We start from the raw sequence: 57671 nt of genomic DNA on the forward strand, positions 1-57671 counted from the left end.
CAGCAAGGTCTCCACCGCCGACATCCAGACCAACGCGGCGCTGGACATGGCCATGCAGCAATTGGGCAATCTGCCGCCGGCGCAAAAGGCGCAGATGGATGCCTTCCTGGCCAAGAACGGCGTCTCGTCGCCGACCGTGGGGACCGACGGTGCCATTGCCGTGCGCGCTTGCGTTACGCCAGAGATGGCGGCCAGAAAGGAATTGCCGTTGAATCAGAAAGGACAATGCACGTCCACCAGTACGCCGATAGCAGGCGGCTACGATGTGGCGTTCACGTGCAAGGATCCGGTCTCGAGCGGACGGGGAACCGTGAAGTTCGTGGATGACCGGAATTACACCATGGTGATGGATGTGAGCACCACCGCCACCGGCGCCCAGCACGACGTCAAGATCAATTCTACGGGCCGCTGGGTCAGTGCAACCTGCCCTGCCAAACCCTAGAATGAGTGGCGCAGGCCGATGTTGATTGCGTGGTCGCCGCGACCACGCGTGGTGGCGGTACCAACTGCGTAATTGCCGCCGTTGCGGTTCTTGATCTTGGCCAGCGCAGTATAAAAATCGGTGCGCTTGGACATGGCGTAGCTGGCGCCGATAGCGATCTGGTCGGCATCGCGGTTGGCCAGTCCCTGGTCGTCCTTGCGGATGTATGAAGCAAGGAAAGTAGTGGCGCCCCTGGGCACGGCCACGCCAAACAGGGCGTCACGGCTGCGGTCGGTGGGCAGGGTTTGCACCATGGCGCCATAAGGATTCGACTGGTCCCACTGGTTGCTGCCGGCGCCACGGCTGTGGCCGTAGGCGGCGTAGCCCACCACGCCGCCGAAATCGACGTTGGCGGCAACCAGCGAGTTGCGCGCCGACTGGTCAACGGCCGGGGTGGTGGCATTGGCTTCGAGCAGATTGTTTTTGCGCTGGTGCGTGATGCTGATGTTGACCGGACCCTTGGCATACCCGATGGTGGCGCCATACGCGCGGTTGAAGCGACTATTGAACTGCGACTCGCCGAAGCTGTAGATCACCGAACCGATCAGGCCGCTGCGGCTGCGCGGCGACTTGTACTTGATCGAATTGTCATAGCGCTTGGTCGTGTATCCGACCAGGTTGCCGGCGTTGCCAGCCATGCCGCCGTGGAAGGGATCGGCCACGTCGGTCAGCGCTTCGTATAACAGGTTGTACTGGCGGCCCATGGTCACCGCACCGAGCGGCCCCTCGAGTCCGACAAACACCTGGCGGCCGAACAGCTTGTTTTGATGCTCGTTGGCGCCGGTATCGTTCTTGATGCCCGCTTCCAGCGTGTACACGGCAGCCGTGCTGCCACCGAGACTTTCGCGGCCACGGATGCCGAGGCGCGAACCGGAAGCGATACCGCTGTCGAGGCGGGTGCGGGCGCAGTCGCCCTGGCAACCGCGCTCGACCACTACACCGGCATCGAGCAGACCATACACCTCGACCGGCGACGTTTGCGCCGCTGCGGTCAGGGGCGCGATCAGGGACAGCGCAAGGATAGTCGGTTTCATGATGAGCGATGAAAGAGTGGATTAGTGATTTCATAATAGGCCGTGCCCGGCCATAGTTCTGTGCGGACCGCCACGTAAGCAGTCACTTCTACCGCCAGTTGGTTTATAGTGGATTTTCATCAGGTGAAAGGCCACAACCATGCATGCGCACTACGACAGCAAACGTTGCACGCCCGAACAGGCACTCGACTGGTTGAAAGATGGCGACACCATCATCGTGCCCACCGGCGCCGGCGAGCCCCCTGGCCTGCTGCATGCGCTGTCGGCCCACCGCACGCGCTTTCGCGACATCAAGGTGGCGCAAATCCTGGCCATGCGCAAATACGGCTACTTCGATTGCGACACCGTGCAGCACGTGCGCCACGTGGCGCTGTTCTTCGGCGGCGCCTCGCGCGCGGCGGGACAAGCGGGCTGGGCCGATTTTGTACCCGCCTATTTTTCCGAGCTGCCCAGCCTGATCGAGCGCGACCTGGTGCCGGCCGACGTGGTGTTTTCGCTGGCCTCGCCGATGGACGAGTACGGCAACTTTGCCCTGAGCCTCGGCGCCGACTACACCATGGCGGCCATCCTCAAGGCGCGCGTGATTGTGCTCGAGGTCAATCCCAACGTGCCCACCGCGCACGGCAACTGCATCGTCCACCTATCGCAGGTCACTGCGCTGGTAGAGAGCGACGAGCCGGTGATCGAAGTGGGCCTGCCCGCCATCGGCCCGGTGCAGGAAGCGATCGGCAAGCTGGTGGCAGACCTGATCGACGACGGCTCCACTTTGCAGATCGGCTACGGCGGCATCCCGGACGCGGTGGTGATGCAGCTGACCAGCAAGCATGACCTGGGCGTGCACACCGAGATGATCGGCGACGGCATTCTCAAACTGGTGGAATGCGGCGCGGTCAACAACAGCCGCAAGACCTTCATGCCGGGCAAGATGGTGGCCACGTTTGCACTCGGCTCGCGCCGGCTGTACGACTTCATGCACGACAATCCGATGCTGGAAATGCATCCTGTCAATTTCACCAACGACCCGTACCTGGCCGGGCAGAACGCCAACATGGTGGCGATCAACGCCAGCCTGCAAGTGGACCTGCTGGGCCAATGCGGTTCCGAGAGCCTGGCCCACCTGCCATATTCCGGCACCGGCGGCCAGGTCGATTTCGTGCGCGCAGCCAACCGCTCGCGCGGCGGCAAGGCGTTTATCGTGCTGCCATCGACCGCCAAAGATGGCACCGTGTCGCGCATCGTGCCCACGCTCACGCCCGGCACCCATGTCACGACCGGCAAGAACGACGTCAACTACGTGGTCACCGAATACGGCGTGGCCCAGTTGCGCGGCAAGACCGCCCATCAGCGCGCCGAGGCGTTGATCGCCATCGCCCACCCCGACTTTCGCCACGAGTTGCGCCAGGCGGCGCGCAAGATCATGTTGTGCTGATGATACGGGCGCGATTCCATGCAGGAAACTAACGTTCGAGAGCGTACATACCGGGTCGGAGCCGAGCGGGTATACTTCGTTTTTAGTTTACTGCGGCTTTTGCCGCCCGATGCATGCTCAAGATTCTCCAACGCCTGGACGCCAACAGCAACGATATCGGCCTCATGGTCGAGTTGTTCGCCACCCTGCGCCCCAAGCGTCCCACCGATGGCGCGCGCGCCACGGCCAACGTCCGCACCCTCACCCAATTACTGAAGGGCGACCCCGCCCATGCGCTGGCCCTGCGCGGCTACGCCCGCAACCTGCTCGCTGCGCGCCGCCACTCCAGCCTGTACACCGAAATCGGCGTGCTCTCCAACGACGGTTTTTTCACCGAATTCAAGCAGCGGATCGCCTCGCGCATCCTGCCGCCCGCGCTGGGCAATGAATACCTGAGCGACGCCATCGACCAGGTGCTCTACAAGCGCACCGACTACATCTGGATGAGCGCGGTGCCGCCCGCCGACTGGCTCGACCTGATCGACGTCATCAACGCCGGCGCCGGCCACGCGCCGCGCCAGGGTTCCAACCTGATGCTGCCGGGCCTGCTCGACGCGATCCAGACCCTGTCCTACCGCGTATGCGCGATCGGCCTCGAACCCAAGCTCACCAATTTCCATACCGAGATGGAGACCTACGAGTCGCCGTTCACGGGCCAGAATATCGAGGTGAACGCCTACCTGGCCGCGTACAAGCGCAAGCTGGCCGGCGACGACGTGGCGATGGAAGATGCGCGCCACCTGCTGGTCATGCTCGACCAGTGCGAAACCGTGGTGGTCAAAATCCGCAAGAAGGCGCTGAGCCAGGGCACCAGCATCGCCCTGACCTATTTGCTGGTGACGCTCACGCAAAGCATCAAACGCCTGCGCAAGCTGCTGTACCTGGTCGATACCAGCGGCGAACTGGCGCCCGATGCCAATGCCATCCTGCCCACTACCGCCACGCCCGCAGACACCCAGTTCGTGCAACCCGTGGCGCAGCAAGTCGTGCCCGACCGCCGCAAGGCAGCTGCAGTGGACCTGGCGCTGGAACTGGTCACGGCGCACAACAACAAGTACATGGTCAGCGACCTGCTGCGCGACAACATCAACCTGCTGGCGCGCAACGTCACGGAAAACGCCAGCCACACCGGCGAGCACTACGTGGCCGAATCGCGCACCGCGCTGTTCGGCATGTTCCTGCAAGCGGCCGGCGCCGGCCTGATCATCGGCTTCATGGCGCTGTTCAAGATCCTGTTCTCGTACTTGCGCGCCGCACCACTGGTTGAAACCTTTTTGTTCAGCATGAACTACTCGCTGGGCTTCGTCTTCATCCATTTGCTGCACTTCACGGTGGCCACCAAGCAGCCGGCCATGACCGCCTCGCGCATCGCGGCCGGGCTGCAAAGCAAGGATGGCAAGAACATCGATCTCGACAGCATGGCCGAGCTGTGCAACAAGGTCTTGCGCACCCAGATCATGGCGGTGCTGGGCAACCTGGCCACGGCCATCCCCACCGCCTGGCTGATCGCCATGGCCTGGCCGTACCTGACCGGCCACCACCTGGTCACGCAAGGCAAGGCCATGCACCTGCTGGCCGACATCGACCCGATCCACGGCCCCAACCTGCTGTATGCGGCCGTGGCCGGCGTGTGCCTGTTCCTGGCCGGACTGATCTCGGGCTACTACGACAACAAGGCGCTGTACACGCGCTGGGCGCAGCGCATCGCCCAATTGCGTGGCCTGCGCTGGCTGCTGGGGCCGGCGCGCCTGCAACGCTTTGGCGCCTACATGGAAACCAACCTGGGTGGCCTGATGGGGAACTTCTGCTTCGGCATCATGCTCGGCGTGATGCCGCTGCTGGGCTTCCTGCTGGGTCTGCCGCTCGATATCCGCCACGTTACTTTCTCGTCGGCCAACTTCGCGACAGCCATGGTCGGACTGGACTACCATGTCAGTTGGCAACTAGTAGTGACCTCGGTGGCAGGATTCCTGGCCATCGGCGTGGTCAACCTGATGGTCAGTTTCGGCCTGGCGCTGTGGGTGGCGCTGCGCTCGCGCCAGGTGCGCTTTACCCATGGCTGGCGCCTGACCAAGGCGCTGGTCAAACGTTTTTTCCAGGGGCCGGTGACTTTCCTCATCGGTGCCAGGGCAGTCCCCGCATTACCGTTCGATGAACCGCAGTTACTGGAGAAAACACCAAAATGAAAGCGACCAGCTTGCGACTCTGGCTTCCCGCCTGCCTGATGTGCTGGGGTTTGCTGGGCGCTTGCGCTTCGCTCCCCAATGTCAATGAACTCGGCGCCCGGCTCGACGCCGCCGACGCACCGAGCGTGCACGGCAAAAATGGCGAACTGAGCGCCGCCCGCACCAAGGCCCTGCTCACCAAGCGCTACACGAAAAACACGCTCGACCTGCAACAGCAGGCCGCGCTCGAGGAAGCTGCCACCGGTGTGCCGCTCATTGCCGGCAACAAGACCACGCTGCTGTTCGACGGCCCGCAGACCATGAGCGAGATGCTCAAGGCCATCGAGGGTGCGAAAAACAGCATCAACCTGGAAACCTATATTTTCGACCAGGACGGCATGGGCATGAAGTTTGCCGACGCCCTGATCGAACGGCGCAAGGCTGGCGTGGCGGTCAACATCATCTACGACAGCGTGGGCACCATCGGCGTGCCCAAGGAATTCTTCCAGCGCATGCGCGACGCCGGTATCAGCCTGCTGGAATTTAATCCCGTCAACCCGGCCAAGCTGTCCGGCGACAGCTGGAAGATCAACAACCGCGACCACCGCAAGGTGCTGATCGTCGATGGCCGTATTGCGTTCACGGGCGGCATCAATATCAGCGGCACTTACTCCAAGAGCTCCCTATTCCGCTCGCGCAACAAGGCGTCCAAGGGCGAAGACGACGTCGGCTGGCGCGACACCCACATCAAGGTCGAGGGGCCGGCCGTACACGCGTTCCAGTGGCTGTTCGTGCGCCAATGGGCGTCGCAGGACCGCGCCGACCTGATCGACGCCGACTTCTTTCCCAACCCGATCATCGCCGGCGACAAGGTGGTGCGGGTGATCGCCAGCGACCCCGGCGGCCACTTCGAAATTTTCAAGGCCTACAACCTGGCGATGCAGGAAGCGAAAAAAAGCATCCACCTCACCTCGGCCTATTTCGTGCCGGACAAGCAGACCGTGGAGGCGCTCAAGGCCGCCGCCCGGCGCGGTGTCGATGTAAAAATCGTGCTGCCGGGCGTGTCCGACAGCGGCCTGGTATTCCACGCGGGCCGCAGTTTTTACGATGAATTGCTGGAGTCCGGCGTCAAGATCTACCAGCTCAAGCTGGCGGTTCTGCACGCAAAGACGGCGGTGATCGACGGTAAATGGTCCACCGTGGGCTCGACCAACATCGACACCCGCAGCTTCATGCACAACAGCGAGTTGAACGTGGTGGTGCTGGGCGATGCGTTCGGCAACGAGATGGAGCGCGCCTTCCAGGAAGACATGCGCGACTCGGTGCAGATCACCCTGGAAAAATGGCGCGACCGGCCGTGGCTGGACCGCATGAAGGAGTGGGCGGCGCAGCTGACCAATTACTGGTTGTAAAAAATGGGCCTCGGCCCATTTTTTTGCTTCAAGCGACGGCAGTGGTATGCCAGGACTCGCCGATGCGCTCGAAAATCTCGGTCTGCGCCGGCTCGAACGTGGCCGTGCCATCGACCCAGCTGTAGCGCACCACTTCGATCTTGTCGGCATGCACGCGGATCACGTTGAACGAGTTGGACTCGCCCCGGCCCCGGGTTGACGTGGCCGTACCGGCCTGCACCACCAGCGCCGCGTAGCCGGGCAGCTTGTAGCGGTCGGTGCTCAGGCCCGCGCTGCTGGCGTGGAAATGGCCGGCCAGCAGCAGATCGACACCGCACTCGGCAAACGCCCGCATTGCCATCGGTGCGCGGTTGACCAGGTCGTCCTTGTCGAAGGTTTGCGGCAAGTCGAACGGGTGGTGGGTGACCACGATGCGGGTAACGTCTTTCGGCACGGCACTCATGCGCTGGCGGATCAGCGCCACCTGTTCAGGATTCACGCGGCCGTCCTTGATGGTGAGCGAGCGCGCGGTGTTCAAGCCCAGCACGGCGATCTCGTCATCGACATACTCGGGCGTGAGGTCCAGCGTGACGTAGCGCAGGTATTTGCGCAGCGGCGTCAGGAAACGGCTGGCGACGTTGTAGAGCGGGATGTCGTGGTTGCCGGGAACGACGATCTGCGGCCCGGGCAAGGTGTCGAGAAAGGCGCGCGCGGCAATGAACTCCTCGGTCTTGGCGCGCTGGGTCAGATCGCCGGACACCACCAGCACGTCGGGCGCCAGCGATGCCACCAGCGCGCGCAACGGTTCGAGCAGTTGCTGGTCGACGCGGCCGAAATGCAGGTCCGACAAATGAACGATGGTGCGCATTTCAGTTCCCCTTCGTCATGGTGCGGCCGGGCGCGATCACACTCAGCGCGCCGGCGCGCGAGCGGTACTTGAGCGGCGGCTTCATTTCGGTGACTTCGCCGTCGGTGGCCACGCGCAGGTGGCGGTGGCGGGTATCGATTTCCAGCCCGGCAGCGGTCAGCACGTCGAAATCGCGCGCCTCGGACAGGCGGTTGAACAGCGCGTGGATGGCGTAGCGAAACAGCGCCAGCCGGGTGGGCTTTTGCGCCACGTACATCACCAGCTTGCCGCTGTCGAGCCGCTCGCGCTCGCCGAGCGTGAGGCCCTGCAAATACTCGTTGTTGCCGATGAAAACGAACGGCGTGCGGCGCAAGTGTTCCTCGCCGTTGATGGTGAGCCGCACGCGCATGAACGGAAAGCGCCGCAGCACCACGAACAGCGCACGGCCGAACGCGTGCCACTTGCTGCGCCCGAGTTTTTTTTGCTGCTGCTCGCGGTCGCGCACCAGGTCCGGGTAAATGCCGAGGCTGGAATTATTGAGGAAGATGCGCCCGTTGACCTCGCCCACGTCCACCCGCAGCGGCTTGCCGGTGACGGCGTGGGCCACCGCCTCGTCGAGATCGAGCGGAATGTTCAGGTCCTTGGCGAAGTGGTTGAGCGTACCGAGCGCCAGCACGCCGAGATGGGTGTCGCTGCCCACCAGTTGCGACGCCACGCAGTTGATCGTGCCGTCGCCCCCGCCCGCCACCACGACCGTGACCTTGTCGGCAACCGCCTGGCGGGCGCGGTTGATCATTTCCTCGCCGCTCTTGGCCAATAATATTTCCGGTTCGACGCCGTGACGGCGGAACTTTTCCGCCAGCGCAGCGGACCAGCCGCCGCAGTAGCCGAGGCCGGCACTGGCGTTGATGATGACGACGATCGAATTGAGCACGCAGTTCCTTACATAGTTCCATTGGCAGCAAGCGAGCGCGCTTCGCTGCGGCGACGCAGCGTGGAAATGGCCGTGATACACACCGCCAGCCAGGCCGCGCTGCTCGCCATCGCGGCCAGCACATCGCTCAGATAGTGCGCGCCGAGGTACACGCGACTGAATGCCACCAAGAATATCATCACCACGCAAAACGCCGCTGTTGCCAAGCGCACACTCCAGCCCTTGCAGGCGATCATGATGTAACACGCCAGCACGCCGTAGAACAGCGTCGCTGCCGCCGTGTGGCCGCTGGGGAAGCTGTAGGTGGACAGCGTGACCAGCGGTTCTTCGAATAACGGGCGGCTGCGCTGGAACACCTGCTTGAGCACCACATTGAGGATCATGCCCGGCAGGACGGTAACGCCCAGCGCCAGCAGCCAGTAGCGCTGCTGGCGGCGCCACAGGTAATAGCCGAAAGCGGCCACCAGCAGGATCATGCCCCCCACCTTGTGAACGAAGGAGATAAACAGCAGGAAGCTGGTGTAGGGCTCAACGTGGTGGGTATTGAACCAATTGGCGATGTGCACGTCCAACACGGTGATGGCGTCCTGGTCGGTGACCTCGTCGGCGATGTTGCCGAAGACGGCGACCGAGACGATCATGATCAGCACGCCCAGGGTCATGTGCAGGCCGAACTGGCCGCCGGGAGTCAGTCTTGCCCCCATGAAACGTAATATTTTGCTAAAAATTTGGTGCCTCCGCATAGGTCGCCGTAGAAGTTGGCGTAAAAATCACAAAACAACAAATTTACTGTTTATTTAAACAGTACCTGTTTATCCATACAGTACTTATGCTATTCTGAACTCCTCGTTAAACACATCGCCCTAAAGGAAATGTCATGATCAACAGCAGCCTCAGCTCCCGTTTCGGTCTCGAATACATGCCTACCTCGTTCCTGGTACGCATGGGCAAGCGCGAATTGCTGGTCTGTCGTGACTTCCGCAAGCGCTTCTACGCCGTCAACCCGGTCATCGAGTGCGACACCGGCGTGCAGGCAGGTCACCTCGAAATTCTGCTGTGCCGCCGCTGGTTGCTCATCATGTCGAAGGCGCATTAATGGTTGCCTCAGCAATTGTCGGTACCAGTTGCCCGATCCAGTCGCCCGATAGCCCGGCAGATGCCGCCAGCTCGCAGGCGCTCCTCACCTGGATCTGGCAGCTGGGCCACCGTCAAACGCCACAGCGCAAACCGCAGTCCTAGTCCATAGCCGTGGTGCAGACCGACAAGCCTGCATCTATGTTAACTGTTTTTCCACGCAGCACAGTACGTCCGCGCACCGGCTTAATTGTCTTCTAAGCCTTGCCGCACTGCTCGCGCAAAAAATCGCGCAAGGTCAGCACGGTCGCCGATACCTGCGACCGGTGCATGCACACCATGTGCAGCGGGGTCGGCTCGCCGGCCACGTCCGGCATCAGCACCACCAGCCGTCCCGCGCGCAGGTCGCCGCTCACGTCGAGTCGCGATTTATACGCCACGCCCAGTCCCGCCACGGCCCAGCGCCGCACCAGATCGGCGTCGTCCGCACTGCGATCGCCGTGGACCTGCACCGCCACCGGTGCGCCCTGCTCTGCCGCGCCGTGCATCGGATAGAAATTCCAGCGGTCGTGGATCACATCGTCGAGCATGAAGCGCAGGCAGTTGTGACGCGCCAGGTCGTGCAGGTCGGCCAGCGGGCCGTGGCGGCGCACATACTCGGGCGAGGCCACCAGTACGCGGCGGTTGTCGGGCGCCAGCGGCAAGGCGATCAGGCTTGAGTCATCTTGCCGCCCGTAGCGGATCGCAATGTCCACCGGCTGGCGGTACAGGTCCGACAGGCGGTCACCCACGCTGAGCTGGTAGCTCACCTTCGGATACAGGTGCTGGAACTGGTCGAGCCAGCCCACCAGCATATTGCGGCCCAGGTCGGACGGCATCGACATCTTCAGCACGCCGCCCAAGGTTTCCTTGCCTTCGGCCAGCGCGTCATGCCCGTCCTGCAATGCGCGCAAGGCGTCGCGCGCGTGGCGCAGGTAGCGCTCTCCCTCGTCGGTCAGGCGCAGCGAGCGCGTGGTGCGGGCAAACAACCGTATGCCCAACTCTCCTTCCAGGCGCTTGACTGCCGCACTGGCCAGCGCCGGCGAAATCTCCAGCTCGCGCGCCGCTGCCGACAGGCTGCCCCGGTCTGCCGTGCGGACAAACACCGTCACATCATCGAGTCGCACCACTATCTTCATTCCTTTGAAAGTGTTTCAGTCAAACGGCTCTTTTTCGCTCAAGCGAAATAAATGATCATACATGCACTTAACCTCAACGGAGTTCCCATGAAAGCCATCGCCTACCGCCAGTCTCTGCCCATCACCCACGATGAAGCGCTGATCGATATCGACCTGCCCGCCCCACAAGCTCAGGGGCGCGACCTGCTGGTAGCGGTCAAGGCCATTTCGGTCAACCCGGTGGACGTCAAAATCCGCGCCAACGTCCCGCCTGCCGATGGCGCTACCAAGGTGATCGGCTGGGATGCGGCCGGCGTGGTGCAGGCGGTCGGGCCCGACGTCACCATGTTCAAGCCCGGCGACGAAGTGTGGTACGCCGGCGACCTCACCCGCCCCGGCACCAACAGCGAGCTGCACCTGGTGGACGAGCGCATCGTCGGCCACAAGCCGCGCACGCTCGACTTCGCCCAGGCGGCCGCGCTGCCGTTGACCGCCATCACGGCGTGGGAACTGCTGTTCGAGCGCTTGCAGGTCAGTCGCGACAAGGGCGTCACCGGCAAATCCTTGCTGGTGATCGGCGCGGCCGGCGGCGTCGGTTCCATCCTGGTACAGCTGGCGCGCCAGTTGACCGGCCTGACCGTGATCGGCACCGCTTCGCGCGAGGACACGGCAGAGTGGGTCAAGGAACTGGGCGCCCACCACGTGATCGACCACAGCAAACCGTTGAACGAGGAAATCGCCCGCCTGGGCCTGCCACCGGTGACCTACGTGGCCGCGCTGAACCAGACCGACCACCATTGGCCGGCCATTGCCGAACTGGTGGCGCCGCAAGGCAAGGTGGCACTGATCGACGACCCGGCCGCCATCGACGTGCGCGTGCTCAAACGCAAGAGCGTGTCGCTGCACTGGGAATTCATGTTCACCCGGTCGATGTTCGAGACCGACGACATGGCGCAGCAGCACCAATTGCTGGACGACGTGGCGCAACTGGTGGACACGGGCGTGATCAAGACCACGCTGGGCGAACGTTATGGCGCCATCAATGCGGCCAACCTCAAGCGCGCGCACGCGCTGATCGAGAGCAACCGCGCCAAGGGCAAGATCGTGCTGGAAGGGTTTGCATAATCCGGACGGCTGAACCCGGGACATCGCTGCGGACCACAGGTCGCCGTTACCGGCTGGGGTCGAGCCCGCACCGGGCTAATTCGGGCTGGCGACACAGGTTAAATTTCAGGCGCAGACCGGCAGATGCGGCTGCTGGCGTTGCTTTAGCAGCGCCAGCACGCGAGTGTCGTGTGCCACGAGTGTGTCCTGCATGGTGGCGGCCTGCACGCAGGTATGCTCGATCACCGCCAGGAACAGCCGCTGGCGCCGGTTCAGCCGTGCCGACTGGTAGCCGAGCTGGTCGAACATGGTGGCGATATCGATGCAGTAGGCGCGCAGTTCCCACATGGTTTGCCGGGTAGCGTCGATATCGTCGCGCATGGCGTGGTCCATGTCGATGAACTCCAGCTGCGTGCGCGGGTCCTGGTCAGCCGCACGGATGGCCGGCAGCCATTGCTCGAACTTGTGCGCGATGCGGCGCATGCGGGCGATTTTATGATCGAGCATGCGGCAGTAATGCCAGCCCAGCCACCAGGCCGGCAAGCGCGCCATCCAGCGCGGCAGTCCGGACGTGTGCAGCGAGTGTTCGAGCTTTTTGACGGCGGCAATCAGGTGGCGGGTGCTGTCACTTACAGGCACGGTGGACATGGTGGGGCTCCAGTAGCAAACGAAACCTCACCATAGCCGTCTGATCAAACAATCTATTTGATACCGATTAAACTTTGCGCGATTTTACGTGGCGGTTTTGCGCAACATGGCTTTGATACCACGCAGTCCCTGGCGGATGCGCGCCTCGTTTTCGATCAGCGCGAAGCGCACGTAGTCGTCGCCGTACTCGCCGAAGCCGATGCCGGGCGAGACGCACACCTTGGCCTCGGACAGCAGCAGCTTGGAAAACTCCAGCGAACCGAGGTGGCGGTACGCCTCCGGTATGCGGGCCCAGATGTACATCGACGCTTTCGGCGTATCCACCGGCCAGCCCGCTTCGCACAATCCCTTGTGCAGCACGTCGCGCCGGCTCTGGTACATGGCGCGGATCTCTTCCACGCAGTCCTGCTTGCCTTCGAGCGCGGCAATCGCGGCCACCTGCACCGGCGTGAAGCTGCCGTAGTCGTGGTAGCTCTTGATGCGCGCCAGCGCCGCCACCAGCTCCTTGTTACCCACCATGAAACCGATGCGCCAGCCGGCCATATTGTAGCTTTTGCTCATGGTGAAAAATTCCACCGCCACGTCGCGCGCGCCCGGCACCTGCATGATCGACGGCGCCTGCCAGCCATCGAAAGTGATGTCGGCGTAGGCCAGGTCATGCACCACCAAAATATCATGCTGGCGCGCCAGCGCCACCACCCGTTCGAAGAACTCCAGCTCCACGCATTGCGCGGTGGGGTTCGACGGGAAGCCGAGTATCATCATCTTCGGCTTGGGATAGCTCTCGCGCACCGCGCGCTCAAGCTCCTCGAAGAAATCGACGCCCGGGGTCATGCGCACCGAGCGGATATTCGCGCCGGCAATCACCGCGCCCCAGATGTGGATCGGGTAGCTGGGATTGGGCACCAGCACGGTATCGCCGGCGTCGAGCGTGGCCAGCATCAGGTGCGCCAGCCCCTCCTTGGAACCGATGGTGACGATGGCTTCCGAGTCGGGATCGAACTCGACGGCATAACGGGTCTGGTACCACTTGGTGATCGCCCGACGCAGGCGCGGGATGCCCTTGGAAGCCGAGTAGCCATGGGTGTCGGGCCGGCGCACGGTATCGACCAGTTTATCGACGATGTGCGACGGCGTGGCGCCATCCGGATTGCCCATCGACATGTCGATGATGTCTTCGCCACGGCGGCGCGCCGCCAGCTTGAGCTCGGCGGTGACATTGAAAACATAGGGGGGCAGGCGATCGATGCGCGAAAATTTGCGCGGAGTTTGGGTGTCAGTCATGGATGTCTCACGTAAGCGCCCGGAACCGTCCGAGCGACGTCGATGCAATGTTGCACCGGAATCCATACTAGCCGAACTATTGGACCTAGCGCAAGGTGGTCAGTGCCGAGGCCGCAACAATGCTGGCGATCGCCAGCCACTGGGTGGGCGTCAGGTGCTCGCCCAGCAGCACCATGCCGGCCAGCGCGCTGAGCGCCGGCGCCGCGCTGCTGAACATGCTGAAAGTGCGCGACGACAGGCTGCGCATCGACAGCATCTCCAGCGTGTACGGCAAGGCGCTCGACATCACCGCGATCGCCAGGCCGACCGCCATGAACGACGGCGTGAGCAGCACCGCGCCCGAGGTCCAGGCGCCCAATGGCACGATGAACAGCGCGCCGGCCGTCATGCCCCACGCCACCGACTGGCCGCCATGCATCACCGACACCCGCTTGCCGAACACGATGTACAGCGCCCAGCACACCGCCGCGCCCGCCGCATAGGCAACGCCGACCGGATCGAGCTGATCGACCTTGCCGTGTATGGGCAGCAGGAAGTACAAACCCAGCACCGCCAGCCCCACCGCCGCCAGGTCGCGCGGGCGGCGCGAGGTCCACACCGCCACCGCCAGTGGACCGGACACCTCGATGGCCACCGCGATGCCCATCGGAATATGGCTGAACGCACGGTAAATCAGCAGGTTCATCAGGCCGATCACGCTGCCATACACGGCCACGTTGCCGGCCTGGCGCCAGGTGAGCGGCACCCGCCACGGGCGGAAGATCGCCATCATCAGCAAGGCCGCAAAGCCGATCCGGTACGCGGTCACGCCCTCGACGCCAACCAGCGGAAACAGGTGCTTGGCCACGGCCGCGCCGGCGTTGAGCGAGATCTGGCTGGCCAGCAGCGCCAGGCTGGCCAGGACCGGGCTACCGGCGGTGATTGATTTTTGTGTCGTCATCTGTTTCGGGCTACCGGTGGCGTCAAGCGGTGCAGCGGCCAGGTGCCGGGCGCCGCTGGTCGGATTGGATTATTCCTGGTCATCATTTGGCCGATAATTCCAGCGCCAGCGCGACCGGCCGGCCCGCCGCCACCTTGAGCTTGTGCGGCGCGCCCGCCTTGACCGCTACCGTGCCAGCGCCAGCCAGCTTGAGCTGCGCGACAATGGCAGCAGCACGCCACGCGGCCAGTTGCGGCAAGGCGTCCGCCGGCAATTTTTCGTGCTCAACCAGTTGCGCCTGCAAGGCCGCGTAAAAGGCCGACGGATCGGCCACTTGCGGCTCGCCCTGTACCATCTTGCCGAGGCGCTGCAGCAGCGGCAGCTTGGCTGCTGTGCCAGCGGTGCCGGCAGCGGCAGCATTTGCGACCGTACCGTCAACCGTCACTACGGCGCCGCCTGCCTTCTCCGCCAGTAATTTTTGCTGCGCCAGCGCCGCTGTGCCCAGGCGTTCGGCGTACAGGTCGCGCAAGGCGGTGCGCAGTTTGCGGCCGCCCAGGTCGAGCGGGCCGGGCTGTTCGTCGGCCTCGACGCGCACGCCGGCACGTGCCAGCACCGTGCGGCGCAGCGCCTGGGTGCGCAAGGCCAGGCCATCGGCCGCCTCGCTGTAGCTGGCCGGCACGGTCAGCGCCAGTTCCGGCTTTTTCGCCAGCAACTGCGCCACCTGCTGCAATTTTTCTCGCTCGGGCGGCAAGAGGCGATCGCTGCCGGCATCGAACTCCACTGCCTGCAAGCGCTCGCCATTGATGCCAAATAAACGGCCCAGCGCGCGGAACGGCGCCGTCACCGCGCGCGTCATGATGTTGCCAACAGCCTTCCACACCACCGCGCCGTAGTTGAACTGCGGATCGTTGAGGTCGCCGGTCACCGGTACGCCGAGATCGATGCGGCCATCGCCGTCCTTGAGCAGCGCCAGCGCCAGTTCCAGCGGCAGTTTTAACGCGTCGGGGCTGGCTATGCGCTCGCCCAGGGTCAACTGGTCGAGCACCATGCGGTTGCTGCCTTGCAGCGCGCCATGCCGCACCTGGTAATCGAGGTCAAGCGACACCTTGCCCTGGGCGATCTTGTAGCCGGCAAACTTCATGCTGTATGGCGATGCCGACACCAGGTCCAGGTTCTTGAACATCACTTGCACGTCGGTGTTGTCGGTCAGCGCAAACGGATTCAGGTGGCCACGGATGCGCGCCAGGCCGTAGTCATCGACCCGGCCGTCGAGCTCGAGCTGGGCCCGCGCGCCGGGCCGGGTGGACAGGCCGGAAACGACGCCATTCAACTCCACCACCCTGGCGGCAAACTGCGGCCGCAGGCTGAGGTCGGTGAAGTCGAGCTGGGCATTCTCGACACGCATGCGCCGAATGCGTACCGGAAATGCCTCGGCACCGGCTTCTGCACGCGCTGCGGCAGGCATTTCCCTTGGCACGGCCACGGCCGCTGGTGCAACAGCCACCGGCGCAGCGGCCGCTGATGCGGCGGCTTTTGATGAAGAGACTATTGGCGCAGCCGCGCCTGCTGCTGCGGCTTCTGCTGCTGTGGCTTCTGCTGCTGTGGCTTCTGTTGCGGCGGCTACAGGTGCAGCGGCTACTTGCGCCGGGGCCGGCGCTGGAGACATCGATGCAACAGCGATTGGCGCAACAGTCGGCGCCGAGGCTGGTGCAACAGCAGCCGCCGGCCGCTGCACCAGCAAGCGCTGGGCATTGAAGCTGCGGTCGTTGTCGATGATCAGGATGGCGTTCGGTTCGACCACGCGCAGCTCGGCCACCTCCAGCCGGTCCGGGCCCAGCGTGAATGCCACCTGGTCGGCGCGCACCGACTTCCAGTGCGCGAAGTGGTCGCCATCGTGCTCGTTGAGCGCCAACTGCGCCACCTCGAACGACCCGTCGTAGCGCAGCGCAGGCGCGGCCTTGTCGCCGGTGCCGGCACCAGTTCGCAAGCGGCCGGCGGCCGACACGCTGCCATCGACCAGCTTGAGCCTGACGTACTGGTCGAGCAGCGGCTGCATTGGCGCCAGCGCCAGCCCGCTCAAGGCAAGCTCGGTATCGACCACGGCGCCGGCCGGCACGAATGATCCTTTGGCAGTCAGCTGACCACCTTCGCGCAGGCCGACGCCGCCGTCGAAGGCGATGGCGCGCGCGAGATCGGTGCCGACATCCGCCAGGTTCAGGTAAAAGTCTTGCAGGTGGACTTTGACGCCGCTGGCGCCATCATCCATCAGGGCGCCGAACTCCCGCACCTGTACCGACTTGACCACAGCAGTCCACGGATTACCGGCCGACGTCTGCCGCGCGAGTTCAACTCGGCCGCCATCGCGGCCATTGACGCCATTGAGTCCGCTGCCGCTGTTGCCTCTGTTGCCTATACTGGCCGGCTTGCCCGCCGTGCCGCGGTCGCTTATGCTGGCCCCGCTTAAGCCATCGAAACCGTTGCCACCATCGCCGTCATGACCAAGGTCGCCACCACCATCACGACCTGCCACCGCCCAGCCTTCCAGCAAGCGCCATTGGCCGGCCGCGTCGCGCGACAAATCGAGCTGGCCACCCTCGGCGTAGAGCCGCCCTACGCTGGCGCGCCGCGCTGCCAAGTCGAGCGCACCATCTTCGATATTGAGTCGCGCCACGGTCACCGGCATGGCCGCACCGTTGGCCAGCGCCAGTTGTTCCACCGCCAGCGCCGCCTGGGCGACGTCGAGCTGCATGCCGCTGGCCGCGCTGCGCACGTGCAGCGCAAGGCCCAGCTTGACGCGGTCAGCACTGGCCCGCAGCGTCGGACGCTCGGCCAGGCCCAACGCCACGCCGTCGAGCGTCACGCTGGCGCCCGGCAGACGGGCGTCGAACTTGCCGTCGGTGTAGGCGTAGTGGTAAGGCAAGGTCGCCGACAACCGCCCTTGCGTCAATGTGACGCCGGCCAGGGTTTGCAGATACGGCGCCAGGCCCGGCAAGGCGACATCGCGCAGCACCAGCGCGCCGCTGCCGCTCAGCGGCGCCAGCGGATCAAGGCTGGCCCTGCCCTGCCAGTGCAGTTTTCCGCCACGGCCGGCATCGGCGCTCAGCGTGTAGTCGCCGTGCTGGTTCGGCAGGGTGCTCAGGTTGCGCAGTTCGAATGTGATCGGCGCGAAGGTTTCGTCGTAGCCGGCATGGCGGTCGTGCAGCGCCAGCTTGCCCTGCGCCAGCACGAAATGTTCGATCACCAGGCGCGGCGGCGGCGCTGACGGCTGGTCGGCCCGGTCGCGGTTGAGGGTATCGATCAGGCGCGCCAGATTGAGCGAGCCGTTTTTGTCGATCGCCAGTTGCACCGAGGGCGCACCAAGTCGGACTTCAGCCAGGGTCCAGGCCCGGCGCAGCAGCGAGCGCCATTGCAATTCCACGGCCAGCGACTCCACCGCGAACAGCGGCGCGCCATCGGCCTCGGTCAGTACCAGATCGGTCGCCTCGAGCCGCAAGGTAAACGGGTTGAAGCGCAGTTCGCCCACGCTGGCCTTGCGATCGAGGCGGCTTGCGGCAAAGGCCGGCAACTGCGTTTTGAGCACGTGCGGCAGCACCCAGCCGCCCACCGTCGCATACAGTCCCACCGCGCCAGCCACGCCCATGCCCCACCGCTTCCACCTTTTGCCCATCGCTCAGTCTTATATACAAAGTTGCAACAGCTGCCATTATAATAGTTTACTTGAATCAATTTATTGGCTTCTCAGCCATCTGACAATGCGACTCTCTCCCGCGCTACTCCCCGCCGCCATCGTTCTCGTTGCCGCCAACGTTATCACCCAGCCGGTGCTGGCCGCCCCCAAGGCGGCTGCAGCGAAGCAGGACAGCACCTTCATTCGCAACGCCCCGCTGCCGAAATGGATCGCGCCGCTGTCGGCAGTGCCGCCGGCGGTGCAGACCGGGCCGGTCGTGCTGCGCCTGATGGAAACCCAGGCCTGGGCGGGTCCGAAGCCGGTGGTGCTGGTCAACCGCGCAGTGCAGGTCAATGACAAGAGCAAGCTGGGCGAAATCGGCCAGTATTCGCTGCCCTATCGTCCCGCCTACGAGAAGCTGTCGCTGCACCGGGTGGCGATCCTGCGCGGCGACACCGTGCTCGACCGCACGGCCACGGTCAACATCCGCCTGCTGGAACAGGAAACCAGTGTTGCCACCGGCTTTTACATGGGTGTCACCTCGGCGCAATTGCTGCTCGACGACGTGCGGGTGGGCGACACGCTGCAAATCGTCTATTCGACCGAGGGCGCCAACCCGGTATTCGGCAGCACCTGGACCGACGACTACCAGTGGGACCGCCATATTCCGCAGGAGGTGCGCAAGCTGCTGGTGTCGCATCCGGCCGCCACGCCGCTGCACTGGCGCGAAGTGAGCGACGCCTACGCGCCCGGCCTGGCGCCGGTGATCGAACGCATCGGCAATATCGAGCGCTTGCGCTTCGAAGGCCAGGCGCTGGCGCCGTTTTCGCTCGACGAAGGCGTGCCCAACGACGTGCTGCGCGCACGCGTGCTGCAGTTCAGCGAATACGGCAGCTGGCAACAGGTGGCGCAATGGGCCAACGCGCTGTTTGCACCGACGCCACCGGCATCGACCGCGCGGCCGGCGGCCAAAAAGCCGGAGGCGCCATCCGAACTGGTCACACTGGCGCAGCGCTTTGCCGGCGGCGCCAACGATACCGAACGGGCCAGCGCCGCGCTGCGCTGGGTGCAGGACGAGATCCGCTACTTCAGCGTGGCGCTGGGCGAAAATTCGCACCGCCCGCAAGTGCCGGACGAGGTGCTGCGGCGCCGCTTCGGCGATTGCAAGGACAAGAGCGTGCTGCTGATCGCCCTGCTGGCGCAGATGGGCATCAAGGCCGAGCCGGTGCTGGTCAACGCCCAGTTGCCCACCTATCCGCGCAAGAGCATTGCCGCACCCACCGTGTTCGATCACGCCATCGTGCGCGTGCACCTCGACGGCAAGACCTATTTCGTCGATCCGACCCGGGTGGGCGAGAAGGCGCTGATCCCGCTGCTGCCGACGGCCGTACCGGGCGCAGCCGGGCTGGTGGTGGCGGCCGACACCACCGATCTGATCGCCTTGCCGGAAGAAGTCGTGGATCAGCCGGTGATCGAGCGGCTGGAGTCATTCGTCCTCGACGAGCTCGATGGCGACGCCCGCCTCAAGGTACGCATCAGCTACCGTGGCAACCTGGCGGCGCCGGTGCGGGCAGCGCTGAACGGCAGTTCGCCACCGGACCTGGCCAAGAATGTACTGGCCGACTTCGACAAGCTGTATCCAGGCGCCGAGCTGGTCGAAGGACCAACGCTCGAAGACAGCGCGGACGGCACGACATTCTCGGTACTGTCCGCCCTGCGCCTGCCCAAGCCGGTCCTGCAGCAAAACAGTCTTTACGTCATGCGCTTCGATTCCAAGGTGCTCAATGGTTTGCTGCGCATCCCCGGTTCGCTGACGCGCACGCTGCCGCTGCAAATGCCGATGGGCCGGTTCCAGACCCGTTACCGCATGCAGGTGCAATGGCCGCAAAGGGTAAAAATGATGTTCAGCGAAGGTGCGGTGGACATCGACAACCCGTTCTTCGATGCACGCCAGGAATTTTCCTGGCGCGGCAACGAGCTCGATTACACCATCGATTACGCCACCAAGCGCGCGCAAGTGCCGGCGGCCGAGGTGCCGCAGCTGGGCGCGGCAGTCAAAAATCCGGCACTGCAGTCGTTTGGCGAGGGCAACGTGCATTTCCACGAGGCCTTTGCCATCAACGTCGGCGCCGAGCAGCTGACGGTGCAGGATGCGATTGCCATGCGCAACAAAACGATACTGGCGAGCCTGGGCGAAGCAATCAAGGAGCGCAGCCGGTCACCGATGACAGCGGAGATCCTGGGCCTCAAGTGCGCGGCCGTGCGCCACCTGGTGACGGCAGGTGACGGTGGCAGCGGCACGCTACGGTATCTGCCGCAGATGATTGCCGACTTGGCGCAGCAAAAAGGTTTCGATAAAGAACGCGACCTGTGCCTGGGCCAGGTGTACTTCAGCCAGCTCGACTATCCGCGCGCGCTGGAAACCTTTGCCAAGACCGACGTCAAGGAAGACGACGCCGCGCTGCTCAAGCAAGCCTGGGCACGCATGTCGCTCGGCAATACCGCCGCTGCCGCTGGCGACGCCGTCCGCTACGTCAAGGCCAAGCTCAAGCAAGGCAAGCTGCTGCCAAGCGAAGCGATCCAGATCGCGCTGGTGTTCCAGCATGCGCACCAGCCACTGCCCCCGGACTTGCAAGCCTACGTGGATGCGGTACCGGACGGCGCGTGGCCGCGCCCGGTGCTCGATTACCTGGGCGGCAAGATCGGCCAGCAGGCCTTGCTCGATATTGCGCGCGAATTCGGCCCGGTCAAGCGCGAGATGGCGCTCAACGACGCCTGGTTTGCCATCGGCTCGAGCCTGCGGGCACAGGGAAAAGCCGCCGAAGCCATTGGCGCGCTCAATTACGTGGCCGACCACGGCTTGCGCGGATTCGAGTCCACCTTGCTGGCGCGCAGCGAACTAGCTTTGCTGACCGGCACCGCACCGGCCGCCAAGTAATCCGCGCAGGGCTTACAATACGAAAATCGCCGACTCGTTACGTAAAATGCAATAGCATGCAAGCCCAACTCGAACCGTTCCACGCCATCGCCATCAGCCGCCTGGCCCATGCCCTCAAGGCGCAGGGCCGCTCCATCATCCACATGGAGTTCGGCCAGCCGTCCACCGGTGCGCCGCCGGCCGCCATCGCCCGCGCCCACGCGGTGCTGGACGACGACGCCATGGGCTACTGGGAAAGCGCGCCGCTCAAGCAGCGCCTGGCGCGGCATTACCACGAACGTTACGGCGTGACGGTCAATCCCGAGCGGTTCATCCTCACCTGCGGCGCCTCGCCGGCGCTGGTGCTGGCCTTGAATTCGCTGTTTTCTCCGGGCGACCGGGTGGCGCTGGCGCGGCCCGGCTACGTTGCCTACAGAAACGCCTTAAAAGCTTTACACCTGGAACCGGTGGAAATAGCGTGCGGCCCCGAGGTGCGCTACCAGCTTACCGCTGCCGCCCTGGCCGCCGTCGAACCGGCGCCACACGCCGTCATCATCGCCAGCCCGGCCAACCCCACCGGCACCATCATTGCGGCCGAAGAACTGGCGGCGATTGCCGAAGTGTGCCGCGAGCGTGGCATCCGCATCATCTCGGACGAGATCTACCACGGCCTGAGCTACGTGGAGCCGGCGCAAACCATCCTGGCCTACGCACCCGAGGCGCTGGTGGTGAGCAGCTTCTCCAAGTACTTCAGCATGGCTGGCTGGCGCCTGGGCTGGCTGCTGGTGCCGGAGGACCATATTGCCCGCGCCCAGGCGTATTGCGGCAACCTGTTCCTTACCGCGCCATCGCTAAGCCAGCACGCGGCGCTGGCCGCCTTCGACGACTTGACCGAACTCGACAGCCACCTGCACGTGTACGCGGAAAACCGCCGCCTGCTGCTGGCGGCATTGCCCGACCTGGGCCTGCGCGCCATCGCCCCGCCCGACGGCGCGTTCTATATTTATGCCAGCATCGCCCACCTGACCGACGACAGCCTGGATTTTTGCCAGCGCCTGCTGAACGACACGGGCGTGGCCACCGCCCCCGGCATCGATTTCGACCCGGTGGACGGCCGCCATTTTTTCCGCATGAGTTTTGCCGTGTCCACGCCACAGATCGTGGACGCCATCGCCCGCCTGCAGCCGTGGTTTGCCGCGCAGGCCGGTTTATAAACAACTTTCGGGATCGCTAAAATTTATAACAGCAATGCGTAAACTAACGACTATCTCCCCGGCCCTGGCCTTGGCCGCGCTGATCCTGGCCCCTCAGGGTGCCAGTGCACAGGCGCCGTCCCCGCTCGGCGACGCCGTCACCATCGTCGGGCCGCTCCAGCCTGGCACTACCCAGATGGCGTGGAGCTACAAGGGGCTCGAAGCCGGTGTGGACATGTTCGAGCGCCGCAGTCCGCGCCTGGCGCCGGGCGCCCTCATGCGCTACCAGATGCCCAAGGGCATGCTGCCGCCCAGGGAGAAGGATGGCAAGCTCGAGGACACCACCGCCACCATCGCCGTCAAGGGCTGGTCGGTGCCGCTGCCGTTGGCGCCCGACCTGAGCTTCGTGCTGCCGCCGAACGACCGCGCCCGGTCCGATGGTGCATACGTGGTAATGAGCCGGCGTTTTCCGTCGGGCCTTTACCAGCACCCGATAGTATCTGTACGCACACCGGACTTGCCGCAAAACGTGCTGCGCATGGGCGACTTGCGGCTGGCCTGCGAAGTCCAGGTACGCATCCTGAAAAAAGACATGTTGCGCGAACGGATACTGCTCGACGCCAAGAGCTGGTTTGAAAAAGGCCCGTGCGAGCAGGACCGCATGTTCGACGCCCCGGCACCGTACAACAGCATCACGTACACGGCCGGCTCGCGCAAGCAGGTCATGCCGGCCAGCGGCAAGCAACTGGCATTCAACGCCCCGCTCGGCGACGACAAATGGCCCGACGATACGCTGCTCACGTTCGAGCTCGACGGCGAGCCGGCGCCGAAACCGGTCGCGGTACCAAGACCCGTGCAACCGCCGAAACCATTCAATATGCCTACGGATTCCCAGCCCGCGCCATTGCCGCTTGAATTGCTCGAACCCGACCTGTCGCGGGAATCGCTGCTGTACCAGGACGCCGAGGTCATCCCCGCAACAACGCATCCCTGAGCAAGCTCGGCACCAACCCTGTCCAGCGCTTGAACGAGCGGCGGAAGTTGGTGGCGTCGTGGAAGCCCAGGTACTGCGCCACCGCCTCGTTGTCATACCCGCGCACCTGGAACAGGTGGATCGCCACGTGCGCGCGCACCTGGTCCAGCTCGGCCTGGAAGTGGCTGCCGTGGCGGGCCAGGTGCCGCTTGAACGTGGCGGGACTGACGCCAAACGCCGCCGCGCTGCCCTCCAGCGTCGGTCCCAGCCGGATATTGTCGAGCAGGTAGTCGTACAGCGCCGTCAGCAGGCTGGGCACCAGTGCCGGTGACTCGCCCGCAACGCCCTGCAACGCCGCCGCCGACGCCAGCGCATTGCCGCGCGGCCAGGGACGATCGAGCCACACGGGATCGATCAGCATGGCGTCGAACTGGCAGTTGAAGCGCAGGTCGCTGCCCAGGTGCGCCTCGTGCTGCTCGACGTGGGCCGGTGCGCTGCGATTGAGGCAGTAACGCCACGGCAGCCGTTCGCCACCGAGCCAGCGGCACATCGCCGTCACGGCCGTCATGTGCATTTCCACCAGCGCCGGCAACTGGCTCGGCGCGCCGAAGCTGTCGGTCCAGTACAACACGGCCATGCCGCCATGAGTGCTGCCGCTACCGCCTTGAGTACCGCCATGGATGCCGCCTCGGGTCCCGCCGTAAGTGTCGCTCTGAGTGCCGCCGTAAGTGCCGCTCTGAGTGCCGCCGTGGATAGTGCCTTGGATGCTGCCCTGCGTACCTTCTTCGCGCCAGCGCGGCGTTAGCAGCGGGCACAGGCGTGCGTGGCCGGCGCACAGGATGTCGAGCGCCTGGCGCAGGTTCTGCGCCTGCAGCAGCGCGTGACTGAGCGCGCCGTAATGGCCGGGCAGCATTTGCTGGCCCAGCAGGAAGCTGGTGTCGCTGCTGGCCAGCGCGCGCATGACGTTGGCCAGCAATTGCAGGTACTGCTGCGGCGCCAGCAGAACGTGCGCATCCGGCGGCTCGTCATCCGTCAGGCCGGTGCCGCGCAGCAGTTGCTCGCCACCGATATCCTGGCTGCGCGCGTAGTCGAGCAGCAACGCCGGCTGGTGGCGCGCCACGATAAAACTGTCATTGCTTTGCCGGTAGGCGATCACGCTGACGCGCCGGCAACAGCTACCGATGGTGCGGACGATACCGGCTGGGCTGATGCCGCCAGCACCCGTCCCAGCTCGGCCAGCAACACGTCGGCATCGGTATCCGCACTGGCGCAGGCATGGCGCACGCTGATGGATACGCGGCCATCCTTGGCGTGGTGGCGCATCTGCCCCACCATTGCCGCCAGGTGGCGCGCCATTGCTTCGGCCTCGGCCACGCCGGTGTCGGGCAGCAGCAGTGCGAAGCGGTCGCCTGCATAGCGGCACAGCAGGTCGTCGTTGCGCAGGTTGAGCAGCAGCATGTGGCCGACCGCCTGCAACACGCGGTCGCCCTCGCGCTGGCCGAACTCGCGGTTGATCAAGTGGAAGCTGTCGATATCGAGCAGCACCAGCGCGCACGGCCGGCCCGGGCGCTGCGCCTGCTCGTGGCGGATCTGGCGGCGCAGGTAGTCGGCATTGGCCAGTTGCGTGATGCGGTCGAACGCGCGGTGATCGCGGAACAGCCGCTCGCGCTTTTGCAAGTGTTCATTGAGGCGAAACTGTTCGTGGCGCCAGTAATACATGCCGCAGGTGAGCACCAGCATGCCCAGCGGCACCAGCATCTCGAGCCAGTGGTCCCACCTGGCCGCCTTGCTGACAGCGAAAAATTCATCCATGCAGTCGGCAAATGACCCGACCATGATCATCGCCAGGCCGCCGGCCAGCAGCCGCGTGACCAGGCCGCCGGGCCGACTGCTCAAGGTAAACAGCACCCAGCTGCCAGCCATGACCGCCGTGCCGCCTTCGCTGACGATGTCGGTCCACTTCCACATGTGGAACGGTTTTGCCACGCCCAGAGTGGAATACAGGAACACGCAGGCGAGCAGCGCCAGGCAGGAAACGATCAAGGTGGAGCGGTGCAATTGCAGCATAAGGTTTTACCGGAACGTGGTTACTGCGGCGGCAGCTTAGCGCCTGCATATGACCGCCGTGTGACAAGGCCGGAGATGGGCAAATACACAACACCGCAGCTTGGACAGGTCATTACGGCTCATCGACGTTCGCAGGGCGAAGTCCAGCTATCGCAAACGGCGTTCAGCGCCGGGGAGCACCGCCAAGCGGCAGCAGTCTGGGGACGGCAGCAATGATCAGCAAGCGGCGACCAGCGCCGGTGAGTACCGCCAGGCAATCTGCGGCAGGCGGCAATGACGAGCGGCATTGGTGAGCAGCAGCGGTAAGCCGCAATAGCCGACCACAATCGACCACAAGCCACGGCGGGTCAATCGAGCTCATTTCGCCACGCCACCGCCTGCAACGCGGCGGTTTACAGCACTTGCCGCCGGGGCATGTCATGCAAGTGACATATAGCATCCCTAGAATCCGCAGCGTTCCCTCATCCAACCCACGGTACGCCATGAAAACCAACGCTCCTCACCTCTCCACCCATCCACGCCTCAATGCGCTGACGCTCGGCGTGCTGGCCATGCTGGCAGGCACAGCTGCTGCCCAGACCGCCGTGCCGCTCGACGGCGCCAACGGCGCCAATGCGGCGCTGGTGACTGCCGCCAACAGCGTGGTCATCGCCGGTCAGCGCTCGAGCCTGCGCAACGCCATCGCCGCGCAGGAGAAGGCGGACAATATCGTGAGCGTGATCAGCAGCGACGACATCGGCGGCCTGCCCGACAAGAACGCTGCCGAAGCGCTGGCGCGCCTGCCGGGCGTGTCGGTCCAGCGCGACCAGGGTGAGGGCCGCTACGTGAGCGTGCGCGGCCTGGGCCCCGACCTGAACGCGGTCACCATCAACGGCGCGCTGGTGCCGTCGCCCGAGGCGGGCCGCCGCGCGGTGGCGCTCGACGTGCTGCCGGCCGGCCTGATCCGCTCGCTGGAAGTAAGCAAGACCCTCACGCCCGACCAGGACGCCAATTCGCTGGGCGGCACGGTTGAGGTGAAAACCCTGTCCGCGTTCAACCTGCCCGGCAAGCTGCTGTCCGGCTCGATCGGCGCCAGCCGCGACCAGAACATCGGCAAGACCAGCCCCAACGCCAGCGTGCTGTTTGCCGATCGCTTCATGGAAGGCAAACTCGGCGTGGCCGGCGGCATCAGCTTCGAAAAGCGCGAGTTCGGTTCCGACAACGTGGAAACCGGTGGCGCCTGGAGTAGTGTCAATCCCGGCAAGCTGGCCGGCGTGGAACTGCGCGACTACCTGCCCACGCGCGAACGCCGCGCCGCCGCCATCAATCTCGACTACCACCTTGACGAACACAGCAAATACTACGTGCGCAGCTTTATCAGCGACTTCAGCGACGATGAAGTGCGCGACCGGCTCACCATCAGCAACGTTGCCGGCGGCAGCCTGGCCGAAGGCGCCACCGCCAACGCCCGTGGCGAACGCCGCCTGCGCCAGCGCAAGTACACGCAAACCATCAGCTCGGTCGTAGCCGGCACCGAGCTCAAATGGGACCGCTGGAAACTGGAAGCGTCGGCCGGTACCAGCCGCGCCAGCGACGACGCGCCGGAGTCGATCAACGACGCCCGCTTCCGTGGCGCCAGCAACTTTGCCGGCGTGGGCTTCACCGGCACCGACGTCCCGCGCCTGACCGGCCCGGAATCGCTGTACGACGCCAGCAAGTACAAGCTGAACTCGATCGCCCTCAAGCAAAGCGACGCCACCGACAAGGAACACCATATCCGCTTCGACCTCGGCCGTAAATACGACCTCGGCGAAGGCACCGGCAAGTTCAAGTTTGGCGCCAAGCTGAGCCGCCGCGAAAAGGACAACAATACCGAAGCGTGGTCGTACAGCAGTTCGCAGATCGGCGGCGCCAGTACCGCGCTGACCAGCTATATCACGGGTGAGCAGCTCGACTTCAAGCTGGGCCGCATCGGCAACGCCATCAATCCCGGCGCGATCCGCCAGCTGGTGGCTGGCCTGAACCGCGCCAATGCCCGCGTACTGGTGGACTCCAGCGTGGACGACTACAACCTGCACGAAGACATCGACGCCGCCTACCTGCAACACAGCTACGACATCGACAACTGGCACCTGCTGGCCGGCGTGCGCGCCGAGCATACGCGCTTCAAGGCGTCGGGCACCAGTGTCAACGAGGAAGAAGAAACCTTCACCCCGGTCGAGCGCCAGCGCTCGTACACCAACTGGCTGCCGACCCTGCAAGCCCGCTACGACCTCGACGGCAAAACCAGCCTGCGCGGCGCCTGGACCCACTCGGTGGTGCGCGCCAACTTCGACCAATTGAAACCCGGTATCAGCCAGTCCAGCGACACCGAAGCGACCATCGGCAACCCCGACCTGGCGCCGCTCAAATCGACCAACCTCGACCTTGGCATCGAACGCGTGCTGGGCGACGACGGCGCGGTATCGGCTTACGTGTTCCACAAGGACATCAAGAACTTTACCTACACCACCAACCTGGCCGGCAGCGGCGCCTGGGCCGGCTACACCTCGGCCATCACTTACGCCAACGGCGACAAGGCCAGCGTGAAGGGGCTCGAACTGTCGTACAACCAGCCACTGCGCATGTTGCCGGCGCCATTCAACAACCTGGTGTTCGGCGCCAACGGCAGCCTGACCCGGTCCAGGGCCAACGTGGCCCGCTACGACCAGGATGCCGGTGCGATGCGCTCGCGCAGCATTCACCTGCCGGGCCAGTCGAACCGCGTGATGAACCTGATGCTCGGTTACGAACAGGGGCCGCTGTCCACCCGCATCGCCGTCAACTACAAATCGCCCTACCTGCTGGAAATGGGCGACGACATCCTCGACGGCAGCGGCGACCGCATCGTGGACAGCCAGAAACAGGTCGATTTCTCGCTGTCGTACCAGCTGACCAGGCAGGTGCAGCTGAACATGGAAGCGGCCAACCTGAACAACGAAAAGTACTACACGTACCTGGGCACCAAGGCTTATAACGCCCAGTACGAGCAATACGGCCGCACCTACAAGCTGAGCTTGAAGGTAAGCCTGTTCTAACGCGTGAAGCGGCTCGCACCCAGCGTCGGCAACGCGAGCCGCAGCCAGAGGAACCGTCATCCTCGTCGGCGCACCGTCGTGCCGGCGAAAATCCAGTTTAACCGGGCAGCGCAAGCCATCCACCGCCAGCCACCGCCCTTAAAACCCATCATCCCGCACCGGCGCACCGTCGCCCAAGCGGGCGATCCATACTGAGCAAGCGCTTACGCGCCAATAAAATGAAACTGTCACTCATCGCAATCGCCATCACCCTGGCCCTCACCGCACCAGCCCAAGCCGCCACCACGCCCGGCCCCACCACCCACGCCCACGAACTTGCCCCGCTGCCAAACGGCAACTGGCTCGCCCTCGACAAGACCGCGCTGCGCCTGCTGGCCGCCGACGGCACCGAGCGCGCCCACTTGCTAGTCCGCGCCAAGCACCTCGACACCCGCCCGCTCGGTAACGCTACCCTGGCCGTGATCGTGGACGCCAACGCCGAACAGGCAGTGCCCATCCTGGTCGATACCACCGCCGGCACCCTCACCGCCCAGGCGCCGTTCCCCGCGCCCGCCTTCGGTATCGAAGCGGCCTGCCTGTACCGCGATGCCCAGCAACTCGACCACCTGTTCTTGGTTGCCAAGGATGGCCAGGCCGAGCAATGGGTGATGCAGGGCGACAAACGTCTGCCGGTACGCAAGCTGGCCCTGCCCCCGCACAGCAAGCACTGCCGCGCCGACGACGCCAGCCACCAGTTGCTGGTGAGCGAGGATGGCACCGGCCTGTGGGCCTATAACGCCGATGCCGAAGGCGCACCAAGCCGCGTAGCGGTACTGCTCAAGAAACCGTACGGCACGCTGGAAAAAGGCGCAGGCGCGCTGGCCATCCTGCCTGGCGGTGTCGCCGTGCTCGATGCCAAGGGCAAGCAATTGCACCTGCTGCGCCAGGAGGCCGGCAAATGGAATACCGTGTCCGCCACGGACACCAATATCAAGGGCGCCGAACAGCTGGCGGTCAGCACCACTGCCGACGGCAAACTGCAACTGGCCATCGGCGGCGAGGAAGCGGCCGGCTGGCAAGTACGCACGCCGACCTGGACCGCCACCGCAGCAAAAACGGACGGAAAAGCTGTCATCATGCCGCGCGGCCAGACCGAACCGGTTGCGCGCACCGGCGATGCCGCCGACGATCCTGCCATCTGGCGCAATCCGGCCGATCCACAGGGCGCGCGCATCCTCGGCACCAACAAGAAGCAGGGTTTGCTGGTGTACAACCTGCAAGGCAAGCAGCTACAGCTGCTGGAAGTGGGCCGTTTGAACAATGTCGATGTGCGCCAGGACGTCAAGATCGGCAACCGCCAGCTCGACGTGGCAGTGGCTACCCAGCGCGACGACAACAGCGTGATGGTCTTCACCATCGATGCGCAAGGCACGGTCGCCACCGCCGGCGCTTTCAATACCGGCCTGAAAGACATCTACGGCATGTGTCTGTACCGCCCGGCGGACGGTGGCGTGGAAGCGTTCATCAACGACAAGGACGGCACCTTCCTGCAATACCGCATCGTGGCCGATGGCGACAAGATCGGCGGCAAGCTGCTGCGCCGCTTCAAGGTTGATTCCCAGCCCGAAGGCTGCGTGGCCGACGACCGCAACCACCGCCTGTTCCTCGGTGAAGAGCGGCGCGGCGTGTGGACCGTGTCGGCCAAGGGTGATGTGCCGGCCAAGCTGGAGATGATCATGCCGGTCGGCCCGCAACTGGTGGCCGACGTGGAAGGCATGGGCATCTATCATGGCGCCAAGGCCGACTACCTGGTGGTGTCGAGCCAGGGCGACAACAGCTACCTGGTGATGGATGCCAAGGCGCCGTACAAGGTGCGCGGCAGCTTCCGGGTCGGCTACAACCTGGCCGCCGGCATCGACGGCACGTCCGAAACCGACGGCCTCGAAGTGAGCTCGGCCAACTTCGGCGGCCCGTACGGCAACGGCATGCTGGTGATCCAGGACGGCTACAAGCGCCTGCCGGACGGCCCGCAAAACTTCAAGATGGTGGCGTGGGACGACGTGGCCAAAGCGCTCAAGCTCGACTAAAAATTGTGGCGCAGTCCCAGGTTGTACGCACGGTCGCCACTGCCCGCTTCGCTGTTATTGGCCACCGTGTAGCCGGCGCCGTTGCGGTTGGAAATGCTGCCATACACGCCGTACAAGCTGGTGCGCTTCGATACCGGGTACACATAGCCCACGCCCCAGGTGTTGGCATCCTGGTTGAAGGCGGTACGGTCGTCCTTGCGCATGACCGATGCCATCAGCGTGCCGGTCGAGAGAGGCATGGTAAAGCCGAGCAGCGCTTCGCGGCCATCGGTCGAGGCGGTCGGTGGCACGCCGCCAAACGGGTTGCTGGTGTTGCCCAGCGGCGCGGCGTTAAATCCCTTGTCGATGCCGACCGCGGCAAACAGCTTGATGACGCCGAAGTTGTAATTGGCGGCCAGCAGCTTGTTGCTGGCCGAGCCACGGATCACGGCCGGCGTGGTCGGCGTACCCACCACGTCGTTGTTCTTGTGGTTGTAGGCAAAGCGCACCACCAGCGGGCCGTTGCTGTAGCCGAACGAGGTGCCCACCTGGCGGCCGGCCGCTTCGCTGCCAGCCTGCTCGCCGAAGCTGTAGGCGACGTCGCCATTCCAGCCGCGCACGTCGGGCGACGCATACATCACCGTGTTGTTGGTGCGGACATTGGTGCCCCAGTCGGGGAAGGTGTTCTTGATGGTGCCGGCGTAGCCTGTGGCAAACGGGTCGGCCACCGCCACCAGGGTGTTGTGGTACGGCGTGGTCTGGCGGCCCAGCATCAGTGTGCCGGCGCTACTCTTGAGACCGACCAGCGCCTGGCGGTTGAACAGCATGGTGCTCGAGGCCATGGCGCCGGTGTCGATGCTGTAGCCGGCCTCCAGGATGAAGAACGCGGACAGGCCGCCACCCAGGTCTTCCGTGCCCTTGAAGCCGATCCGTGACGATGCTGCCGGACCGCTGGTGAGCTTGGTGACGTTGCCGTCGGCGCCGCCGCGTTCGCCGACGATGCCGACATCGGCGATGCCGTAAATGGTGACGTTCGATTGCGCGTGGACCGGTGCGGCAGCGGCAAAAGCCAGGGCCAGCGCGGTGACCAGGGGTGTTGCGAGATTGCTGTGTTTCATGTGTCTCCTCTAGTAGTTTTGGTCGCCCTCCTCGCGCTGTTGTTTGGCAAAGTAGTCGATTGCCAGGAGCCGGAACGCGGTGACGGCGGGATTTTCCTGGTCCGGTCGCCAGGCCATGCTCATCTCGGCGGGCGCCACCACGTCGCTCAAGTGCCGGAATTCGACATTGTCGTAATGAAAGCGCTGCGCCGAGGCCGGCAAGATCGACAATCCCAGCCCGGCCCGCACCATCGACAAGATGGTGGGACTCTGGTCGAGGTACTGCGTGATGTGCACGTGTACATCGTTGCTGGAAAAAATGCCCATCAGCCGGTCGTAAAAATACTTGCCATGCACGGGCGAGTGCATGATGAACGGTTGGTCTTTCAATTGCTTCAAGGCGATGGTGGCCGAGGCACACAGCGGATGTCCCTTGGGCAAAGCCACCACCAGCGCTTCTTCTTCCACCAGCATCATGTCCAGCTGCTGGCGCGACGACACCGGGCGCATGAAGCCGAGGTCGATGGTGTTGGCATAAAACGCCTCGATCTGCGCCACCGAAATCAGTTCCAGCAGCACCACGTCGATATCGGGCAGCTCCTGCCGGGCCACTGCCAGCAAGCCCGGTATCAGCTCGTAGCCGGCCGCACCCGTAAAGCCGATGCGCACGCGGCCGGTTTTGCCCTTGCTGGCGCGCCGCACCGTGCTTTCCGCCTGCTCCGCCAGGTTCAGCAAGCGGGCGGCGTCGATCAGGAAAATGCGGCCTTCCGTGGTGAGCTTGACGGTGCGGCCCACGCGGTCGAACAGCTCCACGCCGAGGCTGTGCTCGAGCAGTTGTATCTGCCGCGACAGCGGCGGTTGCGTCATGTTCAGCAGCGCGGCAGCGCGCCGGAAATTCAGTTCGGTCGCTGCGGCAACAAAGCAGCGTACCTGTCCCAGGTCTAGCATGGTGTGTCCTGTATGGCTACAAAGGTCAGCCATGATAGCGATAATTGCCTACAGGACGTGCTCGACTCGCCTCTGTCTTTAGGGTTAAGTGGTAAGGCTGCCTTCGGGGCGCTGCCCGGCCAGGCCGGCGGCCAGGCTGGCCAGCACCATCTCGCCCATGGCCGTGCGCGATTCGACAGTGGCGCTGGCGCGGTGGGCCTGCAAGACCACGCGGTCCATCGGGAACAGCGCTTCCGGCACGTTCGGTTCATCGACAAACACGTCCAGGCCGGCGCCGGCGATGGCGCCGCGCGTCAGGGCATCGACCAGGTCGGCTTCGACCACCAGCTTGCCGCGGGCGATGTTGATCAGGTAGCCGTCCTTGCCCAAGGCGTCCAGCACGGCGGCGTTGATGATGCCTTGCGCTTTGTCGGCAGCGGCGGCCAGCACCAGGATGTCGCTGTCGCGCGCCAGTTGCAGCAGGTCGGGCACGAAGTTGTACGGCAATTCCGCGATATGGCGCAGGTCGGTATAGGCGATCGGGCAATCGAAGGCGGCCGCGCGCTGGGCAATCGCCCGGCCGACCTTGCCCATGCCGACGATGCCCACGCGCTTGCCGCTGAAGCGGCGCGACAGCGGGATCGCGCCCGGATGCGGATTCTTTTGCCAGTTGCCGGTTTTTACGAAATCATTGCCCGAGCAAATCTCGCGGCACGACGCCAGGATCAGGCCGATGGCCAGGTCGGCCACGTCTTCGGTCAGCGCGCCGAAGGTGGCGGTGACCGGCAGGTTACGGGAGCGGGCAAATTCCAGGTCGACCGCATCGGTACCGACGCCGTTGACGGCAATTACTTGCAGTGCCGGTAGGCTTTCGATCATGGCGTTGGTGATGCCGGTGTGGCCGCCGGTGATTACGCCCCGGATGTTGGCGCCGTGCTCTGCCAGGTACGCCGTCTTGTCCTGTTGCTCGAACAGGCGGTGTACGGTGTAGAGTTCGTTCAGCTTGTCGTTAATGGCTGGCACGAGGATCGGGTTCAGTTGCAGGACGTGTGGTTTCAATGGGGTCTCCCTGTTAGGTGATGGCAAGCATCGAGATGTGAGCGCATCATGGGATGTTTTGTTTTGCGCGTCCAATCCCAAAACGCTATCAGTTGATACACGGCTTGGACTGTGCCTCAGTGATTCAATTTGCGGATCACGTCATGTCGATAAAAGATTGGACGCGACCGGGGCCTGATGGGAGGATTTGTAGCGCCTTTAAAACCAAATAAAAACATCACTGGAGACATCTATGCGACAGCAATCCACCGCGAGCATGCCGGTAACATCTGAAGCAGCAGCACCGCAGGAAGAAAAGAAGACCAACTACCGCTGGGTAGTGATGGGCCTGATTTTCTGTATCTGGGCCATCGCCTGCGCCGACCGCGCCAACTTCGGCATCGCCCTGCCCTACATGAAGAAGGAATTCCACATCACCAACACCGAAGCGGGCCTGATCGTCAGCCTGTTTTCGTTTGCGTACGCCATCGTGCAAATTCCTGTAGGCATGCTGTACCGTCGCCTCGGCGAAAAAGCCAGCGGCATTTTCCTGGCACTGTGCATGGTGTTCACGTCGCTGTTCACGGCGCTGATGGCCACGACCACGTCCGTGCTGCTGTTGCAGCTCTACCGCGTCGGACTCGGTTTTGCCGAAGGCCCGCTAGGGATCGGCTGCACCAATGTGATCAACCGCTGGTTTCCGCCGCAGGAAAAAGGCCTGGCAACGGGATTGTGGATTGCCGCATCCAAGCTGGGACCGTTGATGGTGCCGTCGGTGTGCCTGATCGTGATTGCCATCTGGGGCTGGCGCGAGATTTTCTACGTGTTCGCCATACCCGGCTTTTTGTTCGCCATCCTGTGGATGCTGCTGGTGACCAACTCGCCCAGCGAGAGCCGTTTCTGTTCGCCGGCCGAACAGCGCTATATCCGTGGTGAAGGTGCACCGGCAGATGCTGCCAACGCTGGCAAAAAACCGGCGCTGCGCTACCTGCGCAGCATGCCGCTGCTCGACGCCATCAACCGCACCCGCCGGGTGGAGCGTCTGCAAACGATTCGCCAGGTCTTCACCTCATGGAACATCATCGGCGTGGCGCTTGGCTACGGCTGCATGATCGGCATCACCAACATCTTCATGTCGTGGATCCCGACGTACCTGGTGACGGTGCGCGGCTTCGAATCGGTCAAGATGGGCTTCCTGGCCTCGGCCCCGTTCATCGGCGCGGTGACCGGTAACATGATCGGCGGCCTGATCTCCGACCGCCTGCTCGATGGCCGTCGCAAACCGATGATGCTGCTCGGCGCCATCGGCACCACCCTGATGCTGTGCCTGCTGATCAATGCCCCCGACAGCGCCACGTTCCTCGGCGCTACGCTGCTGATCTCGGGCCTGATGGTGGGCATCGGCTTTGCCGGCTACTCGGCGTATGCGATGGGCCTGGTCAGCAAATCGACGTACCCGACCGCGTTCGGCATCGTCAATTTCCTCGGCCAGATCGGTGGCGCGGTGGCGCCGCTGATGGTCGGCATCTTGCTCGACCACTTCGGCTGGAGCAGCGTGTTCCTGTACATGGTGGGCACGGCGCTGCTGTGCGTGGTGCTCGTGGCCAGCGTGGTGGAGCCGGTGGCGGAGCCGGAGGTGTAAAGCCTGTGTCGGTTAATCAGAAGCCCGCAACGCTGCAAAGCTTGCGGGCTTTTTCTATGGCGGCGAATGCAAACGGCGCCTTGTAGAACCTGCCTGTCCAGCTCGCTTCATAGCGCAGAGCCCGCTAATAATCGGCCTTGCACTCCTCGATTTTCGTCCTATATTGTCCGCTATCGTTTCACCACAACGGGAGCTCACCATGCCTCTGCACCAGTACGGCGTACTGAAAGGACGTCCGATCAATCGCCAGCTTGGATCGAACCAGAACGCGCACTATCAAGTCCACGTCATCGACGACACCACCGATTACCGCATCGCCGTCAACGTCAAATCGCAGCTGGCGCCGTCCGAGGTGGAGTACCTGGTGGACGCGCATTTCCAGCATCCCGTACTGGCGCAACTGGAGGCGTTGCCGGTGGGCTGGTCGCAGCTGGCATCGAAGCCCGGCGGTCCCGCGCTCGACTTCATCCGCAGCAACCTGTTTGATCCGCGCAAGATGGCGCCGCTGCCGCTGAGCATCAACGGTCCCGACAACGACCTCAACGAGAAGATCGACCAGCACATCCAGCGCGCCCTGTCCGACGAGAACGCCGTGCTATACGCGTTCGGCGAACGCTGGGGGCCCGAAGCCGGCAAGAAAGATAAAATCTTCGGCTTCTTGCCCGGTAACGGCGTGCACGACATCCACATGAACCAGGCCAACGCCGCCAACTTCAAACAGGACGACGGCGTGTACCAGGACGGGGCATTGTTGCTGCATTTTCCCGATCAAAATCAATGGGTGGGCATCTTCCTGAAATTCCAGTCGCAAACCTGGCACAGCGACGATCAGACCGGCCACCGCATCGAAGGCGGCGTCAGCGGTCCGCCGTCGGACAACCCCAATCCACCGAACCCGTTCGAGCCCGGCACTACGCCCACGCCCGAGGCGCCGGACGGCGCGGTGCGCATCGTTGCGGCGCTGGTGAACCCGGTCAAGTCGCCGGAAATCGAAACCGTCACCCTGCTCAACGCCACCGCGCAAACAGTGGATCTGGCCGGCTGGAAATTGCTTGACCGCGACAAGAACGCCATGCCCCTGCAGGGCGCGATTGCTGCCGGCGAAGCGCTGCGTGTCACGCTGGTTCCGCCGGTCGTGCTGCCCAACAAGGGCGGCATCATCACGCTGCTCAACGCGGACGGCCTGCGCGTGGACGGCGTGAGTTACACCAAGGCCCAGGCGTCGAACCCCGGCTACTCTGTGACCTTCTGATCCGCAAGGAGACGGCCATGCGCGCGCAACGCACCGAAGGCGGCCTGCATGTACAGGCGATTGCCGGCAGTCATGTGATCGTGTTCGGCTTCGACTGGCCCGAGCAGCAGGCCCAACTGCTGCAAGGCTTCGCCATCCACCGCACCGATCACGAGACCGGCCGCGCCGACTGGCTCGAAGCGCAAAAGCGCTACGCCATCACCGATCCCGGCCTTGACAAGGGCACGCGCGTTTCCACCCGCAACCATCCGCTGCAAACCTTCCAGTGGGCCGACTACACGGTGCGCCCCGGCGTCGATTACACGTATCGGATCGTCGCGCTCGGCGGCACGCCGGCTGCACTCGAGGCGCTGGCCGAAGTGGTGGTGCCGGTGCGCACGATCACGCGTACGGCCTCGGGCCACGCGATCCACTTCAATCGCGGCGCAATCGCGGCCCAGGAGTATGCACGCCGCTTTGCCAACCGCGCGCCCGAAGATGTGCCCAACAACCAGGCGTTCGAATGGCTCAGCCGTGGCCTGTTTGAATCGTTGCTGGCGTTTATCGCCGAGGCGCAAGCCGGCGACGCGCTGCACGCGGCCATCTACGAAGCGCGCCACCCGCCCGTGCTCGACGCCTTGCGCGCAGCGCGCGAACGCGGCGTGGAGGTGCGCATCGTGTTCGACGCCAAGGAAAATGGCGACGACGACAGCCCGTCGTATCCGCGCGAAGAAAACATCGGCGAACTCGACATGGCGCACCTGGCCGACATCGGCATCGCGCGCGAGAAAAATCCCAGCTATATCGCCCACAACAAGTTCATCGTGCTGTCCAAACAGGGCGCACCGGTCGCGGTGTGGGGCGGCTCGCTCAACTGGTCGCAGAACGGCTTCTTCGGCCAACTCAACACCGGCCACGAAGTGTGGGACGCCACGGTGGCGCAGCAGTTTCTCGCCTACTGGCAATTGCTGGCAGCCGACCCGGCCAGCGTGGCACTGCGCGAAGCGATCACCACCGCATTCCCGTTGCCGGCGCAATGGCCCGACGGCTGCACGCCGATCTTCAGTCCGCGCAAGGAGCGCGACGCGCTCGACCGCTACATCGATGCGATACCTGATGCCGATGCGGTACTGCTCACGCTGGCGTTTTCTATCGACGACCGGCTGGGGCAAGCGCTGTCGCCCGAGCATCGCGGCGTGCGCTACCTGCTGATGGACGGCCTGAAAGGCAACAAGCAGCAGGTGGAAAAAATCGGCCGCATCGTCAAACAGATCCGCGCCACCGAGAGCGGCCGCGTGGCGATGGGCGCCTACCTGCGCACCAACGCGCTCGACCAGTTTCTGCTCGAGCGCAGCAATGCCATGGCGCAGCATGTGCAATTCATCCACACCAAGTTCATGCTGATCGACCCGCTCGGCAAGCGTCCGCTGGTAATCAGCGGCTCGGCCAATTTCAGCCTCGCATCGAGCAAGCAGAACGACGAGAACATGCTGGTCATCGCCGGCGACCACGAGGTGGCCGACATTTATCTCGGCGAATTCATGCGCTCGTACACGCACTACGCGTTTCGCGACGCAGTACGGGCGGCCATGGCGTCCGGCACTTTCTTTGCCAGCAATCCGCTGGTGGAAGATTGCAGCTGGGCGCAAGCATATTACGGCGCCGGCTTTCGCAGCCGCCAGCGCACCTATTTTTCGCGCAGCGCGGTCTGACCACCGCCTGCGTTTTCACCGCCGTTGTTCAACAAACAAGGAGAATCATCATGAGCGAACTGGCCACCAGCAGCAATCCCCTCAACGCCAAGTATCCTGAAATCATCACGGAAACCGAAACCGACGAACGCGAGGAATCGACCGAAGAGCAAAAACTGGTCTATGAATCGGGCGCGCCGCGCGGCACGTCCATCATCAAGAAGGTTACCGTCAGCAAGATCAAGATACGCACCACCACGCCTTACCTGGGCACGGTATAACCGGCTGCGCGCGATGACCGCCCGCCCTGCCTACGTGCCGGCCATCGCTGCCGCGCTGCGCGACCATGGCATTGCCGTGGTTGCCGGCGCGCATGGGCTCGGACTGCGCGCCACCGCCCGCGCGGCAGTCGAAGCCGTGCGCGAAATCTGGGAACTCGACGGCGACGGCCACGCGCACGGCTACCTGGCCGGCTTCGAGCCGTTGGCCTTGCAGTTGCTGGATGAGGCCGAGCGCGACCACCCGGCGCTGGTGGCTGCGCACGAACAAAGCCTCAAGCGCCTGTGGCCGCGCCGCGATTCACATGCGTTCGCGCTGCCACGCGACCTGACCAGCACCTCGGTGCGCGACGAGCGCACGCGGTTTTATCACCACGAATACCAGAACAAGTTGCTGGTGGGACTGGCCGAATTCATGCTCGCCGTGCTGGCTGTCCGCCAGCAAGCGGCGGTAGTGGTGATCGACAATGCGGAGCGCCTGCCGCCGACTTCGCGCAGCCTGCTGGCGGTATTGCGGCGGTTGCAGGAACGGTCAGACGGACTGTCGGGGAGAACGTGCCGCTTACAGTGCGTCCTGCTGGAACGCGGTGACGCGAACCGGCTCGATGGCCGCTATCCCGGCTGCAATGCCGACCACGATGCCGGCCGCTCTGCCGGCCAACATGCTGGCTGCGATACACGCCGCTCTACTGACCACAGTGCCGGTGGCGGTACCGGCAGCTTTGCCGATTGCAACAACGGTGGGGATACCGGCCGCGCTGCCAAGCACATCACCGATCCCGTCACCATCCGGATCGCGCCGTTGACGCTGGCCGAGTTCGAAGCAGCCACCGACCTCGCCCACCTCACGCCATTCCAGCGCGAAACGGTGTATCGCCAGTCCGGCGGCAATCCGGCCACCTGCCGGGTGCTGGCCACCTGCCTGGGCCACGACCTCGGCAAGGCTGCCACGCTGCCGGTCATCACCGTCATCGACCTGTACCTGGGCACGCTGGATATGGCGCGCCGCCGCGACCTGGCACGCGACTGGGTGGCGTCGAGCTGCCAGGGCAACCTGCTCGCCCAACGCAACGCCGCCACCCTGCCCGCCGCCGAGCTCGATGAGATGCACCATGCCGCGCACCTGGCCGCGTGGCAGCGCTACGCCGCTGGCGAAGGTCCGCTGGTGCTGGTCCATGCACTGGCGATCCGCAATCCGCTGCGCCGGCTGCAAGCGCTGGTGGAACCATGCGACGTGCTGATGGGTATCGGCTTGTACGACACCTGGTTCGAATTCTTTGCAGAGCTGTTCTCGTCAACAGAATTGCGCCGCCAGGGCAGCGGCGACGACGCCATCAACGGCTTGTTCATCAACGCCGCGTTCGTGCTGTACTCGATGGGCTACACCGCTGCCGCGCTGGCCCTGCTCGACGATTTTTTAACGACCTTCCCCGCCAGCCGCTTCGTGCCGACCGCGCTGTACGCGCAATCGATGACGTACGGCCGCTACCAGATTCCGGTGAACCTGCCCGCAGCAGAAGACTGCGCCGTGCGCAACCTGCGCTTGATCGAAGAAAAATTCGCTGACCACCCGCGCCACACCTACATCAAGGTGTTCGCCGAAAACGCCTACGCCTACATCAAGGCACGCCAGGGCAAGTTCGACGAGGCGCTGGCCCTGTGCGAACACGGCATAGCCGAAATCGTCGGCGAATATGGCGAAGACCAGTTCCAACTGCACCGCTCCATCCTCATTTACAACACCAGCCAGGTGTACGAACTGGTCAACGACACCGAACGTGCCGAACGCCGCCTGCGCGCGGCGATCGCCTGCGATCCGTTTTACGCCGAGTATTACAACGACCTCGGTAACCTGCTGTCGCGGCTGAACGGGCGTGAGGAGGAAGCGCTGGCAGCGTATGCAAAGGCGATTACACTGTCGCCGCCGTATTACGAGGCGCATCTGAACCGCGGCATGTTGCGGGCGGAGCTCGGCGATGTGGATGGCGCTGCCGCCGACTTTGAACGGGCGCTGGTGATCAAGCCGGCCGAGTGGCGGGCGTGGCGGGAGTTGGGAAATTTGCGGCTGATGAGCGGCGATGCGGCTGGGGCGCTGACGGCGTACGACGAGGCGCTCACGATCGAGGCGCGCGATGCGGATTTGCTTGCAAATGCAGCCGTGGCGGCTTCAGATACTGGAGACAGTGCGCTGGCAGTCCGGTATGGCCAGGCGGCCCTTGCGATTAATCCGCTGCATGCGAACGCGCGGCATAATCTGGCTGCGGAGTTGGTCGGAAGCTGGACGCGTTAAGCCCTTTTAACACTCACTGAATTGCGGTTTAGCGTACTTGCAAGGCGCCGCTGCGGCTATTGCATAGACCAGAAACAAGAAAAACTTGCATTGCGTCAATTTCAAACCTCTCACTTCAGTTACGCTTGCGGTTCTCCGGAATTCGTCAACCAAGGACCTGCATGCGGCGCTATCACATCACGTTAGGCTCGACCACGACTGCCGGCGGTAAAGTAACCTCAGCCAGCAGCAATGGCAGCATCAACAGCAAAAAGATCGCATTAGAGGGTGACCCGATAATTTGTCCTGCTTGTAAATCCAGCGGAAAAATTATGTGCGTGGGCCCCCGTATCCCAGAAATCTGGAATGGTAAAAAGGTCGCGCTGGAGAACGACCTTTGTATTTGTGGGTGCTCTCCTCCGCCAAAACTCAAGCCGAGTCAAAGTTTGCGCTGCCAGGTGATCGAAGGCTCTACGATACCAAATGCGCCGCAGCAAACAACCGGGTCGGGTGAGGAAGAGCAAGACATCCTTGAACAGTTTTTTTCCATTCACGATGCGAACAACGATGCGGTTGAGGGGTTCCGTTACGACATGTTTGTGAATGATACGGTTCACGTTGCTGGAGTCGGACTTCAGGACGGAAATACCGTAGCCATCATAGGTGACAATCAAAAATTGAGTCTGGTCACATGGCCAACTGTTGAAGAGGTTGATCTATATGACTAAGGCAACCAAAGAGAGCATGCCTCCACTGGACGCTGAGGTGAGATTGCTTGCTGCAATCACCTACGGAGAAGCCTCCACCAAAGATGATGTCGACGAGATGTTCGCGCTGGCAAGCGTCCTCATTCGCCAAAAAGACGCCAGAGGACATAAAAGTGTTACCAGCTTCGCCGCCAAAGAGAAAACGTTCGCATACGCTGCCATTGATGGGAACGTACGATTCAAAAAACTAATGAAGGCCTCCGAGTTTGAAATCTTACAACAGCCAGGCTTGAAAGCTGCGGTTTCGGCGGCAGTCAACGCAATGAACGGCGGCGAAGACAAATCCAACGGCGCATATTTTTGGGATGGTGCCGATATCAAGACCAATTATGCGCGCCACTTCAAGGTTCGACGCGGCATCAAGTTCGCTGATCCTTCCCACAATATATATGGGATCAAGGAATCCACAAAAGTCGTGATCATATCGAAAACAACCAAGACCCGAAGCCGTACCACTGGAAAGATATCTACAGCCACGGAAGAAGTCGGGCGCTATGATCACCAGTACGATTCCACGGCGGCATATGGCGGTACGATTTTCTGGAAGTTGAATCCGGAATTCCTGAAGGTCACACGAGGATGGGAGTACAAATGAAGCATTTTTTCTTCATGATATTTCTTTCAGCTTTGGTCGTGGAAGCTCAAGCCAAAACGCCGTCAAGGGCGGCGGTCGTCAGTTGTCTGTCGGCGCAGTCGACTTCGAAATCGGTAAAGTGGAGTCCATTACCCACTGAAAAAATATATTCGGAAGATGATTACCTCGAAGGCTTCAATGCCATCTATTACATCAAGTCAGGTAACAAACCGATAGGTTATGCCGAGCGCGGCCACGTCAAAGCTGTCATCTACGGCAATCAGCTTTTTCCCATCGCTCAGGCACACGCCCTTGCAGGCTTCCATACTCGTCCCATGGAGCTTGATCCCTTCGCTGCCGATTGGGCGACCGTGGCCGATCAAAGCGGCACCTACGTTTGCATCAGCTTCCCGTACGGTGATCTTGGGCAGAGCGGGAGTTTTCAAAAAAACCGAAGCGCTTATCTGATAGCCATCGGCAAAATAAATGGGCCACGTATTTTGTATTCTGCCACTGGCAATCTCGACGCATTGCAGATGAACAGAGGTCAGCAAAAGTAAGCAACCGGCGCTGGCCGGCACCATGTCCCCGGCATGTTGTCAGAAGTCGGGAAGATTGGCACCATCACGTTCACCTGGAAAACGACCAACCGTCGCACGCGTTACACTAAACCCCAGCGGCCGGGCATCCAGTACGCGAACGCCGCGTCAACTACAGGCTGCTGGCGTCATCGAGTTCGACTGCTTTTTCCGTATCTAATGTGTTCGACTCCAGCACCACACCGGTGGTACCACTCACGCCCACACCGATGGTACCGGTGCGCGAAAAGCCAGTGCGCACGTTGTTGTTGCCAACCACCGTGCCGTCGGCCGAGCGCAGATACATCGCATAGCCGTTTGCACCTGACGCAAGTCCGCTCAAGCGGAAAGTATTGCGCTCGATACGCGCGGCCGGGCCGTAGCTGAGCAACGCCAAGTGTGCGCCCGTGCTGTTTTTCTTGTCGAAGTTGGCGCCGATCGTGTTGTCGCGGACCATGTTCCCCCTGCCGGACACCATGATCGCCGTGCCCACGTCACTGAACTGCATGGACTCGACCACGAAACCGGTGTCGGAAAAAACCGGGTCGGCATTCAGCGGCAGGCCGGGAGCAGCAAGCGCAGGCGAATTGCCTTTATCGGACAGCTGCACGCCAAGGCGTGCGCTCTTGATGCGGCCATGGTGGATGCGGATATTCTGGCCGTACCCCGACACCCCGGTGCCGGACGCGCTGACCGTGTGTCCCCGCAAGTCGACATCGACATTGCTGGCGCGGATATCGATCACCGGGCCGGGGCAGCCATGCTCGAACGGCGAGCAGAACGACTCGTAGTCCTGGTCCAGGCAATATTTTCCCGGACGGCTGATATCGAGCGACAATTTGCTCCGAGCGTTGCGATCCCACTGCAACACCTCGCAACCGTCTGCCGTGAATTTCGGCACCAGCAGGGCAGCCTTCGCGCGCACGCTCTGCGTGTCCGTCGAACCGGGCAGGAACTTCTGCTTCAGGCTCTCTCCAACAAGCTCGACGAAAAATCGTCCGACCATCAGCTCGTCGCTTGGCTGGGCCGCAGCCTGGGGGATGGCGCAAGCCGCAAGCATGAGGGCGACAAAATAATTCATGCTCCGCCGTGCATAGCCGGCCTGCCCCCACATGGCGCGCTTAGCCAATACGCTTGCGTCGCGCGACGACGCCGGTCAGTGCCAAACCGGCCAGCAGCAACGCATACGTTGCCGGTTCAGGAACAGGGGAGATTGGCGATTCGGTGTCCGGGGCATTGAGCACGATGTTATCGATCTTCACTGCGCCATTGGAGCCGACGATCGATACCGAGGTCAGGTCGGTGAAGTCCGAAAAGACCACTTTATGCAGCGCCCTGTCCCACGGATTGGGACTGATCACCTGAAAATATTCGACTGAGCTACCGTCGGCACGATTGCCGGTGATGGTCAAAGAAAATACCGGACCGCTGGTGCCATGCGCGGCCAAGCTCAGGCTGGTGAGCGAGAACGGGGTGTTGCTGGCACTGGTGAATTCGGACGTCCCGACCGATACGAGCACATCGGTGCCGTTGCCGGTGTAAGGCCCCGGTCCCCACTGGCCGCCGAGGTAGTAGTTGCTGGAGAAGACATACGCTCCGCCGCTGAAAATATAGCCGCCAATGCCGCCAACCGGCGCCTCCACATACGAACCTGCGGGCGCGATCCCTTCAAAAGTAAGCACTTCCGCGTGAGCGGTTTGCACGCCGACGAGCAGTGCGGTGGATACCAACAGTGTGCGGAGCGTTGAGCTGGTCATTTTGGCATTTTTTGATTATAAAAATGCAATGGTAACAGTAATCTTGAGGCGGAATTTTTATTTTTGACCTTTCCAGTCATAACCCGTCAAGAATCTACCGTCGGCGGCGATGCGCTGGATAATGCGCGATCTTGGTACGCAACGGATAGCACGTTATGCTTAGCAGTCGGGCAATCCGACCCTGATGTGCCTGCTCGGCCTCCTCTTCGAATCTCACCACGAAGGATGCATCGGCACTTACTTGCTTCCACCAGAAAACAAAAACCCGCCTCGCGGGCGGTTTGTTTGTGTCCTAGCGGAAGCGGTGTAATGCACAAATATAGCATTCATGCGGCTTCAAGACCTACAACCAGTCACCGTACCTACCTTTATACCGTCAGCAACGAAATCTTTTAGTTGTTGGCCTACGAGCTGGCGGCTATCGTCTGCCCAGTGGGGCGCGGGGGCCGAGCGCAAGCTTGGGCAGCTCGGCAACGAGCTCAGCAACCATGAGGGTTCACGGCCGGCTTTTACTCCACACAGATCAATTTATAGCAGCCATGTAAGCGGTAGTTCGTGCCATATAACTCGCGGTTCTGGAGCGATCTTTCCGAAAAACCGCATCCATAGGAGCACCGCTTCTAACGCTAATGCGGTGCTAGGCATGCTCTGGTCCTCAAATCCCCACATGGGCCACGGCGAAAGAAGCGGTGTAGACGTACCATAAATTCGGTGGGGAACGTCGGGCAACCGCCGCGCTCGCGACTTGGACAGGGGCAGCGCAGTCGACCGAAGCGGCCCACACAGCGAAGTCTACATGGTGCCCAAGCACTCGCAAGGTGTCTCTGAGGTCATTGAGCTCCGCTTCGCGCTTCCGGTCGGCAAACGGCTGTGTTTGATCAGGGAAATCAGGTCATATTTGGTCCGCCAACATCATGCCAGAATCGAGAAGGCTTTCGAGGTGCCCTAAAGACGTAATGTAATTGATTGATGGATCGCTTGAAATACTGCATAGTGTAGCTCTATAACTATGATGCAAACAATTTTTAACCAATTGAATTTTCAAATAATAAAATTTTTACCGAAAAATTAATTTATCTTCATAATTTAAATTACTCATGAAAAAATCCGATATAGATAAATATAAAATAAAAAGCATTGAAGGATTAACAGATCCTGAAAATTTATTTCTTCTCTCCAATGCGGTTTCAAAAAAGTGCACTGACGAATTTCTCGAGTTAAGTAAAAACACTAAAAATGCAATTAAAAAAGTTGACAGTGTTCGTAATTTAAAAAAAATAGAGAAAGACATATATGCTGCCAACGGCATATTTGAGGCCTTAAAATCAGACTTTCACGTTGATGGCGCAATTAAGATTAACGGTAATGAGCTGCATGAATTCAAGGAATTCGTAAAGACATCAGGCTTATTAGGAACAATAAAAAATGATTCCGAGATTTCAGAATATTCGCTATCTGAATATCTTTTGCGATTTGGATATTTATCCGGAGGCAATTTTATTTTCCGTGGAAATAATTATTACTTTTTATTGGATGGACTTGATATTGAAGAAACTGACCCACTAACTTCAATTAATGATTTCGTCATTAGTGATGTCCGTATTAATGATTTGATTGATTCGATCTGCATCCAGTACAATTCGATCAAAAATCAATTTAAAATTTACGGATCTTATGTAATAAAAATATTTCACTCCGAATTAACTAAGCGAAAACTAGATTTTTGTGAGGCTGTCAAAATAGCATTGTCCGAAAAAAGATTTGAGGAAATTCGAAAAGTAATTCAGTCCGGCAAGTTCGGAACTGGTCACACGCCTACCGATGAAATTTTCTACACCCAATGGGAAGAAGCACTGGTTGAACTTGAACAATTTAAAAAATTCATTGAGGATTACGAAAAAAGTGATGATGTAAAAAAATTCATTCCGATAGCCCAATTTATCGCTAGCAGGGCATCACTTTTTTTACATTGCAAAATCGTATTTGCGATAGATATTGATTTCATTATAAAATCGCATTTCAAAATGGAAATTCCCAAGGTTGTCAAAAAAATTATTCTTGGACTAATTGATGCAAAAATAAATATTATTGCGTTTTCTCAAAATATTTTTCAGATTTTAACTAACGTCAATTTCCTAGATCCGGAATACCCTGGAAGCTTAATCTTTGAACGAGATATCGTTCGCAACATAAAAAATACCTGCCCAAAAGAATTTTCTGATTTTAAACAATCACAGAAATTTTACGTAGATTATAGCCAAAATGGCGATCTGCTTGGCGAACTAGACGAAGATGTTGCTATGTTTGTGAATATTTTACTTTTAAACGATAGTACTTCTTATATTCGGCTAGCAGAGTTCGGCACTAAAAATAATGGAATTAATGAAGTGGGGGATAATTCAATGCCAGAGTTATTAAGAAGTTCAATGGAAATTACAAGAGACTTCTTTAATTTACTTCAAAATTTCCTAATAAAATCTGAACTAACCAATAAAAATAAAAAAATCAAAAAAGAAAAAAAGGGCTTGGGATATATCGATGACGACCGTCATATTAAAATAAAGAAGCAGGCACTAAAAAGAATAATTAGATTATATAGAGAAGAAAACAATCCTTTAGTTATGATAAAAACGGCGCAAAATGCGCTGAATTTTGTATTAGCTAGGGGTTACGAACCTAAAAAAGATGTTTTGCATGTGATGAGTGTGAACTACGGAGGAGCACTAACAGGGTTTTTTGCGAAGCAAGTCTTCTTGTGTAGTTCAAGCAGCGGAAAAGTCCTAGCCAATACCGGCTCCCTGATTTATTCACTCTACGATGTTAAAAACGCAAATTCTTTTGCTCGGCTGACTGGTTATCCTTTTTCCCAAATAATTTTAGATAATACAATAGACAAAAATACCAAAGAAAATTTCTCTAAAAAGAATTGGCTTTTGATTTTTGACGACAATACAAATAGTGGGGAAACTCTGGACAATATTAGAATACTTGCTAAAGAAACTGAGTATTTTGGCCGTATAGATATGTTCCCTTGTCGAGCCAGCTTTAATTTAGATAACTACAAAATTACTTTAAATGATCATCAAAAATTGGCAATGATTGTTAGCTCAGCGCTTGAGGTCCGGCGAGCAAAAGTTAACCCTAAAGGACTTCGATACAAAGAGCTCCTTGGTACAATTGTAGGAAATAGACTATGGAAAATTAGGAATAAAAAATTACCTAAATCATGACTCTTGAATTGATAGTTAAAATATTTCTGTTTTTCAACGAAAAACTATGTTCAAGATAGCTCTTGTTTCACGTCCGATTCCGTTACGTAGAACACGCTTGCCGCGTCTAACTGGTGCACCGTTTGTACACGTCAAGGTTGACGCGGCGTCGCATATAGTTGGATGAAGACTTTTCTGGTGGTCTGTCCTGCTAGGGTGCGTCTGACAGAACTAAATGATGGAGGACAGGTCATACGGCGATGAGCCGAACTGACTTAACTGAACAGCAATGGCGGCAGCTGTCCCCTCATTTTCCGCCTCACCCGCATCGTGGGCATGCCTACGTTGCCATCGGCGGGTGATCAATGGTATCTTGTGGCGTTTGAGGACGGGTGCGCCGTGGCGCGACGTTCCAGCACGATACGGTCCTTGGCAGACCTGCTACTACAGATTCGTACGCTGTTCGCGTAACGGCATGTGGCAGCGATTGCTAAAGATTCTTCAAACGCAAGCTGAACAAGCCGGGCTGATAGACTGGGACGGTGCGGCACTTGATGCGACGCACGTCAAAGCTCATCGTAGTTCCGCAGGCGCTCGCAAAAAATTACCCGCAGCAGAAAAAAGGGGGCATTAACAGATGAGTGGTTAGGGCGATCCCGAGGTGGAATCACCAGCAAAATTCACTTGTGTGTTGATGGTCATGGGTTGCCACTTTCCGTTGTGATCACCGCAGGTCAATGTAGCGATGACGCACAGATCGGCGCGGTACTGGACGCCATTCACGTTCCTCGTGCGGGGCCGGGACGACCTCGGCAACGACCTACTGCGGTACGCGTTGACCGCGCCTACGGCGCGCGCTGCTATCGGCAACAAATCCAACAGCGTGGCATCCGCTGCATCTGCCCCGAAAGACTCGACGCTAAGAAAAACCGTTTGCGCAAAGGCAGTAGGGGCGGCTCCCCACCACGCTTCGACCCTAATGCATATCGCGGACGCAATGTCGTCGAGCAGGCAATCAACCGCCTCAAAGATTTTCGCGCAGTAGCAATGCGCCATGAAAAGCGCGGCCACAACTTTTTCGCTACCGTCATTTTGGCAACAATTATGTTGTGGCTGCGGCGAATTCAGTCAGACACACCCTAGACGCTTCCAAATACATGTTCCGGTTCAGCCCGAGAGCGAGCGGAACAAAGCGCCAACGGCTACTTCGAAATCGGATATCACGGTTGCCCCCGCGAGCGCGGGGGAATACTTCCGCAATGTCAGCCGCCACCCGAGACCGCCGGTTCCTCCCCGCGACTGTGGGGAACACGGTCGACGCTGATGTTTTCGCTGACCAAGCGTGGTCAGCCCTGCGAGCGCGGGGAACACTCGATATCTCCAGCATCCGAAATTATTTCCTGCGGTTCAGCCCCGCGAGCGCCGGGGACACCTGCGCGCCAACGGCCAGGAACTGCAAATCAGCGGTTCAGCCCCGCGAGCGCGGGGAACACATTGGCGTTGCGCGGTACTGAGAAAGTAAGCGCGGTTCAGCCCCGCTAGCGCGGGGAACACCGGTCGGGCTGATCGGGTAGCCGATTGGGTGGCGGTTCAGCCCCGCGAGCGCGGGGAACACATGGATTGAATGTAGTTGTCGCTGTTGCGTGTCGGTTCAGCCCCGCGAGCGCGGGGAACACACGAAAATACAGATTGCCAGTGCCGCGATTGCCGGTTCAGCCCCGCGAGCGCAGGGAACACCATCGCGCAAGCGCCACAAGCGATACAAGCGGCGGTTCAGCCCCGCGAGCGCGGGGAACACCCGGCCAACTGCGTTTGCGTGGTCTGTTGGTACGGTTCAGCCCCGCGAGCGCGGGGAACACCTGACCACCAGCGCTCCTGACAGCCTACGCGCCGGTTCAGCCCCGCGAGCGCGGGGAACACTTGATGGTTATCGCAAAGTTCGCAACGAGGTGCGGTTCAGCCCCGCGAGCGCGGGGAACACTTCAGCATTTCAGCACGGCACTCTGCGACTACCGGTTCAGCCCCGCGAGCGCGGGGAACACGCCGCCCTTGTGCGGGTTGTCATGCTCGGTGACGGTTCAGCCCCGCGAGCGCGGGGAACACGTCAATGCTGCGCGGGTCGCCATTCGTTGCCTCGGTTCAGCCCCGCGAGCGCGGGGAACACCTGGCGCCAATGCCGCCCTCACTCACGCCAACCGGTTCAGCCCCGCGAGCGCGGGGAACACCCATTCCAAGTTCGCCACCGCGAGGCCGTGCGCGGTTCAGCCCCGCGAGCGCGGGGAACACGCGTTGATATTCATGGCGCCGTCCGTGGTCAGCGGTTCAGCCCCGCGAGCGCGGGGAACACTTCTTACCGGGCTTTTCGTAGGTGGCGTGTACCGGTTCAGCCCCGCGAGCGCGGGGAACACGCATTCCTCGTTGATCTTGCGCCCGAACGTGCCGGTTCAGCCCCGCGAGCGCGGGGAACACGTCGAGCAGCCGACAGGCGTCGAGATCATCCGCGGTTCAGCCCCGCGAGCGCGGGGAACACTTCGCCACGTACAGGCACAAGCGGCCCCACGATGGTTCAGCCCCGCGAGCGCGGGGAACACGACCCCGCAAAGAAGGGTAAGACATTCGCGAGCGGTTCAGCCCCGCGAGCGCGGGGAACACACCGCCCGACAGAGTGGAGCATAGTCGGGAATCGGTTCAGCCCCGCGAGCGCGGGGAACACTCCTCAGTTCGAGTATCGCGCGTCCCACTTCGGTTCAGCCCCGCGAGCGCGGGGAACACACACCAGCAGCACGCAGCCGATCCCTCCGGGCCGGTTCAGCCCCGCGAGCGCGGGGAACACTGCGCGACCTGGGCCGGGGTCGGTGCGGTGGCCGGTTCAGCCCCGCGAGCGCGGGGAACACTAGTTTCCCCGGTCTCAAAAGTCACGGTAATTCGGTTCAGCCCCGCGAGCGCGGGGAACACTGCGAGGATCATCAAAACGGCCTGGATTTTTTCGGTTCAGCCCCGCGAGCGCGGGGAACACCGGTAACGCGGTGCAGAACATCGTTTATAGGCCGGTTCAGCCCCGCGAGCGCGGGGAACACTTATGCCTATGCTCTTCCAAATCGCTCACATACGGTTCAGCCCCGCGAGCGCGGGGAACACTTGATGCACAGCTGAAAAAAGCGCTTCATGTCCGGTTCAGCCCCGCGAGCGCGGGGAACACAAGACACGTTGGTGGATCCTGATTCCATTAGCCGGTTCAGCCCCGCGAGCGCGGGGAACACCCTCGACAGGGCGTTGAAGGAGGGGTATTGCGCGGTTCAGCCCCGCGAGCGCGGGGAACACGTTCAAATTAAACGTTAGAAACATAACGTTTACGGTTCAGCCCCGCGAGCGCGGGGAACACCCAATATGTCTACTGGGCGCCAAGTGAGATCGCGGTTCAGCCCCGCGAGCGCGGGGAACACGCGAGTCGATAGATGTTCCACGCCAAGGTGTACGGTTCAGCCCCGCGAGCGCGGGGAACACGTCAACGTCGATCTGTTCGGTGAGGGATTCGACGGTTCAGCCCCGCGAGCGCGGGGAACACTACACGTCGGCCGCACCACTATCCATGGCGAGCGGTTCAGCCCCGCGAGCGCGGGGAACACAGCAGTTGGCACATATCGAACTGGGAACCCGCCGGTTCAGCCCCGCGAGCGCGGGGAACACGAGCGCTGTCAACTCCGATGCGCAATACTCGACGGTTCAGCCCCGCGAGCGCGGGGAACACGGCGTGTCCTATGCGGTGAAAGACATCGTCACCGGTTCAGCCCCGCGAGCGCGGGGAACACGCGAACACGGTCCGCGTGACGGTTGGCGAGCACGGTTCAGCCCCGCGAGCGCGGGGAACACATTGCTGCCACCAATTCGCGCTTGCTAACCAACGGTTCAGCCCCGCGAGCGCGGGGAACACGCTTCACATGGGCGCCATGGCAATCACGGTTGCGGTTCAGCCCCGCGAGCGCGGGGAACACAGCTGCTGGCCACCTGGCCGGCGTTGACCGCGCGGTTCAGCCCCGCGAGCGCGGGGAACACAAAATGAAAGCAGAATCGACGTTCTGGTCGGGCGGTTCAGCCCCGCGAGCGCGGGGAACACACCACCTGTTGCGGGCCGTGGGTGATGTACGACGGTTCAGCCCCGCGAGCGCGGGGAACACGCCGAAGGTGGCGACGTCGCCGCCGTTGACGAAGGTTCAGCCCCGCGAGCGCGGGGAACACGGCCAATACGGTGGCGCCATCCTCGGCGTACACGGTTCAGCCCCGCGAGCGCGGGGAACACTTCACCGGTTTCAGTTCCGGCCTGGTCGGGTCCGGTTCAGCCCCGCGAGCGCGGGGAACACTGGATCATCGCCGGTATGACAGCGGCCAACGCCGGTTCAGCCCCGCGAGCGCGGGGAACACCTTGTCGCGCAGCGCGGGGCAGCTGCCCTTTGCGGTTCAGCCCCGCGAGCGCGGGGAACACGAAACCGACGCCATTGTCGGCAATATGGAACACGGTTCAGCCCCGCGAGCGCGGGGAACACGTGACTTCCAGCGCAGGGATATGGCCGCCGCCCGGTTCAGCCCCGCGAGCGCGGGGAACACTTCAGTCAACAGGGTGTTCGTGAATTCGCTATCGGTTCAGCCCCGCGAGCGCGGGGAACACGGACCATCGCCTACCAGCGTGGCGCCCCATAGCGGTTCAGCCCCGCGAGCGCGGGGAACACGTAGGGTTTAAGCTTATTGAGTTTGCTACAGGCGGTTCAGCCCCGCGAGCGCGGGGAACACCAGCACGGAACCACGGCGATCAATGGCGATTCCGGTTCAGCCCCGCGAGCGCGGGGAACACACCAGGCCGCCATTCAGGTCGATGTGGATCGCCGGTTCAGCCCCGCGAGCGCGGGGAACACAGCGTGCCGCTTTTCGCCAGCACGGCGTGATACGGTTCAGCCCCGCGAGCGCGGGGAACACGCGCCGGACCTCTTCCGGGATCATCAGCCACACGGTTCAGCCCCGCGAGCGCGGGGAACACCCGCGCACGTTGCGCAGCACCAGGCCACGGCGCGGTTCAGCCCCGCGAGCGCGGGGAACACGGCCACGCCTGATCAGATAGCCCCGCCCTGCCCGGTTCAGCCCCGCGAGCGCGGGGAACACGTGATCCCGCGATGCCGGCCCTGCTTTGAGAGCGGTTCAGCCCCGCGAGCGCGGGGAACACTTCGCGGACTCGCGCTGGATGCTATGCGTGACCGGTTCAGCCCCGCGAGCGCGGGGAACACACGAGGGCGCGCCGCACCTGTTCGCGCTCCTCCGGTTCAGCCCCGCGAGCGCGGGGAACACACCAATTATAACCCATTGAAAAATAAGGGAAAATCACCCCCTCAATTTCCCACCGATTTTACAAGCTATTTTATTTATTAAAGAACAACAGAAAAGAACGAGCCGTTATTGCTCGTCTTCGATGGCTGGAGGGAAGAACGATACCAGTCTGATACCATCCATTTCGACCGGCATGCGCCGGTTTTCTCCCAGGGTCAGAAAGTCGAAACCTGCCTCATTGGTACTGCTGCGCCAGGCGATGACGGCGTTGCCGTCTTCGATACCCTCTTCGACCTGGGCCCAGATGTGCTCGCGCAGGCGGCGCGAGTAGTTGCCGACGTAGACACCGGCGCGGATTTCCAGCAGCCAGATGGCGAGCCGGCCGCGCAGTCGTGGCGGCGCGTTTTCAAGAACGATGACCAACATCGCCGATGCTCTCCGGGTTGGGGATGGCGGGCGCCACCGATTCGGCGTGAGCGACGGGCGGCGTCATGCCGCCCTCGGCCAGCAAGGTCTCGATGTCGGGGATGATGCGCTCGAGTAGCTTGGACTGGCGGAATGCGTCGCGACAGCGCATACGCACCTCGCGCTCAACATTGGCGACCGGCTTGGCGGCCACCGCGAAAGCGATCGGCACCACCGTGTCGAACTTGTAAAGGTCGGCGATATCGTACACAAACGACAGTGCTTTGCCGGTGTGGATGAAGCCGATGGCGGGCGCATAGCCAGCAGCCAGTACCGCAGCCTCGGTCACGCCGTACAAGCACGACGTGGCGGCCGACAGGCAGCGGTTCGGAATGTCGGCCGCATCCCAGTCGTCGCGGTCATAGTTGCGCGCTTTCCAGTCAACGCCAAACTGGCGCGCCAACAGTTGATAGGTGGCGCGTACGCGGGCGCCCTCCACGCCACGCAGTTGTTCCACGCTGCGCCGTTGCGGCGGTTCCTCGCCAAAGCGATATTTGTACATGGCGCGCACGACCTTCAGGCGGGCATCGTCGTCCAATGCCAGCTTGGCCTGGTACAGCAGGCGATCGGCGCGCGCGCCGCCGGGCTGGCCCGACGAATACACGCGTACCCCGCCCTCCCCTATCCACACCAGCAACGTGCCAACCCGCGCCGCCAGCGCGCAGGCGGCGTGCGATACGCGCACGCCCGGCTCCAGCATCAGGCAGGCCACGCCGCCAACCGGGATATGCATGCGCACTCCGTGCTGGTCCACCGCGACGAATGCACCATCGAGCACGTCAAGCTGGCAGCGCTCCACAAACAGTACCGACAGGCGCTCCTTGATGGGAATCGGTTTGAGCGGCGGCAGCATCGCTCAACGCTCCGCGACTGGTTTCACCAGCATCAGGCCGCAGCCGAATGCCTTGGCATGGCCTAACCCTTTCAACAGCGTTTGCTGAAAGGCGTCCGGATCGCGCACCACCAACTCACCGGAAAACTCCACGCTGCTGAACTGGATCGGTGCACCGTTGCTGCGCTTGTTGGCCTGCTGCTGCCTATAGGCGTCCACGGTCGCCCCCACCAGTTCGAAGCCGGCCCTGGCGGCACGCGCTTGCAACCAGGCCAGGCACGTTTGCTCAACCAGCTCGGCCGCTGCCGGGCGGTCGGCGGGCGGCAATGATTTTTTCGCCTGCATCACCACGTCGTGCCGGCGTGATTTGCCGGCGTCGTCCCTCTTGCTGATCACGGGATTGGCGCACAGCACAAACGAAAGCCGCTGCCCCGCCCTGGCCAATGGCGCATAGGGACGGGTTTGCAGCTCCCAGTCGTCGCTGAAGGCAACCGGCGGTCGTGCCGACACCACGTACACGCGCGGCAAACCGTCGATATCGTGGCGACGGAAAATGAAGTCGCGTGAGGCCTCGTCGTCGCCCTTGAAAAACTTCCACAGCCACTGGTGCAGGCCATACGGCGCGTGAGCCATGTCGCGCACGGCGGCGCGTACATGCTCGGAGGCTGGATTAATCACACTGAAATACATGGGTTCATTCCTCTTCCAACAATGCGATGTGTTCGCGGCGGTCGCCAAATTGCCAACCTTTGCGCGCCAACACCCGGTCTTTACGGAGCAGGCTAAGATCGCGCTGACGACCGATCGTGGCGACATCATCGACGCCAAAGTCATCGCCCCAGGCGATTTTCCTGAGTATCGACGGCGCTTTCGCTCGAATGCCATGACTGGCCGATAACGCCGACAGTTGCTCCAGATAGGCCGTCATGGCCTCGCTGACGGTGGAGACATCGAGCAGCACCGGGTGCAGCGGCGCCGCCAGCGGGCACGATTTCCGCCCCAGGTACAGCAGGAACTTCGGCCGCCGCAATGCTTCCGCAATCCGGGCCAGTGGGTAAGCAGCACCGTCGAGCATTTGCAATGCCACCACGGCCGATGCATCCAGGCGGAAATCGCGCGTCGATAAAATGGTGTTCAGGTCGTACTTGGGCAGCGACAGTTCGTCACGCCGGGTTGCCTGCGGCCGCTTCTTGAGGTCGGCCCGGCTGGGCACCTGGGCCGTTTGATAGTCGCGCAGCAGGCGTCCCGGGCTGATCACACCGACAGCCATGCGGTAGCTGGCGGCCAGCGCTGCCTGGGCGTCGGCATCTTCGCGCACGATGCCCAATGCGGCTGCCAGCAGTCCCTGGATGGCCGACTGGCTCGGGTATTCCGCCGTGGGACGATATTCGCCCACCGCTGGCTCGCCCCAGGACGACAGCGGTCCCTGCAACTGGAAGATCAGGGTTTCCATGGTGCTCAGGCGACGACGAAATCGATGACTTCGGCCAGGCTGCCTGTACCAGCTTCCACATCGAGCACCTTGCTTTCATCGGCGCATGCGTCGTAGATGGCGTCGAAATTGTCGCGCCGTGCGTTCAGCTCCTTGACTGCGCTGTTCAGGATATTTTGTCCCTTGACCGGCGCCAGGAAAGCCTGCGCCAGGCTGCGCGGCTGCTGATCGCCTTTTTCGGCCAGCACGTAACCGGCATACGCGCGCGAGGCGAAACTGTTTTGCTTGCCGGTTGGGGAAACCTTGGTCACGGCATGCAATAAACCTGACAGTGCCTTGGCAACCAGTGCGTCATCGCCACCGAGGTTTTTTGCCAACTGCTCCTTGTCGATGCAGATGTACAGGTAAAACACGCCGGCGCCAAAGCCGAGTTCGCCGATGTGGGCTGCGCCGGCGTCGGTTTCGCCGTTATTGAGGTCATCGACTGCAATGAAATAATCGTCTTCCACCGCCGCCTTGTGCACCGTGATGGCGTGCGCGACCTGCACCGCCGCTTCGGTGTTAAAGACCGGTGTCGAGGCCAGCATGCGGCCGAACATGGCAATGTCAACCGCCGTGCTGTCCTTGCGCAGCAGTTCCAGATCGCCTTTTTCCGGCGCTGCCTTGTTTTCCGCCAGTTGCGCTACCAGGGCGCTGATGGCAGCCAGTTCCTCCGGGCTGAAATGCACCAGTTGTTCGACGTGCAAGTCCTCGTTCTTGTTGACCTTTTTGTCTGTTTCCTTTTTATCGGCGGCCTTGTCGGCATCCTTTTTTTCCGGCTTCTTTTCAGCTTTCAATTTACCGAAGCACCCGGCAATCGTCCGCGCCCATTCGCGCGCGTTTTTTTCCGAGATGCCTTTTTTGAGCAAGTCTTCATACACGGTCACGCCAATTTCCTTGGTGCGGGTGCCGACGTTGCCCTTCAGGCTCGCTGCAAAGATATCGGAAGTGCGCCAGGCGCGCTTCAGGCTTTGCGACGAGATGCGCAAGCGGGTGCAGTCACCGACGATGGCGGTCTTCGGGCTGCCGGTGTCGTCGCGGTTCAGGTTCGATGGTGGATAGCTGGTCAAAACGTGCAGTTGAATAAAGCGGGACATGATTTCCTCGAATGAAGTGGAACAAACGCGATGAAAAAGCGAACGTGTGACGACTACTTCTGTTGCCAGCGATAGTTATAGGCCCAGTGCTTCTTGATACCGTCGCCCCACCAGTAAACGTCTTTGGCCAGTTGAATCACGCTGGCCTGGTGACCGATCACGGGCAAGGCACGGCGCAAGCCCGCGTATAACTCGTCGGTATGCTCCAGCTTGAGCAGCGCCCGGAACCGCAGTTCCGAGAGCAACGGCCGGTCGCCGTCCTGCTCCGACATTTGATACGGCAAATCATGCGCGCTATCGAGCTTGATCCAGGCGACCAGACCGGCAATCGCCGCCAGTTTGTCGCGCTGCCATTCGTCCGCATCCACCGGCCAACCGCAGGCCAGCATGTAGCGATAAAAGCGCTGGTAGGCAGGACAAAGGACGATCTCGTCAATTGTGGCGCAACGCCGCAACATGGCGCGGGTGGCGCGGTCTTCCTCCAGCCCTTTCCACCAGGTCAACAGCCCCTTGCCGATGGCGCTGTCGGCTTTGATCACGATATTGTTTTCCATAACTCCTCCTAGGAAGGTTGTCTTTCGGATGGGCTGCCAGGCTTGCTCTTGACCGCCTTGTCAGCCGGCGGCAACGGCAAGCCAAGGATGGCTCTGAGCGCCTTGCCGTCGAGGTTGTACTTCAATCCCCGGTAAGCCACCGCAATGCGTTGTGGATCTTGCTGGGCTATCGGCCCGGCGCCCACGATGTCCGCATCGAACAGGTGCAGCGCTTTCTTGCTCAGTTCCTTGTGCCACTGGCTGGCGTGTTGCTGGGCATACGCTTCGTCGAGCCTTCCCAGTCCGGCTTCGGTGGCGGCTTGTTCTATCAGTGCCTTCAAGTGGCCATAAAACGCCGCATCGGTGCTATCCCAAAACATCTTGTCAACAAAACTCAGGTCGCCACGCGCATCGCTGTCACCGAACCATGCCTGCTTGACGGCCTGACGCAGATAAAATACGCTTTGCTCAGCCGCCT

The 57671-nt window shown here is 61.9% G+C and carries 44 protein-coding genes, 1 pseudogene and 1 CRISPR repeat array (2 of these 46 only partly in view); of the genes and pseudogenes, 22 read left to right on the forward strand and 23 right to left on the reverse strand.

The features are described 5' to 3' along the window. Nucleotides 1-442 carry the 3' portion of a DUF3617 domain-containing protein gene (locus F8197_RS08035; RefSeq protein ID WP_152881446.1) on the forward strand. The gene continues 95 nt to the left of window position 1, outside the view, so the window shows 442 of its 537 coding nt (coding positions 96-537); the start codon falls outside the window, past its left edge; the stop codon is at nucleotides 440-442. Here F8197_RS08035 and F8197_RS08040 read toward each other — a convergent pair. Then, nucleotides 439-1515, reverse strand: coding sequence for a porin (locus F8197_RS08040; protein WP_152881447.1), 1077 nt, complete (start codon nucleotides 1513-1515; stop codon nucleotides 439-441). The two genes, F8197_RS08035 and F8197_RS08040, sit on opposite strands and share 4 nt — an antisense overlap. A 139-nt stretch (nucleotides 1516-1654) precedes the next feature. On the opposite strand from F8197_RS08040, the gene F8197_RS08045 reads away from it, so the two are divergent. From F8197_RS08045 to cls, 3 genes are all read left to right on the forward strand, one after another. Then, nucleotides 1655-2944: an acetyl-CoA hydrolase/transferase family protein gene (locus tag F8197_RS08045; RefSeq protein WP_152881448.1), complete on the forward strand. Its 1290-nt coding sequence runs from the start codon at nucleotides 1655-1657 to the stop codon at nucleotides 2942-2944. Between the two features lie 113 nt (nucleotides 2945-3057). Beyond that, nucleotides 3058-5169, forward strand: coding sequence for a site-specific recombinase (locus F8197_RS08050; RefSeq protein ID WP_152881449.1), 2112 nt, complete (start codon nucleotides 3058-3060; stop codon nucleotides 5167-5169). Further along, the gene (gene cls / locus F8197_RS08055; RefSeq protein WP_152881450.1) at nucleotides 5166-6560 is read left to right on the forward strand and encodes a cardiolipin synthase; all 1395 of its coding nucleotides are present in this window, start codon (nucleotides 5166-5168) and stop codon (nucleotides 6558-6560) included. The genes F8197_RS08050 and cls overlap by 4 nt, the downstream gene beginning before the upstream one ends. Before the next feature lie 28 nt (nucleotides 6561-6588). Here the strand turns inward: cls and F8197_RS08060 are convergent, their stop codons facing one another. From F8197_RS08060 to F8197_RS08070, 3 genes are read right to left on the reverse strand one after another with little or no spacing between them, the layout of a single operon-like run. Then, on the reverse strand, nucleotides 6589-7407 hold the full coding sequence (locus tag F8197_RS08060) for a metallophosphoesterase (protein WP_152881451.1): 819 nt from the start codon (nucleotides 7405-7407) through the stop codon (nucleotides 6589-6591). 1 nt (nucleotide 7408) lies between these two features. Next, nucleotides 7409-8320 carry a diacylglycerol kinase family protein gene (locus F8197_RS08065; protein ID WP_373996822.1) on the reverse strand — a complete coding sequence of 304 codons (912 nt, stop codon included), beginning with the start codon at nucleotides 8318-8320 and terminating at the stop codon, nucleotides 7409-7411. A gap of 8 nt (nucleotides 8321-8328) precedes the next feature. After that, on the reverse strand, nucleotides 8329-9024 hold the full coding sequence (locus F8197_RS08070; RefSeq protein ID WP_227012158.1) for a phosphatase PAP2 family protein: 696 nt from the start codon (nucleotides 9022-9024) through the stop codon (nucleotides 8329-8331). Between the two features lie 173 nt (nucleotides 9025-9197). On the opposite strand from F8197_RS08070, the gene F8197_RS08075 reads away from it, so the two are divergent. After that, the gene (locus F8197_RS08075) at nucleotides 9198-9416 is read left to right on the forward strand and encodes a hypothetical protein (protein ID WP_019921948.1); all 219 of its coding nucleotides are present in this window, start codon (nucleotides 9198-9200) and stop codon (nucleotides 9414-9416) included. Continuing rightward, the gene (locus tag F8197_RS28560; RefSeq protein ID WP_157094833.1) at nucleotides 9416-9559 is read left to right on the forward strand and encodes a hypothetical protein; all 144 of its coding nucleotides are present in this window, start codon (nucleotides 9416-9418) and stop codon (nucleotides 9557-9559) included. The genes F8197_RS08075 and F8197_RS28560 overlap by 1 nt, the downstream gene beginning before the upstream one ends. Nucleotides 9560-9651: 92 nt before the next feature. On the opposite strand, the gene F8197_RS08080 is transcribed toward F8197_RS28560, so the two are convergent. Next, nucleotides 9652-10563, reverse strand: coding sequence for a LysR family transcriptional regulator (locus F8197_RS08080; RefSeq protein WP_373996823.1), 912 nt, complete (start codon nucleotides 10561-10563; stop codon nucleotides 9652-9654). Nucleotides 10564-10659: 96 nt separating this feature from the next. Between F8197_RS08080 and F8197_RS08085 the strand changes: the two genes are divergently transcribed. Further along, the gene (locus F8197_RS08085; RefSeq protein ID WP_152881453.1) at nucleotides 10660-11676 is read left to right on the forward strand and encodes a zinc-binding alcohol dehydrogenase family protein; all 1017 of its coding nucleotides are present in this window, start codon (nucleotides 10660-10662) and stop codon (nucleotides 11674-11676) included. A gap of 105 nt (nucleotides 11677-11781) precedes the next feature. Here the strand turns inward: F8197_RS08085 and F8197_RS08090 are convergent, their stop codons facing one another. The 4 genes from F8197_RS08090 to F8197_RS28865 all read right to left on the reverse strand — a co-directional run bounded on the left by F8197_RS08090 (nucleotide 11782) and on the right by F8197_RS28865 (nucleotide 18173). Next, nucleotides 11782-12303, reverse strand: a complete 522-nt coding sequence (locus tag F8197_RS08090; protein ID WP_152881454.1) for a hypothetical protein — start codon at nucleotides 12301-12303, stop codon at nucleotides 11782-11784. 84 nt (nucleotides 12304-12387) lie between these two features. Next, nucleotides 12388-13587, reverse strand: coding sequence for an alanine transaminase (gene alaC, locus F8197_RS08095; RefSeq protein WP_152881455.1), 1200 nt, complete (start codon nucleotides 13585-13587; stop codon nucleotides 12388-12390). An 85-nt stretch (nucleotides 13588-13672) separates the two neighbouring features. After that, nucleotides 13673-14527, reverse strand: a complete 855-nt coding sequence (locus F8197_RS08100; protein ID WP_152881456.1) for a DMT family transporter — start codon at nucleotides 14525-14527, stop codon at nucleotides 13673-13675. Nucleotides 14528-14609: 82 nt separating this feature from the next. Continuing rightward, on the reverse strand, nucleotides 14610-18173 hold the full coding sequence (locus F8197_RS28865; RefSeq protein ID WP_227012159.1) for a DUF748 domain-containing protein: 3564 nt from the start codon (nucleotides 18171-18173) through the stop codon (nucleotides 14610-14612). An 85-nt stretch (nucleotides 18174-18258) separates the two neighbouring features. Between F8197_RS28865 and F8197_RS08115 the strand changes: the two genes are divergently transcribed. The 3 genes from F8197_RS08115 to F8197_RS08125 all read left to right on the forward strand — a co-directional run bounded on the left by F8197_RS08115 (nucleotide 18259) and on the right by F8197_RS08125 (nucleotide 23277). Then, nucleotides 18259-21111: a DUF3857 domain-containing transglutaminase family protein gene (locus F8197_RS08115; protein ID WP_193333372.1), complete on the forward strand. Its 2853-nt coding sequence runs from the start codon at nucleotides 18259-18261 to the stop codon at nucleotides 21109-21111. 56 nt (nucleotides 21112-21167) lie between these two features. Next, nucleotides 21168-22304: a pyridoxal phosphate-dependent aminotransferase gene (locus tag F8197_RS08120; RefSeq protein ID WP_152881458.1), complete on the forward strand. Its 1137-nt coding sequence runs from the start codon at nucleotides 21168-21170 to the stop codon at nucleotides 22302-22304. 70 nt (nucleotides 22305-22374) lie between these two features. Then, on the forward strand, nucleotides 22375-23277 hold the full coding sequence (locus F8197_RS08125; protein ID WP_152881459.1) for a hypothetical protein: 903 nt from the start codon (nucleotides 22375-22377) through the stop codon (nucleotides 23275-23277). Here F8197_RS08125 and F8197_RS28870 read toward each other — a convergent pair. After that, nucleotides 23252-24412 (reverse strand): AraC family transcriptional regulator ligand-binding domain-containing protein, encoded by a 1161-nt coding sequence (locus F8197_RS28870; RefSeq protein ID WP_373996824.1) that lies wholly within the window; start codon nucleotides 24410-24412, stop codon nucleotides 23252-23254. The genes F8197_RS08125 and F8197_RS28870 overlap by 26 nt on opposite strands. Further along, complete coding sequence (locus F8197_RS08140) at nucleotides 24409-25323, reverse strand: GGDEF domain-containing protein (protein WP_152881460.1); 915 nt, start codon at nucleotides 25321-25323, stop codon at nucleotides 24409-24411. Before F8197_RS08140 ends, F8197_RS28870 begins: the two co-directional genes overlap by 4 nt. 482 nt (nucleotides 25324-25805) lie before the next feature. Here F8197_RS08140 and F8197_RS08145 point away from each other — a divergent pair, with 482 nt between their 5' ends. Together F8197_RS08145 and F8197_RS08150 are read left to right on the forward strand one after the other, a co-directional pair. After that, a complete protein-coding gene (locus F8197_RS08145; protein ID WP_152881461.1) occupies nucleotides 25806-28379 on the forward strand; it encodes a TonB-dependent receptor in 2574 nt (857 codons plus the stop codon). A gap of 218 nt (nucleotides 28380-28597) precedes the next feature. Beyond that, complete coding sequence (locus tag F8197_RS08150; protein WP_152881462.1) at nucleotides 28598-30445, forward strand: phytase; 1848 nt, start codon at nucleotides 28598-28600, stop codon at nucleotides 30443-30445. Here the strand turns inward: F8197_RS08150 and F8197_RS08155 are convergent. The 3 genes from F8197_RS08155 to F8197_RS08165 all read right to left on the reverse strand — a co-directional run bounded on the left by F8197_RS08155 (nucleotide 30442) and on the right by F8197_RS08165 (nucleotide 33507). Next, the gene (locus F8197_RS08155; protein WP_152881463.1) at nucleotides 30442-31542 is read right to left on the reverse strand and encodes a porin; all 1101 of its coding nucleotides are present in this window, start codon (nucleotides 31540-31542) and stop codon (nucleotides 30442-30444) included. The two genes, F8197_RS08150 and F8197_RS08155, sit on opposite strands and share 4 nt — an antisense overlap. Nucleotides 31543-31551: 9 nt before the next feature. Next, nucleotides 31552-32469: a LysR family transcriptional regulator gene (locus F8197_RS08160; protein ID WP_056138869.1), complete on the reverse strand. Its 918-nt coding sequence runs from the start codon at nucleotides 32467-32469 to the stop codon at nucleotides 31552-31554. An 84-nt stretch (nucleotides 32470-32553) separates the two neighbouring features. Next, nucleotides 32554-33507 carry a 2-hydroxyacid dehydrogenase gene (locus F8197_RS08165; protein WP_152881464.1) on the reverse strand — a complete coding sequence of 318 codons (954 nt, stop codon included), beginning with the start codon at nucleotides 33505-33507 and terminating at the stop codon, nucleotides 32554-32556. A 256-nt stretch (nucleotides 33508-33763) separates the two neighbouring features. Here F8197_RS08165 and F8197_RS08170 point away from each other — a divergent pair, with 256 nt between their 5' ends. The 8 genes from F8197_RS08170 to F8197_RS08205 all read left to right on the forward strand — a co-directional run bounded on the left by F8197_RS08170 (nucleotide 33764) and on the right by F8197_RS08205 (nucleotide 42498). Next, nucleotides 33764-35128, forward strand: coding sequence for an MFS transporter (locus F8197_RS08170; RefSeq protein WP_152882001.1), 1365 nt, complete (start codon nucleotides 33764-33766; stop codon nucleotides 35126-35128). Nucleotides 35129-35327: 199 nt separating this feature from the next. Further along, complete coding sequence (locus F8197_RS08175) at nucleotides 35328-36380, forward strand: DUF2278 family protein (RefSeq protein WP_152881465.1); 1053 nt, start codon at nucleotides 35328-35330, stop codon at nucleotides 36378-36380. A 17-nt stretch (nucleotides 36381-36397) separates the two neighbouring features. Continuing rightward, complete coding sequence (locus tag F8197_RS08180) at nucleotides 36398-38071, forward strand: phospholipase D-like domain-containing protein (RefSeq protein ID WP_152881466.1); 1674 nt, start codon at nucleotides 36398-36400, stop codon at nucleotides 38069-38071. A 50-nt stretch (nucleotides 38072-38121) separates the two neighbouring features. Continuing rightward, nucleotides 38122-38331: a hypothetical protein gene (locus F8197_RS08185; protein ID WP_019921927.1), complete on the forward strand. Its 210-nt coding sequence runs from the start codon at nucleotides 38122-38124 to the stop codon at nucleotides 38329-38331. Nucleotides 38332-38344: 13 nt separating this feature from the next. Beyond that, entirely contained in the window at nucleotides 38345-40618 is a 2274-nt protein-coding gene (locus F8197_RS08190) for a tetratricopeptide repeat protein (protein ID WP_193333373.1), read from the forward strand. Between the two features lie 161 nt (nucleotides 40619-40779). Then, the gene (locus tag F8197_RS08195) at nucleotides 40780-41325 is read left to right on the forward strand and encodes a PAAR domain-containing protein (protein WP_152881468.1); all 546 of its coding nucleotides are present in this window, start codon (nucleotides 40780-40782) and stop codon (nucleotides 41323-41325) included. Beyond that, nucleotides 41318-41959, forward strand: a complete 642-nt coding sequence (locus F8197_RS08200; protein ID WP_152881469.1) for a hypothetical protein — start codon at nucleotides 41318-41320, stop codon at nucleotides 41957-41959. The genes F8197_RS08195 and F8197_RS08200 overlap by 8 nt, the downstream gene beginning before the upstream one ends. Continuing rightward, entirely contained in the window at nucleotides 41956-42498 is a 543-nt protein-coding gene (locus F8197_RS08205) for a hypothetical protein (protein ID WP_152881470.1), read from the forward strand. Before F8197_RS08200 ends, F8197_RS08205 begins: the two co-directional genes overlap by 4 nt. Nucleotides 42499-42649: 151 nt before the next feature. Here the strand turns inward: F8197_RS08205 and F8197_RS08210 are convergent, their stop codons facing one another. Both F8197_RS08210 and F8197_RS08215 read right to left on the reverse strand, forming a co-directional pair. Then, nucleotides 42650-43597 (reverse strand): NosD domain-containing protein, encoded by a 948-nt coding sequence (locus F8197_RS08210; RefSeq protein WP_193333374.1) that lies wholly within the window; start codon nucleotides 43595-43597, stop codon nucleotides 42650-42652. 40 nt (nucleotides 43598-43637) lie between these two features. Next, nucleotides 43638-44273: a PEP-CTERM sorting domain-containing protein gene (locus F8197_RS08215; RefSeq protein WP_152881472.1), complete on the reverse strand. Its 636-nt coding sequence runs from the start codon at nucleotides 44271-44273 to the stop codon at nucleotides 43638-43640. A gap of 1097 nt (nucleotides 44274-45370) precedes the next feature. Here F8197_RS08215 and F8197_RS08220 point away from each other — a divergent pair. Then, nucleotides 45371-47503, forward strand: coding sequence for a hypothetical protein (locus F8197_RS08220; protein WP_152881473.1), 2133 nt, complete (start codon nucleotides 45371-45373; stop codon nucleotides 47501-47503). Between the two features lie 239 nt (nucleotides 47504-47742). Further along, nucleotides 47743-48625 (forward strand): annotated as a pseudogene (locus F8197_RS08225) (IS5 family transposase). A gap of 199 nt (nucleotides 48626-48824) precedes the next feature. Beyond that, nucleotides 48825-52816: direct repeats of the CRISPR family, unit length 29 nt; unit sequence CGGTTCAGCCCCGCGAGCGCGGGGAACAC. A gap of 105 nt (nucleotides 52817-52921) precedes the next feature. On the opposite strand, the gene cas2e reads toward F8197_RS08225, so the two are convergent. The 7 genes in view from cas2e to casA are tightly spaced (at most 53 nt apart) and all read right to left on the reverse strand, a layout consistent with a single transcriptional unit that may run on beyond the window. Next, the gene (cas2e, locus tag F8197_RS08230; protein WP_152881474.1) at nucleotides 52922-53221 is read right to left on the reverse strand and encodes a type I-E CRISPR-associated endoribonuclease Cas2e; all 300 of its coding nucleotides are present in this window, start codon (nucleotides 53219-53221) and stop codon (nucleotides 52922-52924) included. Continuing rightward, nucleotides 53202-54113, reverse strand: a complete 912-nt coding sequence (gene cas1e / locus F8197_RS08235; RefSeq protein WP_152881475.1) for a type I-E CRISPR-associated endonuclease Cas1e — start codon at nucleotides 54111-54113, stop codon at nucleotides 53202-53204. The genes cas2e and cas1e overlap by 20 nt, the downstream gene beginning before the upstream one ends. A gap of 3 nt (nucleotides 54114-54116) precedes the next feature. Continuing rightward, a complete protein-coding gene (gene cas6e, locus F8197_RS08240; RefSeq protein WP_193333375.1) occupies nucleotides 54117-54782 on the reverse strand; it encodes a type I-E CRISPR-associated protein Cas6/Cse3/CasE in 666 nt (221 codons plus the stop codon). A 4-nt stretch (nucleotides 54783-54786) separates the two neighbouring features. After that, complete coding sequence (gene cas5e / locus F8197_RS08245) at nucleotides 54787-55545, reverse strand: type I-E CRISPR-associated protein Cas5/CasD (RefSeq protein WP_152881477.1); 759 nt, start codon at nucleotides 55543-55545, stop codon at nucleotides 54787-54789. Between the two features lie 5 nt (nucleotides 55546-55550). Next, a complete protein-coding gene (cas7e, locus tag F8197_RS08250) occupies nucleotides 55551-56660 on the reverse strand; it encodes a type I-E CRISPR-associated protein Cas7/Cse4/CasC (protein WP_152881478.1) in 1110 nt (369 codons plus the stop codon). Nucleotides 56661-56713: 53 nt separating this feature from the next. After that, on the reverse strand, nucleotides 56714-57214 hold the full coding sequence (casB, locus tag F8197_RS08255) for a type I-E CRISPR-associated protein Cse2/CasB (protein ID WP_152881479.1): 501 nt from the start codon (nucleotides 57212-57214) through the stop codon (nucleotides 56714-56716). Between the two features lie 8 nt (nucleotides 57215-57222). Then, nucleotides 57223-57671, reverse strand: the end of a protein-coding gene (gene casA, locus F8197_RS08260) for a type I-E CRISPR-associated protein Cse1/CasA (protein ID WP_152881480.1). Its footprint extends 1201 nt past the window's final position; the window shows 449 of its 1650 coding nt (coding positions 1202-1650); its start codon lies off the right edge, out of view — the gene reads right to left on this strand; the stop codon is at nucleotides 57223-57225.

Origin of the sequence: Duganella sp. FT27W (genome assembly GCF_009295655.1) — a bacterium.
Classification (GTDB): domain Bacteria; phylum Pseudomonadota; class Gammaproteobacteria; order Burkholderiales; family Burkholderiaceae_D; genus Rugamonas; species Rugamonas zoogloeoides.

Bases quoted from the DNA above. Each gene is read 5' to 3' on its own strand.
- F8197_RS08040 (WP_152881447.1), bottom strand. From the start codon at position 1,515: ATGAAACCGACTATCCTTGCGCTGTCCCTGATCGCGCCCCTGACCGCA.
- F8197_RS08045 (WP_152881448.1), top strand. From the start codon at position 1,655: ATGCATGCGCACTACGACAGCAAACGTTGCACGCCCGAACAGGCACTC.
- F8197_RS08050 (WP_152881449.1), top strand. From the start codon at position 3,058: ATGCTCAAGATTCTCCAACGCCTGGACGCCAACAGCAACGATATCGGC.
- cls (WP_152881450.1), top strand. From the start codon at position 5,166: ATGAAAGCGACCAGCTTGCGACTCTGGCTTCCCGCCTGCCTGATGTGC.
- F8197_RS08060 (WP_152881451.1), bottom strand. From the start codon at position 7,407: ATGCGCACCATCGTTCATTTGTCGGACCTGCATTTCGGCCGCGTCGAC.
- F8197_RS08070 (WP_227012158.1), bottom strand. From the start codon at position 9,024: ATGGGGGCAAGACTGACTCCCGGCGGCCAGTTCGGCCTGCACATGACC.
- F8197_RS08075 (WP_019921948.1), top strand. From the start codon at position 9,198: ATGATCAACAGCAGCCTCAGCTCCCGTTTCGGTCTCGAATACATGCCT.
- F8197_RS28560 (WP_157094833.1), top strand. From the start codon at position 9,416: ATGGTTGCCTCAGCAATTGTCGGTACCAGTTGCCCGATCCAGTCGCCC.
- F8197_RS08085 (WP_152881453.1), top strand. From the start codon at position 10,660: ATGAAAGCCATCGCCTACCGCCAGTCTCTGCCCATCACCCACGATGAA.
- F8197_RS08090 (WP_152881454.1), bottom strand. From the start codon at position 12,303: ATGTCCACCGTGCCTGTAAGTGACAGCACCCGCCACCTGATTGCCGCC.
- alaC (WP_152881455.1), bottom strand. From the start codon at position 13,587: ATGACTGACACCCAAACTCCGCGCAAATTTTCGCGCATCGATCGCCTG.
- F8197_RS08100 (WP_152881456.1), bottom strand. From the start codon at position 14,527: ATGACGACACAAAAATCAATCACCGCCGGTAGCCCGGTCCTGGCCAGC.
- F8197_RS28865 (WP_227012159.1), bottom strand. From the start codon at position 18,173: ATGGGCAAAAGGTGGAAGCGGTGGGGCATGGGCGTGGCTGGCGCGGTG.
- F8197_RS08115 (WP_193333372.1), top strand. From the start codon at position 18,259: ATGCGACTCTCTCCCGCGCTACTCCCCGCCGCCATCGTTCTCGTTGCC.
- F8197_RS08120 (WP_152881458.1), top strand. From the start codon at position 21,168: ATGCAAGCCCAACTCGAACCGTTCCACGCCATCGCCATCAGCCGCCTG.
- F8197_RS08140 (WP_152881460.1), bottom strand. From the start codon at position 25,323: ATGCTGCAATTGCACCGCTCCACCTTGATCGTTTCCTGCCTGGCGCTG.
- F8197_RS08145 (WP_152881461.1), top strand. From the start codon at position 25,806: ATGAAAACCAACGCTCCTCACCTCTCCACCCATCCACGCCTCAATGCG.
- F8197_RS08150 (WP_152881462.1), top strand. From the start codon at position 28,598: ATGAAACTGTCACTCATCGCAATCGCCATCACCCTGGCCCTCACCGCA.
- F8197_RS08155 (WP_152881463.1), bottom strand. From the start codon at position 31,542: ATGAAACACAGCAATCTCGCAACACCCCTGGTCACCGCGCTGGCCCTG.
- F8197_RS08160 (WP_056138869.1), bottom strand. From the start codon at position 32,469: ATGCTAGACCTGGGACAGGTACGCTGCTTTGTTGCCGCAGCGACCGAA.
- F8197_RS08170 (WP_152882001.1), top strand. From the start codon at position 33,764: ATGCCGGTAACATCTGAAGCAGCAGCACCGCAGGAAGAAAAGAAGACC.
- F8197_RS08175 (WP_152881465.1), top strand. From the start codon at position 35,328: ATGCCTCTGCACCAGTACGGCGTACTGAAAGGACGTCCGATCAATCGC.
- F8197_RS08180 (WP_152881466.1), top strand. From the start codon at position 36,398: ATGCGCGCGCAACGCACCGAAGGCGGCCTGCATGTACAGGCGATTGCC.
- F8197_RS08185 (WP_019921927.1), top strand. From the start codon at position 38,122: ATGAGCGAACTGGCCACCAGCAGCAATCCCCTCAACGCCAAGTATCCT.
- F8197_RS08190 (WP_193333373.1), top strand. From the start codon at position 38,345: ATGACCGCCCGCCCTGCCTACGTGCCGGCCATCGCTGCCGCGCTGCGC.
- F8197_RS08195 (WP_152881468.1), top strand. From the start codon at position 40,780: ATGCGGCGCTATCACATCACGTTAGGCTCGACCACGACTGCCGGCGGT.
- F8197_RS08200 (WP_152881469.1), top strand. From the start codon at position 41,318: ATGACTAAGGCAACCAAAGAGAGCATGCCTCCACTGGACGCTGAGGTG.
- F8197_RS08205 (WP_152881470.1), top strand. From the start codon at position 41,956: ATGAAGCATTTTTTCTTCATGATATTTCTTTCAGCTTTGGTCGTGGAA.
- F8197_RS08210 (WP_193333374.1), bottom strand. From the start codon at position 43,597: ATGAATTATTTTGTCGCCCTCATGCTTGCGGCTTGCGCCATCCCCCAG.
- F8197_RS08215 (WP_152881472.1), bottom strand. From the start codon at position 44,273: ATGACCAGCTCAACGCTCCGCACACTGTTGGTATCCACCGCACTGCTC.
- F8197_RS08220 (WP_152881473.1), top strand. From the start codon at position 45,371: ATGAAAAAATCCGATATAGATAAATATAAAATAAAAAGCATTGAAGGA.
- cas2e (WP_152881474.1), bottom strand. From the start codon at position 53,221: ATGTTGGTCATCGTTCTTGAAAACGCGCCGCCACGACTGCGCGGCCGG.
- cas1e (WP_152881475.1), bottom strand. From the start codon at position 54,113: ATGCTGCCGCCGCTCAAACCGATTCCCATCAAGGAGCGCCTGTCGGTA.
- cas6e (WP_193333375.1), bottom strand. From the start codon at position 54,782: ATGTATTTCAGTGTGATTAATCCAGCCTCCGAGCATGTACGCGCCGCC.
- cas5e (WP_152881477.1), bottom strand. From the start codon at position 55,545: ATGGAAACCCTGATCTTCCAGTTGCAGGGACCGCTGTCGTCCTGGGGC.
- cas7e (WP_152881478.1), bottom strand. From the start codon at position 56,660: ATGTCCCGCTTTATTCAACTGCACGTTTTGACCAGCTATCCACCATCG.
- casB (WP_152881479.1), bottom strand. From the start codon at position 57,214: ATGGAAAACAATATCGTGATCAAAGCCGACAGCGCCATCGGCAAGGGG.